The organism is Pseudoalteromonas sp. SG43-8, assembly GCF_014164245.1.
Lineage (GTDB): Bacteria > Pseudomonadota > Gammaproteobacteria > Enterobacterales > Alteromonadaceae > Pseudoalteromonas > Pseudoalteromonas distincta.
The window spans coordinates 237,283-294,953 of record NZ_JACJEX010000003.1; the positions used below are offsets into that span (position 1 = coordinate 237,283).

Annotated in this window: 46 protein-coding genes (1 of these 46 running past the window's edge); 28 read left to right on the forward strand and 18 right to left on the reverse strand. The window is 39.7% G+C overall.

Translation table 11 applies throughout. The features are described from left to right. On the reverse strand, nt 1-2,369 hold a 2,369-nt coding region (locus H5122_RS08650), incomplete at its 3' end, for a prolyl oligopeptidase family serine peptidase (RefSeq protein WP_182681539.1). Nucleotides 2,370-2,535: 166 nt separating this feature from the next. On the opposite strand from H5122_RS08650, the gene H5122_RS08655 reads away from it, so the two are divergent. The 3 genes from H5122_RS08655 to H5122_RS08665 all read left to right on the forward strand — a co-directional run bounded on the left by H5122_RS08655 (nt 2,536) and on the right by H5122_RS08665 (nt 6,100). Further along, a complete protein-coding gene (locus H5122_RS08655; protein ID WP_182681538.1) occupies nt 2,536-3,531 on the forward strand; it encodes a LacI family DNA-binding transcriptional regulator in 996 nt (331 codons plus the stop codon). Further along, entirely contained in the window at nt 3,528-4,757 is a 1,230-nt protein-coding gene (locus H5122_RS08660) for a glycosyltransferase (RefSeq protein ID WP_182681537.1), read from the forward strand. Before H5122_RS08655 ends, H5122_RS08660 begins: the two co-directional genes overlap by 4 nt. 116 nt (nt 4,758-4,873) lie before the next feature. Then, nucleotides 4,874-6,100 carry a threonine/serine exporter ThrE family protein gene (locus tag H5122_RS08665; RefSeq protein WP_002960134.1) on the forward strand — a complete coding sequence of 409 codons (1,227 nt, stop codon included), beginning with the start codon at nt 4,874-4,876 and terminating at the stop codon, nt 6,098-6,100. Between the two features lie 978 nt (nt 6,101-7,078). Here H5122_RS08665 and poxB read toward each other — a convergent pair. Beyond that, nucleotides 7,079-8,803, reverse strand: a complete 1,725-nt coding sequence (gene poxB, locus H5122_RS08670; protein WP_182681536.1) for a ubiquinone-dependent pyruvate dehydrogenase — start codon at nt 8,801-8,803, stop codon at nt 7,079-7,081. 315 nt (nt 8,804-9,118) lie between these two features. On the opposite strand from poxB, the gene H5122_RS08675 reads away from it, so the two are divergent. Next, nucleotides 9,119-10,774 (forward strand): RluA family pseudouridine synthase, encoded by a 1,656-nt coding sequence (locus H5122_RS08675; protein ID WP_182681535.1) that lies wholly within the window; start codon nt 9,119-9,121, stop codon nt 10,772-10,774. Between the two features lie 177 nt (nt 10,775-10,951). Continuing rightward, nucleotides 10,952-12,871, forward strand: coding sequence for a GGDEF domain-containing protein (locus H5122_RS08680; RefSeq protein ID WP_182681534.1), 1,920 nt, complete (start codon nt 10,952-10,954; stop codon nt 12,869-12,871). Between the two features lie 36 nt (nt 12,872-12,907). Here H5122_RS08680 and H5122_RS08685 read toward each other — a convergent pair whose 3' ends face one another. From H5122_RS08685 to H5122_RS08695, 3 genes are read right to left on the reverse strand one after another with little or no spacing between them, the layout of a single operon-like run. Beyond that, nucleotides 12,908-13,126, reverse strand: coding sequence for a DUF6500 family protein (locus H5122_RS08685; protein WP_007377212.1), 219 nt, complete (start codon nt 13,124-13,126; stop codon nt 12,908-12,910). 29 nt (nt 13,127-13,155) lie between these two features. Further along, entirely contained in the window at nt 13,156-13,410 is a 255-nt protein-coding gene (locus H5122_RS08690; RefSeq protein ID WP_182672884.1) for a hypothetical protein, read from the reverse strand. 59 nt (nt 13,411-13,469) lie between these two features. Further along, the gene (locus H5122_RS08695) at nt 13,470-13,724 is read right to left on the reverse strand and encodes a hypothetical protein (RefSeq protein WP_182681533.1); all 255 of its coding nucleotides are present in this window, start codon (nt 13,722-13,724) and stop codon (nt 13,470-13,472) included. A gap of 332 nt (nt 13,725-14,056) precedes the next feature. On the opposite strand from H5122_RS08695, the gene H5122_RS08700 reads away from it, so the two are divergent. Next, nucleotides 14,057-14,482 (forward strand): hemerythrin domain-containing protein, encoded by a 426-nt coding sequence (locus tag H5122_RS08700; RefSeq protein WP_182681532.1) that lies wholly within the window; start codon nt 14,057-14,059, stop codon nt 14,480-14,482. Nucleotides 14,483-14,575: 93 nt separating this feature from the next. Here H5122_RS08700 and H5122_RS08705 read toward each other — a convergent pair whose 3' ends face one another. After that, nucleotides 14,576-14,989 (reverse strand): hypothetical protein, encoded by a 414-nt coding sequence (locus tag H5122_RS08705; protein WP_002960120.1) that lies wholly within the window; start codon nt 14,987-14,989, stop codon nt 14,576-14,578. 418 nt (nt 14,990-15,407) lie between these two features. Here H5122_RS08705 and H5122_RS08710 point away from each other — a divergent pair, with 418 nt between their 5' ends. The 10 genes from H5122_RS08710 (at nt 15,408) to H5122_RS08755 (ending at nt 31,937) form a co-directional block, all read left to right on the forward strand. Continuing rightward, on the forward strand, nt 15,408-17,768 hold the full coding sequence (locus H5122_RS08710; protein WP_182681531.1) for a TonB-dependent siderophore receptor: 2,361 nt from the start codon (nt 15,408-15,410) through the stop codon (nt 17,766-17,768). 10 nt (nt 17,769-17,778) lie between these two features. Continuing rightward, on the forward strand, nt 17,779-19,932 hold the full coding sequence (locus H5122_RS08715; RefSeq protein WP_182673677.1) for an FAD-dependent oxidoreductase: 2,154 nt from the start codon (nt 17,779-17,781) through the stop codon (nt 19,930-19,932). A 2-nt stretch (nt 19,933-19,934) separates the two neighbouring features. After that, entirely contained in the window at nt 19,935-20,753 is an 819-nt protein-coding gene (locus tag H5122_RS08720) for a DUF547 domain-containing protein (protein ID WP_182681530.1), read from the forward strand. After that, nucleotides 20,740-22,074: an ABC transporter substrate-binding protein gene (locus H5122_RS08725; RefSeq protein ID WP_182681529.1), complete on the forward strand. Its 1,335-nt coding sequence runs from the start codon at nt 20,740-20,742 to the stop codon at nt 22,072-22,074. Before H5122_RS08720 ends, H5122_RS08725 begins: the two co-directional genes overlap by 14 nt. After that, nucleotides 22,071-23,825 (forward strand): ABC transporter permease, encoded by a 1,755-nt coding sequence (locus H5122_RS08730; protein WP_182681528.1) that lies wholly within the window; start codon nt 22,071-22,073, stop codon nt 23,823-23,825. Before H5122_RS08725 ends, H5122_RS08730 begins: the two co-directional genes overlap by 4 nt. A gap of 55 nt (nt 23,826-23,880) precedes the next feature. Beyond that, nucleotides 23,881-24,519 (forward strand): ATP-binding cassette domain-containing protein, encoded by a 639-nt coding sequence (locus H5122_RS08735; protein WP_182681527.1) that lies wholly within the window; start codon nt 23,881-23,883, stop codon nt 24,517-24,519. 32 nt (nt 24,520-24,551) lie between these two features. Next, the gene (locus tag H5122_RS08740) at nt 24,552-25,232 is read left to right on the forward strand and encodes a CDP-alcohol phosphatidyltransferase family protein (protein ID WP_182681526.1); all 681 of its coding nucleotides are present in this window, start codon (nt 24,552-24,554) and stop codon (nt 25,230-25,232) included. Beyond that, on the forward strand, nt 25,225-26,016 hold the full coding sequence (locus H5122_RS08745) for a sterol desaturase family protein (RefSeq protein WP_182673682.1): 792 nt from the start codon (nt 25,225-25,227) through the stop codon (nt 26,014-26,016). The genes H5122_RS08740 and H5122_RS08745 overlap by 8 nt, the downstream gene beginning before the upstream one ends. Nucleotides 26,017-26,277: 261 nt before the next feature. Beyond that, nucleotides 26,278-28,938: a glycoside hydrolase family 16 protein gene (locus H5122_RS08750; RefSeq protein ID WP_182681525.1), complete on the forward strand. Its 2,661-nt coding sequence runs from the start codon at nt 26,278-26,280 to the stop codon at nt 28,936-28,938. Nucleotides 28,939-29,003: 65 nt separating this feature from the next. Continuing rightward, nucleotides 29,004-31,937: a TonB-dependent receptor gene (locus H5122_RS08755; RefSeq protein ID WP_182681524.1), complete on the forward strand. Its 2,934-nt coding sequence runs from the start codon at nt 29,004-29,006 to the stop codon at nt 31,935-31,937. Nucleotides 31,938-32,187: 250 nt separating this feature from the next. Here the strand turns inward: H5122_RS08755 and H5122_RS08760 are convergent, their stop codons facing one another. After that, nucleotides 32,188-32,946, reverse strand: coding sequence for an SDR family NAD(P)-dependent oxidoreductase (locus H5122_RS08760; protein ID WP_182681523.1), 759 nt, complete (start codon nt 32,944-32,946; stop codon nt 32,188-32,190). 130 nt (nt 32,947-33,076) lie between these two features. Between H5122_RS08760 and H5122_RS08765 the strand changes: the two genes are divergently transcribed. The 7 genes from H5122_RS08765 (at nt 33,077) to H5122_RS08795 (ending at nt 40,689) form a co-directional block, all read left to right on the forward strand. Further along, nucleotides 33,077-33,979 (forward strand): LysR family transcriptional regulator, encoded by a 903-nt coding sequence (locus tag H5122_RS08765; protein ID WP_008134514.1) that lies wholly within the window; start codon nt 33,077-33,079, stop codon nt 33,977-33,979. Nucleotides 33,980-34,170: 191 nt separating this feature from the next. Then, a complete protein-coding gene (locus tag H5122_RS08770; RefSeq protein WP_101216389.1) occupies nt 34,171-34,359 on the forward strand; it encodes a hypothetical protein in 189 nt (62 codons plus the stop codon). Nucleotides 34,360-34,424: 65 nt separating this feature from the next. Next, a complete protein-coding gene (locus H5122_RS08775; protein ID WP_182681522.1) occupies nt 34,425-34,988 on the forward strand; it encodes a hypothetical protein in 564 nt (187 codons plus the stop codon). A gap of 49 nt (nt 34,989-35,037) precedes the next feature. Next, the gene (locus H5122_RS08780) at nt 35,038-36,267 is read left to right on the forward strand and encodes an efflux RND transporter periplasmic adaptor subunit (RefSeq protein WP_024591919.1); all 1,230 of its coding nucleotides are present in this window, start codon (nt 35,038-35,040) and stop codon (nt 36,265-36,267) included. A gap of 64 nt (nt 36,268-36,331) precedes the next feature. Beyond that, nucleotides 36,332-37,009, forward strand: a complete 678-nt coding sequence (locus H5122_RS08785) for an ABC transporter ATP-binding protein (protein WP_024591920.1) — start codon at nt 36,332-36,334, stop codon at nt 37,007-37,009. Beyond that, a complete protein-coding gene (locus H5122_RS08790) occupies nt 36,996-39,335 on the forward strand; it encodes an ABC transporter permease (protein WP_182681521.1) in 2,340 nt (779 codons plus the stop codon). Before H5122_RS08785 ends, H5122_RS08790 begins: the two co-directional genes overlap by 14 nt. Before the next feature lie 322 nt (nt 39,336-39,657). Continuing rightward, on the forward strand, nt 39,658-40,689 hold the full coding sequence (locus tag H5122_RS08795) for a LacI family DNA-binding transcriptional regulator (protein ID WP_182672865.1): 1,032 nt from the start codon (nt 39,658-39,660) through the stop codon (nt 40,687-40,689). Nucleotides 40,690-40,784: 95 nt separating this feature from the next. Here H5122_RS08795 and gtfA read toward each other — a convergent pair whose 3' ends face one another. Beyond that, nucleotides 40,785-42,257, reverse strand: coding sequence for a sucrose phosphorylase (gtfA, locus tag H5122_RS08800; protein WP_182681520.1), 1,473 nt, complete (start codon nt 42,255-42,257; stop codon nt 40,785-40,787). A gap of 176 nt (nt 42,258-42,433) precedes the next feature. Between gtfA and H5122_RS08805 the strand changes: the two genes are divergently transcribed. The 3 genes from H5122_RS08805 to H5122_RS08815 all read left to right on the forward strand — a co-directional run bounded on the left by H5122_RS08805 (nt 42,434) and on the right by H5122_RS08815 (nt 47,288). Beyond that, entirely contained in the window at nt 42,434-43,660 is a 1,227-nt protein-coding gene (locus H5122_RS08805; RefSeq protein ID WP_182681519.1) for a sugar MFS transporter, read from the forward strand. A 170-nt stretch (nt 43,661-43,830) separates the two neighbouring features. Beyond that, on the forward strand, nt 43,831-46,227 hold the full coding sequence (locus H5122_RS08810; protein ID WP_024596984.1) for a TonB-dependent siderophore receptor: 2,397 nt from the start codon (nt 43,831-43,833) through the stop codon (nt 46,225-46,227). Between the two features lie 113 nt (nt 46,228-46,340). Beyond that, on the forward strand, nt 46,341-47,288 hold the full coding sequence (locus H5122_RS08815) for a carbohydrate kinase (RefSeq protein ID WP_182681518.1): 948 nt from the start codon (nt 46,341-46,343) through the stop codon (nt 47,286-47,288). A gap of 45 nt (nt 47,289-47,333) precedes the next feature. Here H5122_RS08815 and H5122_RS08820 read toward each other — a convergent pair whose 3' ends face one another. From H5122_RS08820 to H5122_RS08830, 3 genes are all read right to left on the reverse strand, one after another. Next, nucleotides 47,334-47,723, reverse strand: coding sequence for a nuclear transport factor 2 family protein (locus tag H5122_RS08820; protein ID WP_182681517.1), 390 nt, complete (start codon nt 47,721-47,723; stop codon nt 47,334-47,336). A gap of 82 nt (nt 47,724-47,805) precedes the next feature. After that, a complete protein-coding gene (locus tag H5122_RS08825) occupies nt 47,806-48,456 on the reverse strand; it encodes a DsbA family protein (RefSeq protein WP_182681516.1) in 651 nt (216 codons plus the stop codon). A gap of 40 nt (nt 48,457-48,496) precedes the next feature. Next, on the reverse strand, nt 48,497-49,375 hold the full coding sequence (locus H5122_RS08830) for an MBL fold metallo-hydrolase (protein ID WP_182671991.1): 879 nt from the start codon (nt 49,373-49,375) through the stop codon (nt 48,497-48,499). A gap of 119 nt (nt 49,376-49,494) precedes the next feature. Between H5122_RS08830 and H5122_RS08835 the strand changes: the two genes are divergently transcribed. Continuing rightward, nucleotides 49,495-50,382 carry a LysR family transcriptional regulator gene (locus H5122_RS08835; RefSeq protein ID WP_182681515.1) on the forward strand — a complete coding sequence of 296 codons (888 nt, stop codon included), beginning with the start codon at nt 49,495-49,497 and terminating at the stop codon, nt 50,380-50,382. Nucleotides 50,383-50,477: 95 nt separating this feature from the next. On the opposite strand, the gene H5122_RS08840 is transcribed toward H5122_RS08835, so the two are convergent. The 3 genes from H5122_RS08840 to H5122_RS08850 form a co-directional block, all read right to left on the reverse strand. Continuing rightward, nucleotides 50,478-50,858: an STAS/SEC14 domain-containing protein gene (locus H5122_RS08840; protein WP_002960091.1), complete on the reverse strand. Its 381-nt coding sequence runs from the start codon at nt 50,856-50,858 to the stop codon at nt 50,478-50,480. A 121-nt stretch (nt 50,859-50,979) separates the two neighbouring features. Then, nucleotides 50,980-51,672: a cupin domain-containing protein gene (locus H5122_RS08845; RefSeq protein WP_182681514.1), complete on the reverse strand. Its 693-nt coding sequence runs from the start codon at nt 51,670-51,672 to the stop codon at nt 50,980-50,982. A gap of 49 nt (nt 51,673-51,721) precedes the next feature. Further along, complete coding sequence (locus H5122_RS08850; protein WP_182681513.1) at nt 51,722-52,342, reverse strand: glutathione S-transferase family protein; 621 nt, start codon at nt 52,340-52,342, stop codon at nt 51,722-51,724. 388 nt (nt 52,343-52,730) lie between these two features. Here H5122_RS08850 and H5122_RS08855 point away from each other — a divergent pair, with 388 nt between their 5' ends. Beyond that, the gene (locus H5122_RS08855) at nt 52,731-53,249 is read left to right on the forward strand and encodes a TetR/AcrR family transcriptional regulator (protein ID WP_182681512.1); all 519 of its coding nucleotides are present in this window, start codon (nt 52,731-52,733) and stop codon (nt 53,247-53,249) included. An 84-nt stretch (nt 53,250-53,333) separates the two neighbouring features. Here the strand turns inward: H5122_RS08855 and H5122_RS08860 are convergent, their stop codons facing one another. The 4 genes from H5122_RS08860 to H5122_RS08875 all read right to left on the reverse strand — a co-directional run. Further along, complete coding sequence (locus H5122_RS08860) at nt 53,334-54,803, reverse strand: carbon starvation protein A (RefSeq protein ID WP_182681511.1); 1,470 nt, start codon at nt 54,801-54,803, stop codon at nt 53,334-53,336. Nucleotides 54,804-55,062: 259 nt separating this feature from the next. After that, the gene (locus H5122_RS08865; RefSeq protein WP_182671987.1) at nt 55,063-55,980 is read right to left on the reverse strand and encodes a carbohydrate kinase; all 918 of its coding nucleotides are present in this window, start codon (nt 55,978-55,980) and stop codon (nt 55,063-55,065) included. Nucleotides 55,981-55,982: 2 nt separating this feature from the next. Further along, on the reverse strand, nt 55,983-57,506 hold the full coding sequence (locus H5122_RS08870; RefSeq protein ID WP_182681510.1) for a mannitol dehydrogenase family protein: 1,524 nt from the start codon (nt 57,504-57,506) through the stop codon (nt 55,983-55,985). A gap of 60 nt (nt 57,507-57,566) precedes the next feature. Then, nucleotides 57,567-57,671 carry the 3' end of a cytosine permease gene (locus H5122_RS08875; protein ID WP_182681509.1) on the reverse strand. It continues 1,617 nt past the right edge of the window, so the window shows 105 of its 1,722 coding nt (coding positions 1,618-1,722); its start codon lies beyond the right edge, outside the window — the gene reads right to left on this strand; it ends in the stop codon at nt 57,567-57,569.

The following is a 57,671-nucleotide window of genomic DNA, read 5'->3' on the forward strand; positions in this document are numbered from 1 at the left end:
CACAACACATGTAATAAGCTTTTACGCGCACGGTAACCATGTGCTTCGTAAGGGAGCATTACTAAGCGAGCATCTTTACCTAAACCTTTTAGAGCTGCGTACATGCGCTCACTTTGCATTGGGAAAGTGCCAGAATTAGGGTCTTCTTGACCGTGGATCATTAGCATTGGCTCGTTAATTTTTTCAGCATGGAAAAACGGCGACATATTAGCGTACACACTTTGTGCTTGCCAAAAATCACGCTCTTCTCCTTGAAAACCAAACGGCGTTAATGTGCGGTTATACGCACCACTGCGGGCAATACCTGTTTTAAATAAATCGCTATGAGCCAATAAGTTAGCAACCATAAATGCACCATACGAGTGCCCTGCTATGGCTATCTTGTTTTTATCGGCAATGCCTTTTTTAACTAATACATCAACAGCTGCTTGCGCACTTGATACTAACTGCTTTCTAAAGTTATCGTTTGGCTCGCTGCCATCAATACCCACTATTGGCATTTTAGGGTCGTCAAACACGGCAATCCCTTTAGCAAGGTAAGGCATTGGGCCCCAATAACCAATGTAGGTAAACGCATAAGGCGATTCGCGTACTTGCGATGCAACGGCTTTATCTTTGTATTCAAGTGGATAAGCCCACATAAGTACCGGTAACGGGCCTTGTGTTTTATCGTACCCTGGTGGTAAATAAAGCGTGCCCGAAAGCTCAACACCGTCGTCGCGTTTATAACGTAATTGCTCTTTAGTTACGCCTTTAAATGCAGGGTACGGATGCTCAAATGTCGTTAGTTGCGTTAACGTGTCGTTATCTAAATCACGTATAAAAAAGTTAGGTTGCTCAGTTTTAGATTCGCGAATAGTAATAAAGCGCTCACCTTCGTCATCAAGCAGTGCGCGAACACGCTCGTAATACGGCGCTTCTGATTGCCATAAACGCTTGCTGCTATTTGTTTTAACATCGTACCTATCTAAAAACGGCACATTACCTTGCTCTGAAGCACCATTACCGCGCAGGTAAATATAACGCCCGCCTACAATTTTAATTACGTTTGCACCTAAATCGTTGCGCTCGTAAATTGCATTACCCGGGTCTTTGTACGCATCGTTGTAACTACGCTCTGAAAATAGCACGCGGTTTTTGTCGGCATCTCGTGGTTGTACAACAAAGGTGCGTACTTGGCGATCGCTAAAGCGCCAGTCTGTCAGCATTGCTACGTTTTCGTTGCCCCACTCCATTCCCGCATAACGGCGTTCTACTTTGGCAAATAATTTAGGCTCGCGTTTAAATGGTGCACGTAAGCTGTAAACATAATCATGATGCTCAACGTCGGTTTTCATGTCACCGCCATCTTGTGCTTCTGCCCAAATAACTTCAGCGCCTTGATCGGCTCGCCATTCAAAATCGCGGCGGCCAGTGCGTACGCTGTCGTAGCCTTGTGGAATATTATCGGCAAGTGGCTGCTTTGCCAGCTCTGCTAATGCATAGCCGCGCATACCCCATATTTGCCACGTGCTTGCAAAGCGGCTGTAAGGCACTTGATACGAAAACGGCTCATTAATACCGGCAACTAAAATATTGGTAGAATCAGGTGATACCGAAAACGATTTAAATAAAGAAGGGCTGCCTATTGCTTGAGTATTGCCATCAAGCGTTATGTAAGCCAATTGCCCTTGGCCGTAAAACTTAAACTGTGATTCATCAAACGGGCTGGTTAATAAATTTTGGTAAGTACGTGCTGGCGCTTTTTCGCCAGTACTTTGTTGAATAACAGGCACTACATTTTGGCTGTTATTTTCAAGCCTTGGTTTACCAAAATTAACAGCAAGATTTGCAATAATGGCGCTGCTATCTGGCAGCCATTTAAATGGCGATGCAGTTAGTACCGAATTTAACGCAGCACTAGTTAACTCTTTTGCTTGTTTGGTTTCAACGCTGTAAAGCCATAAGTTGGCTTGGGTTGGTTGCTCAACAACAAAGGCTAAATATTTACTATTAGATGACCATTTAGGTGAGCGGATAATGCCATTAGGTAAGTTGTTAATGCTAATAACCGACCCGCTTTGAACATGCTTTAGCTCCACGGCACTAAATTTGGCACTCACACGAGAGCGCGAAAAATTAGCGGGGTTTAGCTTAATACCAGCAAGCTTAAGCTCTTCATTTGCAAGTTCATCAAGGGTTACTACACGTTTGCGTTCAAAAAGCGCTAGCCACTGGCCATCGCTCGATAAGTAACTAGTGGGTGCTAACTTAGCGTCAACCAATGCTGCAAGTTCAGGTGATGGGGTTTGATAGCCCTGCTCGGCGTAACTTGTTGGCACCAATGCCACACAACAAATAAAGGCAACTAACAGCCTAAAAGCGCTCATGTTTTTATCCTTTTGTTATTTTTTACTCTTATAGGCGTATATAAACACGTTTTGCTTTGTTCATAAAGTATTAAGGTAAGTTAAACACCTCTAAAAGATGACTTAATAGTGCTGATTAAGCTAAACTACAGCGCTATTTATTCACCACTGCGGTACTTAAAATACAATGCATAACAAAGCCAAATCAGTCACCATTTTTGATGTTGCAGAGCGTGCTGGTGTATCAAAATCAACCGTATCCTTGGTACTTACCCAAAGCGATAAAGTGGGCAATAAAAGTAAACAAAAAATACTCAAAGCGATAGATGAGCTAGGATACGTTTATAATCGTGATGCCGCTGCTATGCGCTCAAAACGCTCTAACTTAGTGGCCATAGTAATAAATGATTTAACTAACCCAGCTATGGCACACCTTGCTACCAGCTTACAACTTTTGTTAAACGACAATGGCTTACAAGCCATGATTGTAAGCAGTAATAATAGTCTTGAGCTACAAGCAAACGCAGTTAAAAGCTTAAAAGAATACAACGCGGCTGCATTTATTATTTGCCCCGTTGCTAATACTTGCCCCAAATGGCTTGATGCGCTCAGCGCGCAGCACAAAGTAATTACCTTAATGAGTGAAGTGCCCTTTAGCGCAGCGCCATGCGTACTTCCCGATTATAAAAAAGCCAGCCACGTAGCCAGTATGCATATACTCGCACAAGGCGTGACAAACATAGCATTTATAGGCAATGAACTTACTTTAAGTGATTCACAAGCACTGCAAAGTGGCTTTAATACCGCATGCGCGCAGCACAGCATTACACCATTAGCACCCATTGACTGCGCAGTAAACACAGCCCTTAGCGCTAAAAATGCATTTATAGAAGCATATAAACACAACCCCACATTAAACGCAGTGGTGTGTGCAAACGATATTATTGCTCAAGGTGTTATTGCCGCTATTAACTCATTAACTCATCACTCTATTAAAGTAGTGAGTTGCCACCACATTCCTAATAGCGCGGTTATAAATAATCACTTAACCACTGTAGCTATTAGTACAACTGATATAGCTAAGCGGTGCCTTTTAATACTCCAAGAGCTACTACAAAATACAGCCCCGCCAGTAAAGACACTGGTAAATGTAAACTTACAAATTAGAGATTCTAGCCAATGAAAAAAGTGCTGGTAATTGGCTACGTATGGCCAGAGCCAAATTCGTCTGCTGCGGGAACGCACATGATGTCGTTATTAAATGCATTTAGAGCGCAAAACTGGGACGTTGAATTTGCAACGCCCGCGCAGCGCACCGACCACATGGTAAACCTTGACGACTTTGGTATAACCAGCCAAAGCATTGCACTAAACTGCGATAGCTTTGACGAATACGTTAAAGCCTATAACCCAGACATAGTCATGTTTGACCGTTTTATGATGGAAGAACAATTTGGCTGGCGCGTCGATAAACATTGCCCAAATGCCATTAAAATATTAGATACCGAAGATTTACAATGTTTGCGTAATGCACGCCACGAAGCGTTTAAAGGTGAGCGCGAGTTTACAACCAGCGATTTACACTCAGACATAGCAAAACGCGAAATTGCCGCTATTTTACGCTGCGACCTAAGCTTAATTATTTCAAGTTATGAAATGAGCCTACTAAACAGCGTATTTAAAATAGAGCCAAGCTTATTACACCATTTACCATTTATGGTCGATTTAAGCTCATTACCTACAAGTACAAAAACGTTTGAGCAGCGCCAGCACTTTATGACCATAGGTAACTTTAGACACGCGCCCAACTGGGATGCTGTACTTTACTTACAAAAAATATGGCCACTTATTCGAAAGCAACTCCCAAAAGCAGAACTACATATTTATGGCTCCTACCCACCACCAAAAGCCACGGCATTAAATAACCCTAAAACAGGGTTTTTAATAAAAGGCTGGGCCGATAATGCGTTTGATGTAATGCAAAGCGCACGCGTATGTTTAGCGCCACTTCGTTTTGGTGCAGGGATTAAAGGTAAATTGCTTGAAGCCATGATTATGCAAACACCCAGCGTTACCACTAATATTGGTGCAGAGGGCATGCATAACAATTTACCATGGCCTGGTAAAATAGCTAACACCGCCGACGATTTTGCCAATGCTGCTGTTGAAATGTACACTAATCAAAGTGACTTTGAACAAGCGCAGCAAGATGGCAACACGCTCCTTAATACGCTTTACGATAAAGCACAATTGAGCACGGTGTTAATTAAAAAAATCGATTCAATAAGTAGCGATTTAGAGGCTCATCGCGAAAAAAACTTTACAGGCCAAATGCTCAAACATCATACAATGCGCAGCACCCAATACATGTCGCAATGGATAGCTGAAAAAAATAAAAAATTAGATTAAAAATGACTAGACACACACCAATTAGTGTTTAAAATCGCGCCCAACAAACGTGGGCAGTTTTAGCTGTATTGTCTATATTTTTAGCTTAGTTATCGCAATATTTGGTCCAAAAAGATTTGAAAACTGCAACCTTTACAGAAAAACGCAAATTTATCGTTAAATTGGGTAAAATGCTTCACAAGTATGGTACGCCTGCTTACCGCCTAGAAGCCCACCTAATGGAAGTGGCTACATATTTAGGACTTAAATCGTCGTTTGTTATGTCGCCAACTTCGGTAACGTTTGTTATTTGGACTGATGGCCACGAAGACGAGTACACCCATGTTGCGCGTGTAGACCCTGGCGATCACGATTTAGGCTCACTTGCCGACACCGACGACCTTGTAAACCAAATGCTTGACGACAAGCTAACTTTACAAGAAGTTGACGCCCAGCTAGATGCTATCTACGACATGCCAAACCCATACAATAAACTTGTTACGGGCGTTGCGTTTGCAACTTCTGGTGGTGCGTTTGCAATGTTAATGGGTACTAGCTGGACTGATGTTATTTGGTCATCGCTTCTTACTTTAGTTGTTTATTTGTTTGTGCTTTGGTCGGGACGCTCAAAACGCGTAGCCCATATGCTTGAGCCATTGGTAGCCATAATATCGGCAATACTTGCATGTGCAGTAAGCGTGTATATAACACCTGAAATAAACATACGCTTGGTGGTACTTTCGGCCATTATTGTATTTATACCCGGTTTAGCACTTGCGCTTGGCTTAGCAGAGCTTGCAGCGCGGCATTTAGTGTCGGGTACAGCAAGAGTCATGGACTCGTTTATGCTGTTATTTAAACTCTATTTTGGCGGTTTTATTGGTATAGGCATTGGCTTTGCACTCTTTGGGCAAGCTGACTTTGTACAACCTGAACCATTACCAAAGTGGACCGCATGGCTGGCTATATTTTTACTTTGTAGCAGCTTAATCGTTATTTTTAGAACCAAACTTAAGCACGCTGTTTGGTCTATTGCATCAGGGTTTATAGCCTATGGCACCAGTATTGGCTCGGCTATGTACCTTGATTACACGTTAGGTACGTTTGTAGGTGCTTTATCGGTGGGTATATTTAGTAACTTGTTTAACCGCGTTGCTAATGCGCCAGCCTCTATTGTGGCCATGCAAGGCTTAATTGTATTAGTACCAGGTAGCAAAACCTATATTGGCTTAAACTCACTCATTGAAGGCCAAGACTTTATATACGCAGAGCATATAGGCCAGCAAACGTTTTTAATATTTATGTCACTTGTTGCAGGGCTAATATTTGCAAACGTGGCTCTTCCGCCTAAAAAGAGTTTGTAAGTGATACTGAGCGCTCGCTTTACTTTAATTGAGTAAAGCGAGTAAAACGTTAAACTAAAAACAACTACCAAGTAGCAATTGAGGCCAATGCTAAGTGTTTTAGCTCATTACATTGCACTTGAGTCAAACTCAAAAACCTCATAGTGATTCCAACGTAAAAACAGTTCAGCGCTTTCTAAATAACCTAAACTCTGGATAATAAATCTATCTCAAGCAGCTATTTTCAGCGCTAACTGCGTTGAATTTACTTGCAATAGGCCAGCTATTGACGCGTAAATTCGCCTTGTTTTCACTAAAAATCTCTGGCTAGAGAAAATAAATTTAAATATCACTATGATTCAATATTTCAGTAAATCTCTTAACCAGAGTACAGGTTAAGTACAGATTTATGTCATCACTTGATGGATAGCAAAAATCATCCCAGTGATCACAAAAAACTATCCAAGGTAGGGTTAATCCTGTTTCTTGATCCCAGCAGATTGTTACTGTTTGCGTATCATTTACTAAGCCCTTTAACCATTGGCGTGTTAACTCACTCCCCCCCTGTGGAGTCGAATATTTTTGCTTCGACCGGAAAGTTAATAGGTGTAGTAGCAATTAATGCTCTTGCTTGCTCTTCGTTCAACGGATTGAGTTTAATTAGTGTATCTTTAGAAAAATCACCATAGGATGAGCTAATCCAGCACCATGCTAAAGAAAAGTCTTCAATTTTAATCAACGCTCTATACCTACTTTTATAAACACGTAATTGACCTTATAGGTTATTACTATTACCTACTCTATACAAACTTCATGTTATTTTACTTTTAGTTCAACAAGTTACAAGAGAGCACTATGGTTTATTAATATTTAAGAAAGTATGTCAGACGTTTTTTACATTACGTGAAAGGTATACATTTTCAATAAGCAAATAATAGAGGACATTATTGCTTTATACTTCCCTATTGAGCAAAAGTACTCAATAGGGAAGTAACTCACTTAGCGTGACCAGTTAGTTTTGGCAAGGTCTATAATTTCGTTACCTTTGCCATTTATTAACGCCTTCACCATGTAAACACTAAAGCCTTTTGCTTGCTCTAATTTGATTTGCGGCGGCATTGAAAGCTCTTGTTTTGCGGTATCGACTTCTAAAACAACAGGTCCTGAGTGGTTCATCATCTCGTTCATTGCCGATGGTAATTTTTCAGGGTCGTCCACATGAATCCCTTTTAAGCCGCAGGCCTGTGCAATGTTAGCAAAACTTGGGTTTTCTAAATCAGTATCGCTTGATAAAAACCCACTGGCTTTCATTTCCATAGCCACAAAACTGAGTGAGCGATTATTATAAACAACAATCTTTATTGGTAAATTAAGGTGCTTAAGCGAGATTAAGTCCCCCATTAACATCGAAAAGCCACCATCACCACACATTGCAATGACTTGGCGATCTCTATCAACAGATTGAACCCCCATTGCCTGCGACATCGCGTTTGCCATAGAGCCATGATTAAACGATCCAATTAAGCGGCGCTTACCATTCATTGATAAATAACGCGCAGCCCACACTGTTGGCGTACCTACATCACAAGTAAAAACAGCATCGTCAGTCGCTTGTTCGTTGAGTAAACGTGTTAGGTATTGCGGATGAATTAAATTTTGCGAGGTTTTGCCACTGGCAAGTTCATCAAGATCTTGTCGAGACTCTTTGTAATTTTTAACGCATTTTTGTAAGTGCGAACTTGTCCGTTCACCTTTAATATAATCAAGCAGTGTGGTCACTGAATTTTTTGTGTCTCCTAATACGCCACAGTCAATTTGCACGTGTCGCCCGAGTGACGCAGCCTGATTATCAATTTGTAATATGGTGGTATTTTCGGGATAAAAAGCACGATAAGGAAAACTAGTACCAATCATAAGTAACGTATCGGCTTCTTGCATTGCATGATAGCCCGACGCAAAACCAATAAATCCGGTCATACCAACATCATAAGGGTTATCGTATTCAATAAACTCTTTACCGCGCATGGCATGCACTATCGGTGCTTGTAATTTTTCGGCTAGCGCAACAATTTCGTCGTGGGCATCCTTACAACCAGCACCACACAATAAGGTTACTTTTTTACTTTTATTAAGATGAGTCGCCATCGCTTCAATATCAGATAAAGCGGGGGTATAAGTTGCTGGCTTTGGCACGCTCCATTTTGGCTTAATAGCTTTAGGCATATCTTTTAATGCAATGTCGCCAGGTAGCACAAGTACACTCACGCCTTTGTTTAGTATTGCTTGTCGCATTGCTGTTTCTAGCAGGTACGGCATTTGCTCAGGGCTCGACACCATTTCACAATACACACTGCATTCTTTAAATAATTCTTGCGGATGGGTTTCTTGAAAATAACTACTACCAATTTCAGATGAAGGAATATGTGCGGCAATTGCTAATACTGGTACATTATTGCGCTGACAATCAAATAAGCCATTAATTAAATGAAGGTTACCTGGCCCGCAAGAACCCGCACACACCGCAAGCTCGCCTGATAAATGGGCTTCGCCACCAGCTGCAAATGCGGCAACTTCTTCATGTCGCGTTCCTAGCCACTCAATTGTTCCCATTTTTCGCAGACTTTCACTAATGCCGTTAAGTGAATCGCCAGTTACTCCCCAAATACGTTTTACGCCAGCTTGTTCAAGGGTTTTAGTGATAAAACTTGCGATATTTTGACTCATAATATAGAACTCCTAAATATTCAGTTATTCTGTAAATTGATTTTTCGTCTCTGATCTATCAGGTAAGTCATCGTTTCGAAATGCGCTCAATTATTGAGAATCGATAAGCTTAAATATTTTGATAATGATAGTTATATTACTACTGAGACTTTACTAACAAACGCCTATGCTTGCTGCGCCCCATACTGATACATAAAACATGAATGTCCGCTTTAAAGTGTTTATGAATATGCTGGTGCGAGATTTTTAGTGGCTTAACTATGAATATGTTATTATGCGCTCAATTATTTTACTGAATGCTTTTCTCTTACTTCTATGCCAAATTCTGCTTCATGCTTTACATTATTTTCTCAAAATATTGATGCCCTCGCGCTTCCTGAAAAGTTTACTTTCCCTTTTTATTACGAGCCGCAACCATTAGCTGTAGCAGCCACTAAACAATTACAGCAACAACTTGAAACGTTAACGCATTTAAAAGCAGAAAATGCAGGTAAAATGTTTGGGGTTTTAGTGGTGCAAAATGCTAAGCAACAATTAGGCTTTTTAAGTGCTTATTCGGGACAAATTGAAGGTGATAAAGGCAATATTAGTTTTGTGCCGCCTGTTTCTAGCATGCAACTTCAAGACGATACCTATTTGGCTCAAAGTAAAATAATTAACGATATTAATGCTCAAATTGAGCAGTTAGAAAATAGCGAACAACTACTTGAAGTTAATAACAAACTTGATGATGCAACACAGAGCTACCAGCAAGCGCTATTAGCTCAACAGGCGGTAATGCAAGCCGGTCGTCAGCAACGAAAAATACAACGTACCGAAGGTGAATTAGAACTTAGCGAAAGTGATTTTGAGCAGTTAAAAAATAAGCTTGCAGGGCAAAGCATCGTAGAAAAAAAGCAACTGCTGGCACTTAAAGCCTATTGGCAAAATATAATCGAGTCACTGCAGCAAACACACATCAATATTTCTGATGAAATTGCTCATTTAAAAAAGCGCCGTAAAACGCTTTCTAAAAGCTTACAAAAAAAGTTATTTGCTCAGTACCAGTTTTTAAATGCAAATGGTGAAACTACAGACTTAAATGCCATATTCGCAGCATTACCTGAGCACACTCCTCCTTCGGGTGCTGGCGATTGTGCAGCGCCTAAGTTATTACAATACGCCTATAAACATGACTTAAAGCCACTTGCTATGGCAGAGTTTTGGTGGGGAGCAGCACCTAAATCAGCAATTAGGCAGCATAAGAATTACTACCCTTCTTGTTACAGTAAATGCCAACCAATACTTGGTCATATGCTAAAGGGTTTAGATGTTGAAGATAACCCACTACTTACCAACCCTGCTCAGGGTAAAGATTTAAGTATTGTTTATAAAGATGACGACTTACTTGTGGTAAATAAGCCCGCTGAGTTTTTATCAGTGCCTGGCGTTAATATTGATGACTCAGTTTATATGCGCATAAAAACGCAGTTTCCAGAGGCATCAGGCCCACTAATTGTACACAGATTAGATATGTCGACTTCTGGGTTATTGATGATTGCGCTTAATAAACGCGTGCACAAAGCACTGCAAAAGCAGTTTATTGAACGCACCATAGATAAACGTTATGTAGCATTAGTTAATGGTAACGTAGCTGAGGATAGCGGAGTAATTGATTTGCCCTTAGTGCTCGACTTTGATGATAAACCGCGCCAAATGGTGTGTTACACACACGGTAAGCCATCACTTACTACCTGGCAGGTTTTAGAGCGTAACAACAATATTACCCGATTACAGTTATACCCTAAAACAGGGCGAACTCATCAATTAAGAGTGCATTGTGCGCACAGCTTAGGTTTAAACATGCCAATTATAGGCGACACACATTACGGGCAAAAGGCCGATAGATTACATTTACATGCAGAATACTTAGCATTTACTCACCCTATTACGCTTAAACGATTAGAGTTTGAAGTAGCCGCTGATTTTTAATAAAACACTTTGCTATAACAGCTATATTATTCAATGTGTTGGTTTTTATTAAATTTAATTGATATTGTTTGTGGTCTTTTTCTTCAATGATGAGTATAAAAAACTGTTCAAACCCAAGTTTATTAAGCACTGTGAATAAGTATTTCAATAATAAAAATAAATCAGCAAAGGATTAACATGGCTAACAATACACAAATAAAGATTTTAGGTAATACTTTATGGGCAAAGTATATTGTTCTCCTTTTATTTTTACTTTTTAGTAAACTTGCCTCTGCTAACGGCGATTCATTAAATGCAACTTCACATGCGCTAGACTTTGACACGACTCAAACTCTCATCAATAACATAAAACTAAATGAATTAGACTATCTTCAAAATGAAGACAAACTCACTCAAGCGTTTAAAATAAGCAAAGATCAAAATTGGGAAAAACTTCATTTAGAAGCGGCCGCTTTGTATGCGGAGTTACTTTTTAGACAAGAAAAATACGCAGCGTTAAACACTCACTTATCCTATTACTTAAAGAACAAAGAGTTACCAAACCAAAAAAGTGTATATTTATTATTTCTCGAATCACAACTCAAGTCTCTAGCGAGGGATGCAAACCCAGCTCCAGCACACATGCTAGCCACAAAATTAGAAGAGAGCTTGCAACAGCATTTATCTAAAGAAAAAATTATTATTTTACGAGCACTTGCTTACTATTACACCGATACAGATGCATTGAAAAAGACCCTAAATGTTGCACTAGAAGGGCTAGAATTAGCATTAAAAGATGACGACTCAGCATCTCAGGGATACTTTTTTAGAAAAATAGCCGATGCATATAATTATCTAAACGAAAAAGACAAAGCCATATATTATGCAAAAAAAGCGGTTGCAGCATATGAGCAAACACAAGATGGGCTTTTTACTGCAAAAGCATATTGGAGTTTAGGCAATATATTGCTCGAGATAAAAAAACCTAAAGATGCCTTAATATACCTAGACAAAGCATTGCTCTATTTTAAAAAAGCTAATATGCAAAAAGGCTTAACCTTTGCCCAATACTCAATTGCTAGCATTGAGTACTTACAAGAAAATTACGATAAAGCTTTAACTTTAACTAAAGAAAACATTGAGCTTGCTCGTTCTGCAGGTGTTCACGACATGCAGCTCGCATCGCTCATTTTGTTAGCTGACATATATATAAAACTAGATTTACTTGATCAAGCAAATGAAGCAAACGATGAGGTATTTTTAAAATTAGATAAGTTCAGCCGCAGTATTTATAAAGCCGATTTTTTAAGTAAACGCTATGAGCTAAAGCGACGCCTCAACTATACTAACGAGGCTTTTGAAGCAATTGAACAAAAGCTCCTTTATACAAAAAAACACTACGAAGCTACCAGTGAAAGTAATATAAAAACACTACAGGTACAGTTTGAAGTAAAAGAAAAAGAAGAAAAAATACAGCAACTAGAGTACGCAAAAGACATTAGTGAACTACAAGCTAAAGAAGAGTACCAACAAAAAATAATTTGGCGACTTAGCGCTGCTATAGCGTTTATTTTAGTGATTGCTTCATTATTTTTATTTTATCGGCAAGCTCGACAACGTCAAAAATATCACGATATTTCATTAACAGATTATCTAACAAATAGCCCTAATCGCAGAGGAATAATGCGCGCCGCAGAAGCAAAGCTTGATGAAGGTAAAATGACGATAGCAATTGTTGACTTAGACTACTTTAAAAAAGTTAACGACCAATTTGGTCACGATGTTGGAGATTTAGTTCTTATTTCCTTTGCAAAGGCTGCAAAAGAAACACTAAGTGGTGATCATCAGTTTGGCCGCTACGGCGGCGAAGAATGGTTGTTTGCACTAAATTCGGTTGACGAACTAGCTATTCGAGATATATTTGACCAGCTCGCCACTAGGTTTACCGAGCATTGTAGTAATATAAAAGACCTTCCTAGTAATACAAAAATCACTTTTAGTGTGGGAGCCTCTGTAAGTAGCCCTTTAAAAAGCACACTAGATGTTCTTATTAAGCATGCAGATAAATTACTTTATAAAGCAAAAGAAAACGGAAGAAATCAAGTCGTTGTTGATTAGATAAATACAGCTAAAAGTACTTGCTCAGTTAATTGACTAAAGTCCATCTAAAACCATCTGTTTAATTTTATGTGCTTTTACAAAGTGATCTAATTTATGAGTGTGTATCCACCAAGTAGCGGCCTCCATAAGTAGCTCTGGGTCGTCGTTTTTATTGGCAAAAAATGCATAAAAAGAAAGCCCTACATTTTCGCCTTTAGCTGCTATTTTTTTATCGCACACAGTAATTATTTTTGCTCTTAGTTCTTCCCTCATACATACCTTATTTAATTATATTTTTACTATTAAAATACGCCATTTAAAAAGCTAACGATTAGCTGTAAAAGGCTTCTATCAACCAAGCCATGATTCTCAAGCTCTTTATTAGGCGTATTTACTTTTGCAGCTTTGCATTCATTATCTAATGTCTCATTTTTAAGTGTATCGGTTTCGTATGCAATATCTGCTTGTTCCATACATTTTGCCGAGCCTGCGTAAGGCTGCGCCGCACAAGCGCTTAGTAATAAAAAAAGTGGAATTGCTATCAATAATTGCTTCATAACTAATCCTATTTTTAAGCAACTTATTTACTTTAAATTACAGTTGCAAGTTAGCCTATTTACTTTTCTACCACCATTACAAAAAATTCAAAAAAGAACGTACCGATGGCATCAAAAAAAGTGTCATTTTTTTCATCCTTTTTAATTTGTGCGCTAATGCATTGATTGTAAAACTGTGAGCTTGTTTGAGCGCCATTTCGATCAACCATTTCAGCCTTTTCAATGCATAAGTTAGGGTCAGAACGCGGGGCTGTACTACATGCACTCAGCAAAGCGCACAGTAATAATGCGGCGACGGGGCTTTTTATGTTCATCCTTAAACTTTCCTATTAAGTTAACGTGCTACCTGCATTTATGTGTGAGAGTAATATATAGGTTGTACCCAAATAACACTGACACTTTATCACTGCTATAAAATAAACAACCAGTAAATATTTGTAAGGTTCTGTAGGAATTTATACTTACTTTTATAATTGAACTACGCAAAAGCCTGAAATTATTGCATTCATATCACTGTAAAATTTACAGTGGTCGCAGCCAAAGAATAAAAAAATTAAATTAAATTTATTAAAATACAATAACTTAATATTTGGCATTTAGTTTGCTAGTTAATGATATAAGCAAATAAATTGTAAAAGGACTAGTTATGAATATTTTTGAAGCACTACGTCACGACCATGATAAACAACGAAAATTAGTAGATGCGCTTATTCAAACACACGGCGACACAGAGCAGCGCCACAAGCTAATGGATGAGCTAAAAACAGAACTAGAACAACACGCAAAATTTGAAGAACGTTACTTTTATAACCCACTTATGTTTGATGACTTAACTCATGAAAAAGCGCGCCACAGCGTAGCTGAACATCACGAAATTGATGAATTAATTGAACAACTTGAAGATACCGAAATGAGCTCGTCTGCATGGTTAGTTGCAGCTAAAAAGCTACACCATTTGGTACATCATCATTTAAGTGAAGAAGAACACGAAGTGTTTCAATTAGCGGGTAAAGCACTTACCGAAGGGCAAAAAGAGAGCCTTGCTGAGCAATACAACGACGCTATGCATTAGTTGTAAACACGCAAACCGACTTCCACACACTCCCTGTGTACTTATTGGTTATAAGCCTTATGGCTTATAACCAATTTTTTTGCATGTACTTGATTACTTCACAGTAAATTTCACGTCTTGGTCGCGTAATAAGTAAAGTGCAAAACACGCAGCCCACATTGGCCATGCAGTAAAGAATAATAAGTTATTAAAGCCATCTATGTACTGGTTGTAAGAAGAAAGCGTAGATAAGCCATGCATTACAAAAATGATACCGTACGTTATACGCTTTTTAATACCTGCTAAAAATGCTAAAACAAGCACTAACTGCACCGCACCAATAATGTAAGCCACTATATCTGTAGAGCCACTAATACCGTAAAAATGTTCAAAAATACGTGCGCTATGCCCAGGATTAACAAACTTATCGAATGTCCACATAACCATTACAATAAACACGCCTAAACGCAAAGATAAAAGTGACCACTGCAAACGGTTTTGCACATCAGAATTCATTGAACCTGTCATAAAATTTCCTTAAATGAATATTAATAAACGTAGAAGTAACCTAGACCGTATAAGTTATTTTTTATTTCAAAAATTTTTAATTAAATTCATTAGTTAAGCCATGCAGTACTAAAAGTGAAGCTTATTTAAGTAATTAAAAAAATGCTGCATAAAAGTTAACTCTTTTAAAATGTTAGCAGGTTGAAAGTAGTCTATAATTAAAAATTCTATTAAAAGCATATATTTACATTCACTCTAGTACAATCGCTGTATTAATATCTTATCAACTAACAAAAAAATACTACTTAATTACCATCTTTATAATGCATCTGTTTTGTCATGTTCTAAAAGACAAAAAGAATCAAAATTTTACTGAAAGTTATTTTTAATCCTTTCGGTCTTTATCGCCAACAACATTTTAACCGTAGAGAGAAAACGTTTGAAACACGCATATTTAGCACTTTCCCTAGCCACCATATTAAATACACCACTTAATGCTTTTGCAGCCGAAGAATCAAAAACAGCAAAAAAAGGCGCAATTGAGCGTATTGAGGTGGCAGGCCAAGTTATTAAATCTCAAGATCTTTCGGTTAAAAATGCCACTGTAGACGGCCCTTTTGGCGACAACTTAGCTCTACGAGATATAGCCCGTTCAGTAACACCAATTTCAAGCGAGTTAATAGAACAACTCAATATTACGACTTTACAAGATGTACTTGCAGTAAGCCCTAATACCTATTCAGCCAGTGGTTTTGGGGCACCAAGCTTACCTACTATTCGTGGGCAACTAGGTGAGCTTTTCCAAGATGGTACACGCCGCCAAGCAGGTAATAATGGCTTTGGTGTGCCGTTATCGTTCAACTCTATAGAACAAATAGATGTAGTAAAAGGCGCGCCACCGGTATTATTTGGCTCAAGCCAACGCAACGGTGGTTTTGTAAACTTACATTCTAAAAAAGCATCAACTGACGACAGTAAAGGCAAAGCAACGGTATCTGCAGGACGATGGGATCAGTACAGTGTTTTAGTTGATTACAGTGCACCTATAGTAAAAGACAAAGTAGGTTTTAGAGTAAGCGCTGAACACATTGATAACGGCAGTTACTACGACTTTTCGGGCACGAAAAGCGACAGCTTATTTGCAGCACTTAGGGTGTTACCTGATGACAAGAGCAGCTGGGATATTAACTTTGAGTTATACCAAGTTGAATTTACCGATAACGCAGGTATTAACCGCCCTACTCAAGCCTTAATTGATGATGGCCTTTATATTACCGGCCAAGGCGTGCAAGCCAATGGCAGTACAGTACCCGCAGCAGGTTCTATTGTTTCACCTACTGGGCAAGTAAAAATAGACCGTAGTACAGTACTTACCGACCCTGACAATCAAAACGAAGCCACTACTTATTTACTACACAGTATTTATAAGCGTGAACTTTCAAACAATGCATCTATAAAAAACATTACGTATTTTCAGCACTTACAACGCGAAGAAATTGCACAAAATAGCTTTGTTGAAATTATAGATGGTGCCGATACCGCGCAAAACCGTACCGAATTGACCTACCAATGGAGCAACGAGCAGCAAACAATTTTTGCTTTTGATGTGCGTTACAACCGCGTGCTAGGCTACAGCCAATTTACAACAGAAGCCGACTTACCTATTGATTTAACTGGCCCAATTTCAAATCGCCGCATTCCTTTAACTGATGCACAACAAGCGCGTTTAATTGAAATTAGTCCAGGTGTATTTGTATCCCCTGGTGGTCAGTACGATATTAATAACGATGGCAGCGGCGACTTTAACTTATCAGACACTACCGATTCGCGCTCATGGCAAACGGGTTTTGCTATTCAACAAGATTCAGATTGGACAGATAAGTTTCATACAAGTGTTGGCTACCGCATAGATTTTTATGACGTAGACGCGCACGACCCAATAGCACCAGAGGGTGAAATTGCAGCGAGCGATAGCATTAACGATAAGCTACATTCGGGGCAAGTAAGCTTTAATTACCGATTAAATGGTGATTACACCACTTATGGTGCAGCAAGTTACAACGAAGCCACATCAAATAGTATGGCCGGCGGTACGTCTCTTGGTGGTGATAACACGATTAGCGTGCAAAACTTTTCAACCGAAAATACCTTAGTTGAATTCGGTTTAAAATACGCACCAACCGACAGTGATTGGTACGCCGATGGTGCAGTGTTTAGCCAACGTCGTAGTTTACGTAATCGTGATGGTAGTAATACCGGCATTCGTACTACCGGCTTTGAAAGCCAAGTATTTTATGATGCTTACCCTTATTGGCTAAGTGCTGGCTACAGCTATATTGATGCTCGCTACGATAACTCTGCAAGTAGCCAAGACTCAGCGCAAGTAGCAGATGCATTTGACAACTCACGTCCAGATATTATTGCAGGTACCAGTGTTGGCGCACCTAGCTTTACCGCGTTTGCATCTTCAAACACACGTGTACAGGGCATCCCTGAGCAATCTTTCAGCTTTAACGGAAATTATTCAATTAATTCGAAATGGCAAACGGGTTTTTCAGGTCTATATACAAAGAGTTACCCATTAGACTTTTTGGCGACAGTAAAAATTCGTGATCAGTACACCCTAAACGTAAATACTAGCTATGCTTTTACGCCTAATACCAAGTTACGATTAGATGTGAACAACGTGACAAATCAACAAAACTGGCGCCCAGTATTTGAAGGCGGTTACTTTGGTGCAACTTTAGCTTTTCCTGAGTTGCCAATTAACGCCAAGTTAACCCTTACGCATAGTTTTTAAGAGAGAGAACATGATTAAAAAAATATTTCTATTATTGATTGCAGCGGCCGCCGTCGGCCTGTTCTTTCATTTTGACTTACACCAACTACTTACGCTTGATGGCTTAAAAGGATCGATGGATCAGTTTAACCAATACAAAGAGCAGTCACCGTTACTCGTTATTGGTGGGTTCTTTTTACTATACGTAGTAGTAACTGCTCTCTCTTTACCAGGCGCCGCTATTTTAACACTTGCCGCAGGTGCATTGTTTGGCTTAGTTGAAGGCTTATTGGTTGCATCTTTTGCCTCAACTATTGGCGCAACACTTGCCTTTTTAGTATCGCGTTACTTACTACGTGACACTATTAAACAACGTTTTCCTGAGCGATTAGCCGCCATTGATGCAGGCGTTGAAAAAGAAGGTGGATTTTACTTATTTACGCTTAGATTAGTGCCGGTGTTTCCGTTCTTTTTAATCAACTTACTAATGGGTGTTACTTCAATAAAGTCTTGGACTTACTACTGGGTAAGCCAAGCAGGTATGCTCGCCGGTACATTTGTATTTGTTAACGCAGGTACACAACTGGCGCAAATAGAGAGCTTATCTGGAATTTTATCATTCAACTTAATCTTATCATTCGCTTTATTGGGTATATTCCCATTCATTGCAAAAGGAATCTTAAACGTGTTTAAAAAGCGTCGCGTATACAAAAACTACACTAAGCCTAAAAAATTCGACCGTAACATGATTGTTATTGGCGCAGGCGCAGGTGGTTTGGTAACAAGTTATATAGCCGCTGCTGTTAAAGCAAAAGTAACCCTTATTGAAGCGGGCGAAATGGGTGGAGACTGTTTAAACTATGGTTGTGTTCCAAGTAAAGCAGTCATTAAAAGCGCTAAAATTGCAGAACAAATTCGCCATGGTGAAAACTACGGCCTAGAAAATGCGACACCGCAGTTTTCGTTCAAAAAAGTAATGGCACGTGTACATAAAGTTATTGCCGATGTAGCACCGCACGACAGCGTTGAGCGTTACACCAACCTAGGCGTAGATGTTGTAAAAGGTTACGGTAAATTAATAGACCCGTGGACTGTAGAAATTAAACTTAACGACGGTGGCACGCAAACACTCACGGCACGCACCATTGTTATTGCAACTGGCGCACGCCCATTTGTACCGCCACTACCTGGTATTGAAGAAACAGGCTATGTAACAAGCGATACATTGTGGAATAAATTTGCAGAGCTAGACGAAGCACCTAAAAAACTTGTAGTACTTGGTGGTGGTCCAATTGGTAGCGAATTAGCACAAAGCTTTGCACGTTTAGGTTCAAGCGTTACGCAAATTGAAATGGCGGAGCGCATCATGATCAAAGAAGATCTTGAAGTGTCTACTTTTGCTCACGAAGCGTTAACCGAAAGTGGTGTTAATATTTTAACATCGCACCAAGCACTTCGCTGTGAAGCTCGCGATGGTAAAAAATATATTGTTGTTAAACATAACGACAAAGAAATAGATATTGAATACGACGAGCTATTATGTGCCGTTGGTAGAAGTGCACGCCTTAAAGGTTATGGCCTTGAAGAGCTTGGCATTGAAACAAACCGCACAGTAGTAACTAACGAATACCTAGAAACACTGTACCCTAATATTTTTGCAGCAGGCGATATTGTAGGTCCATACCAATTTACACATGTGGCAGCTCATCAGGGTTGGTACGCAGCGGTAAATGGCTTATTTGGTCACCTTAAAAAGTTTAAAGTAGATTACCGTGTTATTCCGTGGACTACGTTTATTGACCCAGAAGTAGCACGTGTTGGCTTAAACGAGCAAGACGCAAAAGACAAAGGCATAGATTACGAAATCACTCGTTTTGAATTTGAAGAGCTAGACCGTGCAATTACCGACAGCGCCACTAAAGGCTTTATTAAAGTAATTACACCCAAAGGCAAAGACAAAATATTGGGTGTTACCGTAGTATCTGAACACGCTGGCGATTTAATTGCTGAGTTTGTACTGGCAATGAAACACGGTTTAGGCCTTAACAAAATACTCGGTACTATACACAGCTACCCTACTTGGGCTGAAGGTAACAAATACGCAGCAGGTGAGTGGAAACGCGCTCATGCACCTGAAAAAGTGCTTAACTTGCTTGAAAAATACCACACTTGGCGTCGAGGTTAATTATGTTTAAAACACCTCTAAAAGCATTGCTACTTAGTTCGGCTTTAGTTGTAACATCGTTTGCAACATCATTTTCGACCCAAGCCCAAAACATGCACGATAGCTGGAATGCATTATTAAATAAGTATGTTGTCGCTATTAATCATAATCACAGTACTGAGGTTGATTACGCTGCTATAAAACGTGAGCATACACAGCTAAAAACGTATTTAGATTCGTTAACGGCTGTAACGCAAAGCGAATTTGACGCGTGGGAAAAGCCTAAGCAACTCGCTTTTTTAATCAATGCTTATAATGCGTGGACTGTTGAACTTATATTGACTAAGTACCCTGATATTAAGTCAATTAAAGACTTAGGGAGCTTTTTTAGCTCACCATGGAGTAAAGAGTTTGTGCCATTACTTGGCAAAACTCGCAGCCTTGATGATATAGAGCATGGTTTAATACGTGGCAGCGGTAAATACAACGACCCACGTATTCACTTTGCAGTAAATTGCGCGAGTATTGGTTGCCCAGCGCTTCGAGAAGAAGCGTATACAGCCGACACTTTAGAAGCACAACTACAAGAGCAAACGGTGCGCTTTTTATCAGATATGACACGTAATATGGCTCAAGAAAATACGCTAAGCGTGTCTTCAATATTTAAATGGTACGGCGATGATTTTGAAAACGGTTTTAGAGGTGCAAACACGCTACAGCAGTTTTTCCTGCAATATAGCGATGCACTTAAACTGATACCCGCTCAGCAAAAAGCACTTAAAAATGATGACATGAAAGTTAAATTTTTAGACTACAACTGGGATTTAAATGTTCGCCATTAAGTTTTGGCAAACACTGGCGCGATACAGCTTTTGCTGTGTCGCGTTTTGCGTTTGTGTAATCGCAAATTTAGCTGTTTTTTCGAGCACTGCGTTTGCTAATCCCGTTATCAACTCAAATAGTAAAAGTAATTTAGTAATAAACACACAACAGGGAGCTCGCTGGCAACAAGTTCAAACACTTGGTAGTAATCAAGATGTTTACTTTTATGCATGGGGCGGCGACGCACAAATAAATGCTTATATTCAATGGGCAGCGCAGCAAGTTAAAACTAAGTACAACATTAACCTGGTACATGTAAAATTAAGCAACACCAGCGAAGCAGTAAGCCGTGTACTTGCCGAAAAATCAGCAAACAATAACAACCAAGGCAGCGTAGATTTAATGTGGATCAACGGAGCTAACTTTGCCACCATGAGTGAGCACTCTCTGCTTTTAAAGCAATGGGCAAATAAACTCCCCTACTTTGCATTAACCGATCCGGCTAATAACCCTGCTGTAACCTTTGATTTTGGTCTACCTACCAATGGGATGGAAGCGCCATGGGGGCAAGCGTCACTTACGTTTTATTACGACAGCATTGCAATAAATGGTAAGGCAAACAATAAATTGCCGACGACATTAAACGAATTACTAAACTGGAGCGCACAAAACCCTGGTCGCTTTAGTTACCCAAAGCCGCCTGACTTTTTAGGTATGAGCTTTTTAAAATACGCCTTAGTTGTACTGCATCAGCACAGCAGCGAAAATATTAAAGCGCAGCTAAACCAACCAGCTACAACTAAAAATACAGCGCAAGTGTTAAACCCACTGTGGGACTTTTTAGATAAACTACACCCAACTCTTTGGCGTGGTGGCACTCATTTTATGCAAAGTGGTGCTCAAATGCGCCGCCTTGTGGACGATACAGAGTTGAGTTTAGCCTTTACTTTTTCAGCACCTGAAGTACCCGCAGCTGTAAAACGCTATGATTTACCAAATAGCATTCGCAGTTACGCAATGAGTGATGGCAGTTTAAGTAATACTCATTTTGTGGCAATCCCTTACAATGCAAGCCACCAGCAAAGTGCGCAATTAGTGGCTAATTTTTTACTCAGCCCTGAGGCGCAAGCCCAAAAACAAAAGGCGCATATATGGGGCGATAAAAGCGTACTTATTCAATCAACGTTAACGCCTGATCAGCAAGCCTTATTTAAAACAGCTAAACCACATCCAAGTGCACTGCCTTTAAACAGTATTAAACGCACATTGAGCGAACCTCATCCAAGCTGGGTAAACGCCATTATGCAAGGTTGGCAAACTCGTTATGGAGTAAGCCAATGAGTGTTATTTCAAAAAGTGTACCGATTAATACCAAAGCAACAACGCAGTGCAGCACCGATATGTTTACGCGCATTGTAAAATTTAGCCCGCGATTTTTACTCGCTTTACTTATACTACCCGTACTTGGTGGCTTAATTAGCGTATTGCTGCCTGCCTTTAGTTATGCGCCCGTACTTGAGCAAACAACGTTTAGCTTGCAAGGTTTTAATGCCCTTTGGCAAACACCTGGCCTTACCCAAATGGTTACCTTAAGCGTTGCAACGGGCTTAATAAGTACTTTACTTGCATTTATCATTACCTTAATGATTTTAGCTGCGTTTTTTAATAGCCCGTGGCTTAACCGAATTCAGCGTTTATTGAGCCCTATATTAGTTATACCTCATGCCGCCGCGGCTATTGCAGTAGGGTTTTTAATTGCCCCTTCAGGTATGATTTCACGCTTAGCGTCGCCTTGGTTAAGCGGCTGGGAACTTGCGCCAAACGGCATGTTTCCGCATGATTCATTCGGTATTAGTATTATTTTAGGCTTAACACTAAAAGAGCTTCCCTTTTTATTATTAATGGCACTGGGCGTACTTGCTCAACCTGAGCTTGGCAAAAAATTACGCCAACAACATAAGGTTGCGCTTAACTTGGGTTATTGCCCAATGACCGCCTTTTTTAAAGTAATACTGCCAAGCCTTTATCCGCTGCTGCGTTTGCCCCTTTTAGCCGTGCTTGCCTATGCAAGTGCCAGTGTAGAAATGCCACTCATTTTAGGCCCAAATACACCACCCACATTGGCCGTTGCAATAATGCATTGGTTTAACGATGTTGATTTAAACCTGCGCATTAAAGCCTCAGCGGGCGCTTTATTACAACTGGCTGTTACAGGAGGGTTATTAGCCCTTTGGCTTGGCGCAGAAAAGGCCGTAAAAGTGCTATTTAGCGACTCTCTCACTAATGGAGTGCGCGAATACGGCGGATTTTATTGGCAAAAAATAACGGTCGTACTCACCACATTAGTAATTAGCTTCATATTGTTGTCACTTATTGGTTTAGTTATGTGGTCGGTTGCAGGCTTTTGGCGCTTTCCAGATGCAATGCCTGAGCAATTTACACTACTGCATTTTAAAAGTGCGCTAATGCAAATGAGCAGCCCGCTTTTTAATACCCTAGCAATCGGTTTAGTAACCACACTATTTGCCATTATTCTTACTTTATTGTGTTTAGAATCAGAGCAATTGAGTGACAAACCGATTTCTCGTTTTACCAGTTTAATTATTTACTTACCATTATTAGTACCCAGTATTGCCTTTTTGTTTGGGTTAGTATGGATACAACAATTGGTAAATAACCAAGCAGCATTTTTTAATGTGGTACTTACGCATTTACTGTTTGTGTTGCCTTACGTGTTTTTGTCACTGGCGAGCAGTTATAGGCGCTTAGATCCTCGTTTTGCGAATGTTGCAGCAAACCTAGGCGCAGCGCCATGCAAGGTGTTTTTTAAAGTAAAACTACCTCAGTTGTTTGCCCCTATTTTAATTGCAGCCGCACTGGGCTTAGCAATTAGTTTTGGACAATACCTCCCCACGCTTTTAGCTGGCGGCGGGCGCATAGCCACAATAACAACCGAAGCCGTTACGCTTGCCAATGGCGCAAGCAGACGCACCAGTGCCGTGTACGCTATTATGCAAATGGCGTTGCCACTTATTGGATTTATACTGGCATGGGTTTTACCTAAATATTTTTTTAAAAGTGCACGTGCTTAAAAGTGCACATATTTAAAGCACCCATGTTTAACACTATCAGGGTTAAGGTTTTTTAATGCAGTCATCGTTACAAATTAAAAATTGTCAGCTTTATCGCCAAAATGAGCTGCTACTTAGCTTAAACGAGCAAGTTAATGGCGGTGAAATCCTGACTATTATGGGCCCATCAGGCAGTGGTAAATCAAGCTTATTAAATTGGCTTACGGGTACTTTACCAAGTAGCTTTAAGGCCAATGGAGAGGTGTGGCTTAATGGTCAAAATATCGATAACACCCCTCCACACTTGCGCCATATTGGAGTGCTTTATCAAGACGCTTTATTGTTTTCGCATTTAACTGTTGCTGGTAACATTGCCTTTGCAATGCCAAAAGGCAATAAAAAACAACGCCTTGAAAAAATAGAACACGCACTTGAGCAAGTAGGTCTTAAAGATATGGGCAATCGTCACCCCGATAACTTATCGGGCGGGCAGCAAGCCCGTGTTGCATTATTACGTATGCTGCTGAGCGAACCTAAGGCCATTTTACTCGACGAACCCTTTAGCAAACTCGACACCCAACTGCGTGTTGATACACGCGAACTCGTGTTTAGCCAAATACGCGATCATAAGCTACCTGCAATTATGGTAACTCATGACCATAGCGACGCCGACGCTGCAAGTGGCAAACTCATAACTTTAAATAGCGCACTTTAAATACATAGCTTTAAACGCATAAGGCAATAAACATGCTAGACAAATTTATCTCCCCTGTAATTAAGCCACTTTTAACACCTGTGGTTATACTTATGCATAAACGCGGCATAACCGCCGATCAGCTCACTGTTGTAGGCTTTTTAGTTGGCTTATTAGCTGTGCCATTACTGGCGTTTGGAATGTGGTACGGCGCATTAGTGGCCATTGCTTTAAATCGAATTTTAGATGGACTTGATGGCGCATTAGCACGTTATGCAAACCAAAGTTCAAGCGCGGGTGGCTTTTTAGATATCACACTCGACTTTTTATTTTACGCGGCTATTCCGCTTGGCTTTATTTTGGCAAACCCTGAGCAAAACGCGATAGCGGGCTCCTTATTACTTGCCACTTTTATTGGTACGGGCTCAAGCTTTTTAGCTTTTGCGATTGCCGCAGAAAAATTTAAACTCGAAAAACCGCAATTTAAATACAAAAGCTTTTACTACTTAAACGGTTTAACCGAAGGCACTGAAACAATAGCGCTATTTATTGCATTTTGTATTTGGCCGCAGCACTTTGCGGTTATGGCGAGCATTTTTGCTATTGCATGTGGCATAACTATTTTTACCCGTATACATGGCGGTTATCACACGCTTAAGCAACAAGAAGCCGATGCTAACAAAGCAGCTGAAAACGTGCCTAACAGTGCAAATTCTGAGGTAATAAATGACTAATGAAGTATGGTGGCGACTCGGCTGCTTTTTTAGCATTTTAATTATAATGATGCTGCTTGAATGGCAAAAGCCTGCTCGCCAAGCACCTATTAAAAGCAGTACACGTTGGTTTGCTAATTTTGGATTAGTGTTTGCATCATCAGTTATTGCGCGCTTAGTGGTCCCTATTGGGTTAACCGCTGTTGCACTTTACAATCAAGAGCACGGCATTGGCTTATTTAATCAAATAGCCCTACCAAGCAGTTTAATTATTATATTGAGCATACTTTTACTCGATATATTAATTTATTGGCAGCATAGATTATTTCATCAAGTGCCTATATTATGGCGTTTGCACCGCGTTCACCACGCCGATGCACACGTAGATACAAGTACGGGCTTGCGCTTTCACCCTATCGAAATTGTACTGAGCATACTTATAAAGCTCATTGCAGTAACAGCTCTTGGCGTACCTGCCATTGCGGTACTTATTTTTGAAATAGCACTTAATGGTTTAGCACTATTTAATCATGCAAATATACGCCTACCTAATGCCATTGAAAAACCACTGCGTTTAATATTAATGACGCAAATATTGCATCGAATTCACCATAGCCAAGTGGTTAGTGAAACTAACTCAAACTATGGTTTTAGTGTAATTTGGTGGGATAAATTATTTGGTAGCTACAAAGATAAAGCTAAAAAAACCGACGCAGATATAAATATTGGCTTAAAGGAATATCCAAGCCAAAAGCAAAACGCCTCGCTTTGGGGTTTATTGATCATGCCATTTAAAAATAAGTAAACCGCGTACATTCTCGAATTAGCCCTATATTTAATAGGCTCTTATTAAAGAGCCTATTATCAATTAAGTAACACTAAAACGCCTCTTACCGTAAACTAATTGTAAATAAAATAAACAAATATGTTGACCATTTGCGTACTCCACAATATCATTTGTAAGCGCTTACAAAACACAATCCAAAATGTAAGCGCTTACAGCATGAAAAACAAAGCTCAAAAAACAATTAATCTGACAATAATCTGTTGAAACCGGGGTTCAGTTATGAACATTGAAACAACGCACATTACACGTTTACTTGCCGCTATCTCTTTAGTTACGTTAGCTGGCTGTGGTGATGACTCTGCCACTAAATCAAATTTTGAAAATGTAGATGCCTCTGAGCCAGTATCAGATTGGCAAATGGTTTGGAGCGACGAGTTTGAAGGCTCAGCCATTGATACAAACAAATGGAACTATGAATTAAACTGCGATGGCGGTGGTAACAACGAGAAACAGTGTTACACCGACAGCGAGCAAAATGCATTCATTGCAGACGGTGTGTTAAACATTGTTGCCCTACCCGCTGAAGAGGGTGCAGAAAAACCTTACACTTCAGCGCGCTTAAATACGCGTTACAACGCCGACTTTACATATGGTCGCTTTGAAGTGCGCGCCAAACTTCCATCAGGACAAGGTAGCTGGCCAGCATTTTGGATGCTGCCAACTGATGAAGTTTACGGCACTTGGCCTCGTTCTGGCGAAATAGATGTTTTAGAATCAGTAAACCTTAAAACACCGGATGAAGACGGCGGTATAGAGTCTAGTATCCACGGCACACTTCATTACGGACGTGCGTGGCCAGATAACAGCTACACAGGGCAAGAATACAAATTCCCTGAAGATACTAACCCGGCAGATGATTTCCACACGTATGCTGTTGAATGGCAAGAAGGTGAAATTCGCTGGTACGTAGACGGTTACCTTTATGCAACTCAGCGTCAATCAGAAGTTCGTACTAATGCAAGTGGTGAGGCTGTAGGCCTAAAACATCGTGGTTGGTTTGCAGAATACTTTGAACAAGGTTCTGGCGAACTTACAACGCATTGGGATAGCGCACCATTTGATAAAGACTTTCACTTATTGCTAAACCTAGCAGTAGGCGGTGACTGGCCTGAAAACGTAAATGATTTAGGTGTAGACGCTAGCGCATTTGAAAACGGTCAAACCTTTGCTATTGATTACGTACGTGTTTATCAATGTGCATCAAACCCTGAAACAGGTAAAGGCTGTGAAACTATTCGCCCAGGTTACAATAGCTTAGACGATGCTTTGCTTGAAGGCGATGCACCAATTCCTAGCCCACCTTCGACAGGCATTGCAACACCGCTAACTATTTTTGGTGAGTCATTTAATCCAAATTGGCCTGCATGGGATTGTTGTGGTGGTTCTACTCCCGCTATTGTTGCAGATGAAACCCAAGGTGATGTAGTTGAATTTGTAGTAGGTGCAGAACCCACTGTAATGGGCTTTATTAGCCGTGAAATTTTTATTACTGACGAAGCAGGAAAAGCCAGCCCGTTTGATGCATCTCCAATGCTGGATGAAGGTTACGTTCGCTTTAAAATGAAAGTAACAAATGCACCAGGCACAGCTGATGCAGCTTGGCTTGTAAAACTTGAAAGTAATGAAGGTTCTAGCGCAGTAGAAATGCCGATTACAGACAGTGTTGAAGGCGTAAGTCCCGTTGTTGGCCAATGGCAAACTTATACATTTTTACTAAAAGATTTAGATGCTGCAGATTTAGATATCAGTGCAATTGATGTGATCATGGTGTTTCCAACATGGGGCGCAGGTGAAGGCGCTGTTTATTTAATTGACGATGTTGAGATTACTCAAGATAACTTAGGCGTATCACCTGAACTTACTATTTTTACTGATGAGCAAAATCTAGCATGGCCAATGTGGGATTGTTGTGGTGGCTCAACCCCTGTTGAAGCTATGGATGATGAAGAACATGGTCTAACCGCAGAGTTTAGCATTGGTGCAGAGCCTACTGTGATGGGCTTTAATAGCCGCACATCGTCAGGAGGCGCAGGCGAATCGTTTGACGCTAGTAGCATTTTAGATGAAGGCGTTATTCAATTTGATTTAAAAGTAACCTCTACTCCTAGCGATCCAGCTACACCGTGGTTGTTTAAAGTTGAGTCAAATGGCGGAGACTCTGCAGTAGAGCTTGAATTAACGGCAAGTGTTGAAGGCGTAGCGCCAGTTACAGGCGAGTGGCAAACATATACATTTAAATTGTCTGATCTTGCAGCTGCTGGCTTAGATGTAAGTACTATAGATGTACTGATGATTTTCCCAGCGTGGGGTGCAGGTGAAGGCTCTGTTTACCGTGTAGATAACGTTAAGATTTATAATCCAAATGCAGCGCCAGCTGCAACGGGTGAGCTTACTGTATTTAAAGATGCAGCTGCCGATCAGTGGAGTATTTGGGATTGTTGTGGTGGCTCTACCCCAACAACAGAAACCGATGATGACGCGCATGGCGCAGTAGCGCAATTTAGCATTGGTTCTACTGCTACAGTAATGGGCTTTATAGCTGATGAAGACGTATCGTTTGATGCCTCTGCAATACTTGAAAATGGTGTAGTTCAATTTGATATGAAAGTTGTATCAGCCCCTTCAGATATTGACGCTCAGTGGCTATTTAAAATTGAATCAATTGGTACATCGAGTGCCGTAGAGCTTGCTTTATCTAGCAGTGTTGAAGGCCAAGCACCTGTAACGGGCGAATGGCAAACATACACCTTCCCTCTTCAGCAATTATTTGATGCAGGCTTAGACATTAGCGCATTAAACGTAATTATGGTTTTTCCTAGCTGGGACATGGGCGATGGCGCGCTTTACCGTATAGACAACGTGATTATTGCAAATCCATAAAACACACACCAATAGGCGCTTAGCGCCTATTGCTACACAACAACATTTTATAAAGCAGAGCTATTATGAACACATTCAATTTTAAAAAGAGCCAACTTGCGGCTTCTGTGTCTCTCATCATTGCTGCGAGCACATTAAACACAGCTATTGCGGCAGAAGCAGAAACAAGCGTTTCATCTGATGTAGAAGTTATTGAAGTAAAAGGTATTCGTGGTTCACTTATTCGTTCTATGGATATGAAACGCGACTCTTCTGGTATTGTAGATGCCATTTCATCTGAAGAAATGGGTAAATTCCCAGATACCAACTTAGCAGAATCATTACAACGTATTACCGGCGTATCGGTGAGCCGTGCAAACGGTGAAGGTAGCCAAATTACAGTACGTGGTTTTGGCCCTGAGTTTAACTTAATAACCTTAAATGGCCGCCAAATGCCGGGCACAGGTTATACACGCTCGTACAACCTTGAAAACATCGCCTCTGAGGGCGTAAGTGCCCTTGAAGTGTTTAAAACAGCACGTGCAGACGTGCCAAGCGGTGGCTTAGGTGCAACGGTAAATATTTCTACTGCGCGCCCTTTTCAAAAGCCGGGTCAAAACTTTTCAGCTACCGTTAAAGCAAATCACGACTCGTCAAACGAAGCTGGCGATGACGTAACACCAGAGTTTTCTACTGTTTACAGCAATACTTTTGTAGATGACACTTTTGGCTTTGGTTTTTCGTTTTCGCACCAAGAGCGTGACTTTCAAAAACAAAGTGCAAATATTCAAGGCTGGCAGGCAAACGTAGACTTACCTGAATTAGATAGCAGCAACGTCGTTGATAACCGCACAGACCCTGCAGGTAACTACTATTTCCCTAAAGACATGAACTACTCTATTGAAGATGTAGAACGTGAACGTACAAACGGACAAGTTACCTTTCAATATGCACCGGTAGATGGCTTTGTAGCAACACTTGATTACACTGCAAGTAAAGCAGTTACAGGTTCTCAGAGCATTGGTTGGGGTATTTGGAACGACTTTGGTAGCAATATTAATGGCTACGAACTAGATGAAAATGGTACAGCTGTTTATGCTGATATTAGCGGTAACGATGCGTCCTTCACAGCCAATAAAGGTACTACAGAAGTAAAAGCACGCTCACTTGGTTTAAATCTTGATTGGGAAATTAACGACACATGGCACGTAGAGCTTGATTACCACGACTCTAAAAACGAAACTGATAACGGCGCCGATGACGGGCTAGGCAGTACCGGCCAAGTGATTTTGGGCTCAGATCAGCTTGCTAATAAAATTTACGATTACCGCACAGGCGATATTCCAAGTGCTCAAGTTAATTGGTTAAATGGCACAAGTGAATTAACGCCTGGCGAAATTGATTCAAACTTTAGTCAGTTTACTCACTCACCGGGTGAGTCAAACATTGAACAATTACAGCTACATACAACATGGTATAACGAAAGTTATGACATTGGTTTAGTTAAAGTAAAATTTGGCGCATCACGTACAGAACAAAACACCGGTGGTTACACCGCATGGAGTGGTTTAGTAGGTGGTCCAGGCTTTAACCCATCGTATACAGAAATATTCCCAGATAGCATGTTCACTCGCCACGATACATCGGGCCTTTTAGATCAATTTGAAGGCGGCGGCAGCGACTTACAACCTGGTTACTACTATACCTACGATTTTGACGAAGCTGTTGCGCGCCAAATTGCTTACTTAACAGCAGATGTAACAGGCTCAGATGCATACGCCGCAAATGCATATATGGATGGTATTGACAGCGAAAGCTACGTAGAAGAAATCACTAATAGCTTTTACGTTCAATCAAGCTGGGAATTTGACGTAAGTAACTACTACGTAAAAGTAAATGCAGGCCTACGCTATGAGCAAACAGACGTAACCAGTACTGTACGTCAACGCGTTGAAGATCAAGTTAATTGGATCAGCGCTTCTGAGTGGATCATGCAATACGCTGCTGGCGGCGATGATAACTTCTTAGAGCAACAAGGTGATTACGATGTTTTACTGCCTTCAATCGACGTAAGTGTTGATTTAACTGAAGACGTAGTAGCCCGCGTATCTTGGGGTAAAACAATGTCGCGTGCACCACTAGGTAATTTAGCCGGTGGCCGCAGCTTAACAGGCAGCCCAAAACCAGGTTCTCGCACAGGTAGCCAAGGTAATACAAACTTATTGCCGTTTGAATCAACAAACCTTGATTTATCACTTGAGTATTACTACGCAGAAGGCAGCTACGCATCTGTTGGTTACTTTAAAAAAGACGTTGATAACTTTATTCAAACCACCATTACGCAAACTACTATTGATGGCTTGCACGATATTTTAAACGGCCCTCGTTACTTACAAGCCGTAAGCGATATTGAATCACGTGGTGAGCAAGCAACAACCGACGCTATTTTTGCACAAATGATTGCCAGCGGTTACGGCAATGCAAATGGCGTTATTGAACCAAACAGCGACGATCCGCTAATTACATGGAATATTAGCCAACCACAAAACACCGACAGTAAATCGGTAGATGGTTTTGAAGTAGCTGTTCAGCACTTAATTGGTGAAACCGGTTTTGGTGTTGGTGTTAACGCAACGTTTGTAGATGGCGACGTTGAATTTGATAGCGAAAGCCTTGATCAACAAGCACCGCTTACAGGCTTAAGTGACTCAGCTAACTTCCAAGGCTTTTACGAAAAAGACGGCCTATCAGTTAAAATTACTTACGCATGGCGCGACTCGTATCTAATTGGTGTAGGCCAAGCACAAGGTTCAGCTGATGCGCCTCCGCAATATGCTAAAGCGTATGGCCAGTGGGATATGAGCGTTAACTACGATGTAAACGAAAACGTAACGGTATTTTTTGATGGCATAAACTTAAATAATGCCACTGAAGAAGGTTACGGACGTTACGAAGAGCAGTTCTTATTTGCTAATCAATACGGTCCTCGTTACTCAATTGGTGCACGTTACACGTTCTAAACTAAATTTCCTTTAGTATGTTTAAAAATGCAAAAAACCGCTCACCGAGCGGTTTTTTATTGTCTAAAGTTATAATTTTTTAATAAGTGATACCAGTCTGTTTATATATGGGGTCTATTTAACGTTAAGAAAATTACGCTATAACTAGGCAAAAATTTTTGTACCTAGTTGTTCTAAATAAAAATTTAGACGACGCTATAGTGAAATTTAATTCACTAAATTGCTCAAAGATTCATGTCGATTGGTATGATTACATATACATACCGCCCGATACCTCAAGTCGTTGGCCTGTCATCCAACGGTTTTCGTCCGCTAATAAGTTAGTAATCATAGGCCCTATATCGTCTGTTACACCAACTCTGCCCATTGCCGTTTGTGATGTAATAAACGCATTTACTTCATCGTTATCACGAACGACACCATTACCAAAGTCGGTTTCAATTGCACCAGGGGCTACAACATTTACCGTAATATTTTTAGGTGCAAGTTCTTGAGCTAAATACCTTGTCATTACTTCTATTGCACCTTTGGTCATTGCATAAGTAATATGACCGGGTAATGAAAAACGCGTTAAACCACTTGATAAATTAATAATACGACCACCGTTTTTTATAAAGGGTAACAATGTTTGGGTAATAAAAAATACTCCCCTTAAGTTAATATTTATTAACGTATCAAAAGTTGATTCACTTGTGTCTGCAAAACTGCTAGTAAGCCCCACCCCTGCATTATTAATTAAGTAATCAAACTCACTTTGCTGCCAATGAGTCTGCAGGACATTTTGTAGTTGCTGTGCAAAATCCTCAAAGCCGAGCATATCACTTACATCTAATTGCAATGCAACCGCTTTAGAGCCTAGCTCCTGTACTTGCTTTACAACCTGTTTTGCTTCTTTTTCATGACGACGGTAAGTAAAAATGCAATCGATATTTTGCTTTGCAAGGCAAAGCACCGTGCTTTTACCAAGCCCACGATTACCACCGGTGATCACTGCAATTCGTTTGTTCATTGTTATATCCTGTTGAAAATAAAAGCGGGGAGTTAAATAACTTCCAAGCCAGTATATTTTTTCAAGCAACAAAGATAAACAGGCTGAAAAGAGTTACACTGTTCAAAATAAACGAACAATAAACGGTATTATGAAGGACCTAAACGCAATACGTATTTTTATTAAAGTAGCGCAACTCAGTAGTTTTTCTAAAGCAGCAACAAGCTTAAATCTTCCTAAGTCAAGTGTATCGCAAGCAGTAACCATGCTTGAAAGTACATTAAATACGCGTTTATTACACCGTACTACACGCACTGTAAATATGACTTCAGACGGTGAGCTATTTTATCAACGTGCACTGGGAATTATTAGCGACGCTGACGATTTAAAAAATTTATTTGTAAGTGAGGATAAAGGTTTAACAGGCCGAATACGTGTAGATATGCCACAAGCTGTTAGTCGAGATACCATAATTCCAAACTTAAGTTCGTTTTTAAAAATGCACCCAAATCTTGAAATAGAACTTGGCAGCTCCGATAGACGAGTAGATGTCATTAAAGAAGGATTTGATTGCGTAGTAAGAGTGGGCGAACTTACCGACTCATCGTTAATTGCACGACGTTTGGGCAGCTTTAAAGTTTTAAATTGCGTAAGCCGTTATTATGTAAAAAATCATGGTTTACCTAAAACTCTTAACGATTTAAAAAATCATTACATTGTTCGCTACAGTCAAACACTTGGTATCCCTGATCCGGGTTTCGAATATTTAGATAGCAATAATCAATTGCAATCAATAACGATGAAAAGCCAGCTTACTGTTAACTCCTCAGAGGCATATTTAAGCGCAGTACTGAGTGGTTTCGGGCTTATTCAATCACCTATTCACGGTATAAGTAAATACCTTGAATCTGGCGAACTTATACAAGTTTTGCCTCAATACGCGATGCCCGACCTACCAATCAATATTTTGTACCCAAATAGGCATCACCTACCCAAGCGCGTAAGTGCATTTATGCTTTGGCTTGAAGAACAATTGAGCGTCTTTACAAAGTAATATTAATTGAGATCCCATTAATCGGGCTTAAGCCGCAAAAATTTAAACCTCATCGAATAGAACGAATTTATTTAAAAAACCAAAATAATTTTTCACAAAGAAAAGTAAATATAATGTTTACAAAATGCACACAGCTCGATAACATAAAAAGTACCCAATTCAGGGTTTACATTTTATATGGAGATTAAATTATGACTAACACTATCAAAAAAGTAATTATTGGTGTATTCGTAAGCAGTGTGAGTATTAGTGTATATGCAGCTTGTGGTGATAGTACGTGTGGCTGGAAAGGTAAAGATTTCGCCTGCGTAGTACAAACCCCTGGTGGTGGTACTAGAACATGCACATCAGAAAACCCTTGCGATATAAATTGCAACTAAAACAGCAGTTCAGTCAGTAGCAGTTTGCTGTCGCTATTGGCTCTTTTTATAAGGACATAAAAATTATGAAATACTCATTAAAAATTTTATTAGCCTCTTTACTTTTTGCCCATACAACTAGCTACGCAGATGTACCGCTTACGAAAGAAATGAAAAGCTTCACTGCGCAAGATAATAAATTAGAACAATGGCAACGCGGTACTACCAAGCGCTTTGACACCTTCGAACAGTTTTTTTTAAATGCTGGCGGTTACGCAACTTACCAAACCGGCTACCTTTTTGATATTCGCAACACGCATTGGCTCAGTTATGAAGAAGCAATTAAAGTCGCCCCTGATTTAAAAAGTGTCTTAAACAATGAGCAACTCAACGTTAATATCACCCGTGAAGAGTTTCTCGCTTTTACAAATATACAAGTACCTGCAAACGCCCACTATTTGTATTTATACTTTGATACACCAACTGACCCAAAAGACGGCACTTATCTGTATTCAGAAGGTGGAGCTTTTACCAAATTATTAATCGAAGCCAATAAAAGACGAAAAAGTGCTGCACTTACTCTGAAAAAGCATGCAACTATCCCGTGGTATTTAATTGAGATCCCATTAATAGGATTCAACCCGCAATAGTGTTTAATTTTTTAGCGCCATGCGTGCTTAGTAGCTAAAAGGGCAATAAATGTTAACTATTCCAAAGCAAGATTCTAACTTAATAAAATCGCGAACTGTTTTACTGTTTGCTTTGGGTGTATTGTTATTAGTGGCAACAATTTGGCTTGTGCTGACGGTATTATTTAGTGATAAAGCTTACGAAATCAAATATTCAGCGGTAGAAAAAGGTGCAGTACAGCAGCAAGTTGCCGTGTTTGGTCGGTTAAAACCCCGCGTGTCAAGTAGTTTAGTGGCACAAATTGATGGCCATGTAAGCCAATTAAATGTGCTGCCGGGTAGTCATTTAGCCAGCAATACCGTTGTACTTACGTTATCTAACCCGCAGTTATTACGCCAATACGATATAGCAAAATTAAACTGGCAAAAAGCACAAGCAATGCATGTATCAGCACTAGCTAAATTACAGCGCGAAGCAACGCAACTGGCTAACGACGTTGCTATGGCGCAAAGCGAACTAAAATTTGCAGAGCAAGAAATTGCCACTTTAGATGTATTACATAAACAGCAGCTACTAAGTGAGCTTGATTTTTTAAAAGCTAAAACGCGGCTTGAACAAATTCGCTTAAAATTAGATTTAACAAAACGCAGTGAAAAAGCTTTTTTAACGGCGCGTGAGTATGAGGAAAAAGCATTAGACCTAACCCTTGAATCTGAAAAACAACAGCTCGCCCTCACATACAGCGATGTACAAAATCTTGAAATAAAAACCTCACAAGGTGGTATTTTAACAGAGTTGCTTGATGAAATTGATGTTGGGCAAGCCGTGAGTAAAGGAACGGTACTGGCTAAACTATCAGATAAAAATAGCCTTTATGCCGAATTACTCGCCCCCGCAAGCGCAGCTGATACTATAAAAATAGGCATGCCTGTGAAGGTTGAAATTAAAGGCACTTTATATAACGCAAAAGTTGTGCGGGTGTTTCCAAGTATTGAGGCGAATCAAATAAAACTAGAAGCTGCATTTATACAGCAAGTACCTACATCTGCAATCAGTAACTTATCTATTGCTGCCAACGTATTAGTAGCAGACAAAGCAAACGCATTACGTATCGCCAAACCCATTTATTTAAACCCTCGCCAACTAACACAAAATGTATATATATACGAAGAGGGAGAAATTTTTGCTAAAGAAGTAACAATAGGCTTACAGGGTGAGCAATATATTGAAATTTTAGCTGGGTTAAATGAAGGGGATTTAGTATTAAGCACACTTCCAAATGATTTAACTGAATTATAAAAGCGATGTAAAAATAAAAATAGGTATAACAATAAAAACAACAACCCCAGCTAAGGAGCGCACGGTGGAGCAGTTAATTACGTTAGAGCAAGTATCAAAGTCATTTTCAGCCAATGCCAAGCCTGTATTGGAAGACATTAATTTAACAATTAATGATGGTGAATCAATCGCCATTTTGGGCCCTTCTGGTAGTGGTAAGTCAACTCTATTATCTATTATTGGTTTACTCGATGAACCAACGGCTGGTGACTATTTACTGCGTAGTGAAAACATTACAGCGTTGACCCGTAAACAAAAGAGTTTGGTGCGCAATGCCCACATAGGCTGGATATTTCAAAACTTTAATTTAATAGCCAGTATGACAGTGCTGGAGAATGTAGTGCAGCCTATGCGCTTTAATAAAGCCATAAAATCTAGTGAGTACATTGACCGTGCAAAAGAGGCGCTTAATGATGTGGGGTTACTAGACAAACACGCCACCACGCCAGATAAGCTTTCGGGTGGCCAACAGCAACGTGTTGCCATTGCAAGGGCTCTGGTAAATAAACCTGCGCTGATATTAGCGGATGAACCGACGGGAAACCTTGATCAAGCTACGGGTGATGAAGTAATTGCGTTATTACAGACGCTATGTGATAAAGGCAGCACACTCATAGTCGTTACACACGATGAAAGCGTTGCACAACGCTGCAAGCGCCGGATCAGAATTTTAGATGGGCGGATAGATTATGATGGTAAGTAATCTAGGCTTTGAGCTGTTGACACAATGGCGACGTTGGCGTGGGCAATATTTAAAACTGGCTATATTATTACTTGGATTTGCTTTAACCGCCGCCCTCTTAAGTATCGCGTTGCGCTTAGGCAGCATGCTTTTTTATGAAAACCCAAGCTGGACCAATACAAATAAGCCTTTGTATACCCTAGGCAGGTTGAGCGAAGATAACCGTTTAAGTGCAGTTAGTAAACAAGCGCTTGATCAGCTAAAAACACTACCAATGGTTGAAGATGTGTCATGGCTCGTGTTTAAAGAGTTCAACTTTTCGGTTGATAACGCAAAGTTAAGCAATGTCAGAAGTGCTATTTTTTCACCTAATATGGCCGACAATTTAGCGATTGACGTGCTAAAAAATAACAAAGTGTCTGGTGCGTGGATCACTGAAAAGTTTTGGCGAGAAACACTCAAAAGTGATGCCAATATTAAAGGAAAAATACTTTCCTATAAACGCCTTGAGCGAGGTATACAAATTCTTGGTGTTTTAAATAAAAAATATAATAATGTGGGAGTTAATCATGTCGATGTATGGCTACCAGAAGATATTTTGCGCTATTCCACTCCTTTTACCAATGACTCAATGGTAGACCGATTTTTACAAGCTGCACCTTTATATTATGGCGTGTTCTCTGCAAAAATGTCTTTTGATCCTGAACAAACAAAAAAACAATTGGAGAGTATAGATTTAAGTGTTAAAGGTATGTCTTTTGGTAAATCACCATTGCCGCTAGTTATTTTTTCGGGCATAAATTTTGACCCTAAGTCGTATCAGCATATGCTACTACTATGGCAATTATTATTAGGTTTAATTGTTACGCTATTTTTTATTTTAACATTTAGTTTATTTTCAATTTCCAGCAGTAAAGCAATTGTGTTTGCCGATGAGTATAAAACCTTACAGTTGTTAGGCGCACAATCGGACGACTTTATTCGACCTGCGCTCCTTTTTTCATGTCTGAAAATCGTGGTAATAAGTTTGCTTAGTGTATTAAGTTTATACTTGCTTAGTCAGTTAATAACTAGCAGTACCAGCTACCAATTATTATTTACTGATAAATACTTGTCTGTAGATAGTGTAAGTTTTATCAGTGCAATCGCAATGATAACTGTGAGCGTAATTTTATGTTCACTCATACCCCTTGTAAATTTGCTCAAGGGATCATTGTTTACTCGTATGGCAAATACTCGGGTGTCGTTGTTTCAAAAGGCGTTAGCCGGAGGAATTTTAGTCATTCAATTAAGCGTTGCTCTAACAGCCACCTATGCGCTGAGTAATGTTGCTCTCTCTCAGTGGCAAAAATATAAACACAGCAATATTAACTTATCTGTTGTTCAGGTAAGTGTAGACTCTGGACACTTTGCGATTTCTTGGCGCCAAGCCTTAAATAAGATACAGCAAGTAGACCCGCAAGCAGTAATTTTGTCATCCCCTTTTGAAAAATTACAACAGTATACGCTTGCTGGGCAAGGTGCAAAGGAAGCTATGGATATCAAAACAAGCTATGTGAGTAGCCATTTTTTTGATTTACTTGATGTGGATGTTCAAGGGAAACAATTAGCTAATTGGCAAAATGGTGTGATCATCAACCACGCCCTTGCTAAGCATTTAAGTAGTACGCAAGAGCTGAGTTCACTCATTGGCACGACGATTAGTTACGGTTTAGAAAACCAGCAACTCACAATTATTGGGATCAGTGAGGATATTCCTCATTGGGGTCGCAGGCAAAGCATTATGCCCACTTTATACTTACCCTTGAATATATATGATGAGGAAGTGTTAAAAAATTTTTCAATTCTATCAAGCAACATTGACGCACTTAGTCACAACAGTGACTTTAATCGTTGGTTAAGCGAACAAGCCTCAAATATTAATATCCATAAAGCAGCAACATTAGCAGATATTTTGGCCAAATTTGATCAACAATCAACTGATTTACTTTGGTTTGGATTAATAATTACACTGATCATTCTTGCAGGGATCTTTAGTGGCTTATGGTATCAAGTACTCGCGCAACTTAGGCTAGATAAACAATCTATTTGTGTATTGTTAGCTATAGGGGCTACTGACGGTTTTATCGTTTTTAATCGCTGCAAACAAATACTCTTTGCTTTTATATTGGCTCTCATTACGTGTTTTATTTTTTATAAATTGATTGGATCAACTTTACTTGGCTTTGACTTACTTGCATTATTTATCGCACTTTTAACCACACTAATATTGTGTGTAACTGCAACTTTGTCGCCTTTAGTTAAATTACTTAAAACCCCTATTCAGCAAGCTTTAAGAGACTTGTAGGTGATATTAGGCTGTGTGTGGATATACATAGCCTAATTTAGCAATCACTTATTTAGCCTATATAAGGCCCTAATAAAAGAAGCGTAAACACAAATTATAGATGAAGTTGGCGCCCCAATTAAAAATCGTCAATCAGCCAAGTGTCACAAAAATTAATAATGTTATTTAAATCATATAGCACTGTATTAGCATAGCTTTAAAGCAGTTAGGCTTTTTAGTTTAAGTGTAATCACCAACAATTAAGACTATTTTGCAAATTTGCCCTTTGCTAACGCCCTGAATATGTTAGTTTATTAACATGAGTATTGAGTAAAGAATTGGTATGAGTAAGCAAACCCGCTGGACCCTAAAAAGTATTGCTAAAGAGTTAGGTGTTTCTAACGCGACAGTATCTAATGCGTTTAATCGCCCTGATCAGCTATCGGCTAAACGCCGAGACGATATTCTAGCAGCGTGTAAAACTTTGGGCTATTACGGGCCTAATAAGGCCGCGCAATCATTGCGTAACGGCACATTTAATATTGTGGCTTTAGTGTTGCCCGATAGTGTGGAATACATGGTGTCAGACCCTGTGGCTAGTAGCTTTATGCGCGGTGTTACCTCGGTGCTTGAAAAAAATGGTATTAATATTTTATTGTTTTCAGGTAATAGCGATAACCTTAATAACGTGGTCGACTTTGTAGATGGCTTTATTTGTTATGGCCGCCCTCGTAATAACGCGTTAGTTGAGCAGTTAAAAACAGTGTCTAAACATGTAGTGACTATTGATTTTGATATTGCTCGCAATGCCTCTGTAAATATTAATAACGAGCAAGCAAGTTACGAAATTGCTAAACACGTACTACATAATCAAAGCGATAAAGTGGCTATATTAGGGCTTAGGTTACTTGATGAAAACGTATTATGCCGCGTGTATGAGCATCACGAATTTGAAACCGGACAATCTATTTCGCATCAACGTTTACGTGGTTATCAACGCGCTTTAAGCGAGGCAAATATTACGGTGGCTGACGATCGCATTTGGAACATTCCTGAAAGTAGCGAGCGTTTTGCAATTATTGCTGCCAAAGAGGTTTTAAGTGCCTCCCCTCGTCCTAACGTTATTATTTGTATGAGTGATTTAATTGCCCTTGCCACAATGCGAGAAGCAATAAAACAAGGCATAAAAATAGGTGAAGAACTGCGTATTGTGGGCTTTGATGGTATTGATGAAGCAGCCCGGTTTGTACCTCGCCTCACCACTATTCATCAAAACAGCCAAGAAAAAGGCGTTATAGCCGCTGAATTATTTATTTCTAAAGAAGAAAAAACTAAGGAAGTCAGTTACGAATTAGAGATTGGTGCGAGTAGTTAGCTTACAAACCTTGTAATAGTTTTATGTGTTAAAAAGCCAAGCTTAAGTAGCTTGGCTTTTGCTTTTCATGACGTTTGTAAATTACTCTTTTAACATTAAGCTAAAAATGAATTTAAGTTAATCGTTGTTTCTTCATCACCGTTTACTTGCGTAATAAGTGCATGGCGTAATTTAAAATCAACAGTAAGTGAAATAGTTTGCTCATCTAGTTGCCACGATAAACAACACATACTGCCTTCACCTTGGGCGCTAAATTCACCTGCAAATGCAGGGTGTGAATTGCGAATTTTAATTAATTCAATTAAACCTTTTACTACAGGCTTATTTAAGGCCTTGTCGATTATATTTGCATCTAAATATGGGCGGTTAATATCACGGCCTACATTTGTATTTGTCAGTAATTCCATGTCGTTTTCGCAAGCAAATAAGCCGCCGTAATATACTTGTGGTACACCTGGAGCAAAAAATTGAATTGCGCGCGACAGTAAGTAATCAAAGTCTTTAGCGCCTAATGCGTTGTAGTACGTACAGTTAACTTGATATAAGTCGACATTACTCGCCGCAGCGCCCGTAGCTTGGCGGCTTTGGTTGTTGCTGTTAGCGTGCATAGTTTCTACTAGGTTATCAATCTGCTGTGCATTTAATAGCCCTGGTTTGTCGCCCATTGGACCTGCGTCAATAATGCCAATACCGTCATGTGTATCAAGTACGGTTAAGCAATTACGTGGCGAAATTTGTAACCATTTGAGTAGTGCATCTACATCGTTGTTAAATAAGCTGTGTAAAATAAGCGGTGGTAACGCAAAGTCGTAAACCATATTTACGCGTTTTGCCACTTCTACCTGAGTTTGATAATGGCTATGAATTTCTGCAATGGTTTCCATGCCTAAATCGTTTGCTTGCTTAGATAAGTTATCTAGGTAGCCAAACGTTTCATCAAGCATAAAGCAGTTAGTGCCAGCTTGCTTAATGGCGTAACCCGCCGCATCTAAACGAATAATATTTACATTGTTAGCCGAAAATTTAGTAAGTACGTTATTTAAATACGCAACACCGGCATCTACTTTTACGTTTATATCAATTTGGTTATCGGTAAAAGTGGTCCAAAAGTCGTACGTTTGGCCGTCGCCGCACTGCATTGGCGTAAAGCAACTACCTGGGCGTGGGCGGTAAATTGCTTTTTGCTCAGCTTCGCTCATACCATTTGGAAATACATCATCTTTGGTTAAAAACAAATCCCAAAATTCTGATTGCTTACCTTTAGCTAATACATCTTGAAACTGAAAAGACTGCGCCGATACATGGTTAACAATTAGGTCAGCCATTAAGTCGAGATCTTTACCTAATACTTGTATGTCTTCCCAAGTGCCTATTCTAGAATCAACTTCACTATGATCAATAGGGTCAAAGCCAGCATCGCTGCCATCAATAGGATTGTAAAATGGCAATAAGTGCACACCACCAAATACGCCTTTTAAAGGGCCGTTTAAAAGTGTGGTTAGCGCGCCTATATTTTGGCCAGTGATTCGATCAGCATATGTGATCAATTGAACTTTATTCTTCATCATTGTGTGATTACCATGTTGAAACTTAATCGATTAAGATATATCTTTAACTAGCGAGTAAGAATTTACAAGTAATTTTTAATAATTTTACATACAAATTTCGTGTCTCACGTAATACTACAGTAAGCAACTGACTGACTTACGAAGTATTAATAGAGAATTTAACGAGGAATAAACACATGATAAAATCACACACACACGTAAGCAGCGACCCACTGCAACAAATACGCTGGCTTACATACATGATGTTTTTTATGTTTGCCATGACCTCTGACGCAGTCGGCATGATAATTCCCGAACTTATAAAAGATTTCGGTTTGAGCATGACTCAAGCTAGTGCATTTCATTACGCTCCTATGGCACTCATTGCCTTTAGTGGATTATTTTTAGGCTTTTTAGCTGACAGCCTTGGCCGTAAAAAAACCATTATGCTAGGTCTATTAATATTTTCTGCGAGTTGTTTTTTATTTGCATTTAGCACCAGCTTTACCTTCTTTTTAGTATTGCTTTGCTGCATAGGCTTGGCCATTGGTTTATTTAAAACCGGCGCGCTGGCATTGCTTGGCGATATTTCACATAGTAACGACGACCATACTAAAACTATGAACAAGGTTGAGGGCTTTTTTGGCATTGGCGCTATTGTAGGTCCTGCCCTAGTTGGTATTTTATTAGTGCAAAACGTTAGTTGGACATACCTGTATATTACTGCGGGCGTAATGTGTTTAATCCTTGCTTTATTAGCATGGCGCGCAGACTACCCTGACGTAGTTAAAACAACAGAAAAGCCAGCCTCTTTGGCCACCACCATGAAAATGGTAAAAAACCCTTATGCACTTGGCTTTTCTTTAGCTATTGCACTTTATGTAGCGACTGAAGTGGCTATTTATGTATGGATGCCAACGCTATTAAAGGACTACACAGGCTCTTGGCCACTCCTTGCCACTTATGCACTTACTATATTTTTTATACTACGTGCTGCAGGTCGTTTTATTGCCGTATGGTTACTAAATCGTTATAGCTGGCAAGGTGTTATGGCTTATTTAAGCTTAGGTATTGCGCTTTGTTATGTGGGTACACTTATTGGTGGCGTTGACTGGGCTGTAGGGTTACTACCTCTTTCAGGTTTATTTATGTCTATGGTTTACCCAACTTTAAACTCTAAAGGTATATCGTGTTTTCCTGCTGAGCGCCATGGAGCCGTAGCCGGCGTTATATTATTTTTTACCGCATTATCGGCTGCTTTAGCTCCTTTATTTATGGGTATGATCAGCGATTACTTTGGCCATGTGCGCTATGGCTTTTACTTAGCAACAGGGTTTGCCGTGATTTTATTTGTAGCTATGTTGTTCAATTATTTACGCGACCCATCAATGAGTGCTTTACAAGAAAATAACCCAACAGCTTAAAAACTTGTATCTCAATACAATAAAAAATACTTTTAAAATCAATATATGAATAATAAAAGAGCAAATTAAACACAAAATAATTTGCTTATTGTAAAATATTTGTTATTTTTACTTAATCGATTAAGTGAAAATAACAAATCCTACTGGGTTCAACACAACGAGGCGTTCACATGACTACACACAATACACCTTTATATTTAATCAGCGCTTTAGCACTTGCCGTAAGTCAAGGCGTTAACGCACAAGAAACAGACCAAGCAACACCTGAAGCATCACAAAACAAAGGTCTTGAAACAATAGTTGTTACCGGCGTACCACGCCGAACAACAATCATGGCTTCAAGCGTTTCAGTTAGCAGCGTATCACTTGAACAAGTTCAAGTGTCTACTCCTCGCTCAACAGCCGAGGCTTTTAGAATCATCCCTGGTATTCGTGCAGAATCTACAGGTGGCGAAGGCAATGCAAATATTGCTGTTCGTGGCCTGCCAGTTGCTTCGGGCGGTGCAAAATTTTTACAATTACAAGAAGATGGTTTACCTGTACTGCAATACGGTGATATCGCTTTTGGTAATTCAGATATTTTTATGCGATTAGATAACACTGTGCAAACTATCGAATCGATTCGTGGTGGCTCAGCATCTACTGCAGCAAGTAATGCACCTGGTGGCATTATTAACTTTATCTCTAAAAATGGCGAAAACGAATCTGGCAGTGTATCTACAACACTTGGCTTAGATTACGACAGCGTTCGTACAGACTTTGAATACGGCACTTACTTAACCGATAGCGTGCGTTTTCATGTTGGTGGCTTTGTTCGACAAGGCGAAGGCCCGCGCGAAACAGGTTACACGTCTAATAAAGGTGGCCAAATAAAAGCTAATCTTACTAAAGATTTCGACAACGGTTACGTTCGCCTTTATTACAAACACTTAGACGATAAGAGTGTTGGCTACCTTCCTATGCCAATGTACTCAAATGGTGACTCTATTGCTGGCTTTGATGCGCAATCAGACACACCTCACTCAGCATTATTTACTAAAACAGTGCGTTTAAATGGTGAAAACCAAATCAGCAGCGGCGATATTCGCGATGGTATGAATCCAAAAGTTGACTCTGTTGGGTTTGAAGCTGTATTTGATTTAGATAACGATTGGCGTATCGAAAACCGTTTTCGTAAATCATCAATAAGCGGCAACTTTAACTCGCTTATTCCTGCTGAGGTTGGCAGCGCATCATCTATTGCACAGAGCATTGGTGGTGTAGGCGCAACACTCAGTAACGCAAACACGGGCGCTGCATTTAACGACGACCTCGCTATGCGAATTCATACCTTTGACGTAACAATGAACGACTTCGATTCATTAGTTAACGACTTTAAACTAACTAAATCGTTTGATGATGACACCAGCATTACCTTTGGTTATTACGCGTCAACACAAAACATTGCTATGTCGTGGTTATGGAATTCATACCTTATGGAGCTTAAAGGCGACAATGCAGCATTATTAAATGTTACTGCAGCTGACGGTACTGAATTTTCAGAAAATGGTTTATATGCATATGGCACACCTTACTGGGGAAACTGTTGCCAACGTGATTACGACACAGAGTACGACACCCGTGCACCATACGTTGCATTCTCTACTAAATTGGGTGACGTAAGCATTGATGCAAGTGCCCGTTACGACAGTGGCGAAGCTCGCGGTAACTACGCAGGTGCCGTAACATCAACTGTAGATATGAACCGCGATGGTGAAATATCAATCCCTGAGCAAAACGTTGCAGGAATTGATACAGCAAACGCCAGCCCAGTAAATTACGACTGGAACTATTCTTCTTATTCAATTGGTGCTAATTATCAAATTGATCCAAGCCTTGCTACGTTTGCACGTATTAGTAAAGGTGGGCGTGCAAATGCTGACCGTCTTTTATTTGGTAAAGTACGCGCCGACGGCTCTGTTGCAAAAGAAGACGCTGTTGATGAAGTAAACCAGTTTGAGTTTGGTGTTAAAAAGCGCTTTGATTCATTATCAGTGTTTGCTACTGCGTTTTTTGCCGAAACTGAAGAGCAAAATTTTGAAGCAACATCACAAACATTTTTTGACCGTGAATACGAAGCAAAAGGGATTGAAATAGAATCTACTTACTTTATTGATGCATGGGATTTTCGCGGTAATTTAACCTGGACCGATGCAGAAATAGCAAAAGATGCGCTTAACCCAGATGTTGTAGGTAATACGCCACGTCGTCAAGCCGATTTAATTTACTCATTAATGGCACGTTACAACTATGAAAAAGGCGCTGCAGGGGTAAGTTTCATTGGTACTACCGATGCATACGCTCAAGATAATAACGATCTACAATTTGACGGCTACACACAGGTAAATGGCTTTGTAAGCTATGACTTATCTGAAAACCTTAATATTGCGCTTAATGTGAATAACCTCTTCGATACAGTAGGTATTACAGAAGCAGAAGAAGGTTCAGTACCTGAAAATAACATTATTCGTGCCCGTACTATTAACGGCCGCACAACGTCGGTAACTTTAAAATACGCTTTTAACTAAATGTGTGTATTGCGCTGCGGTGAGTATTCACTGTAGCGCCTTTTAAAGTATGAATAAATAACACCCTTCACGTTTTTTAGCCTAGCCTTGCTAGGCTTTTTAGGATATTCCAAATGACTAAACTCCTGTGCTTAGGCGAGCTATTAATTGATATGCTGCCACAAGATGCTAATAACTCAGCCTATTTACCTATACCAGGTGGCGCGCCTGCCAATGTAGCTGTTGGCTACGCAAAACTCGGCGCAGAGGCTGCATTTTGTGGTGGTAAAGGGGACGATCATTTTGCCAATCAATTAAGTAATGCATTAGCGCAATACAATGTAAATACAGACTATTTATTTACCATTGCAGGCTCACAAACCGCCATGGTTATAGTAAGCCTTGATGAAACCGGCGAGCGTAGTTTTGGCTTTTATCGCCATAATACAGCCGATGTACTATTAACCCAGGCGCATTTAGCGCATATAAATTGGCAAGAAATAAGCACACTACACTTTTGTTCAAACACATTAACCGAATCAGCAATTGCCAACACAACGGTTAAAGCGCTAGAACTTGCAAAAGCGAATAATAAGCTCGTCAGTTTTGATGTAAATTTACGCTACAGCTTGTGGGAAAACACAAACGATATAGCAAGCAATGTAAAAGCCTGTTACACCTATTGTGACATAGTAAAACTCTCGCGTGATGAACTTAATTTTTTAGCCCAGCATAGCGACACAACGAGCGATGATTACATTCAAATGCTATTAAATACCGGAGTTAAACTGGTGTTTTTAACCGATGGACCAGAGCCTGCCACGGTTTACCACAGCGCATTTACACTTAACGAATCGGCACCAAAAATAAACGCCGTAGATACAACAAGCGCAGGTGATGCATTTATAGCGGGGGTTTTATACTACTTAAATAACTTAGGAAGTGATTTACCACTAGCAGATAAACTAAATGATAAAGCGAGCGTAAAAGGCGCTCTGAACTTTGCTCTTAAATGTGGCTCTAAAGCGTGTTTAGCTAAAGGGGCATTTCCGGCATTACCTGTGCTGGCTGATGTACTTTAATAGACCTAATGTTTTTTAAGTTCAAATATATGCAGTAACGCGTTGTTACTGCATAGCATCAAATACCATTTTACTATCCACTATTTGTTCAAAGTGCGTTATTTTTTTATTTTTAAGCTGCCAAATATGCGCGACCCTAGCTTGCATTTTTTTACCCGTTTTAATATAAGTACCAGAGTAAGTGCCATACACTACAACAGTATCATCTTGGGATAAGTAGTTTTGTGGCGTAAACGTGTAGTTATACCACTCGCTTGCAAGCTTTTGAAAAACATGTTCAGTAATGTCATTCATACCATGGTATGTACCAGCATAAGCAAAACCGTCAGCCTCTTTCCAAGTAATAGTATCACTTGCATGAGCAACTAAATTTTGCCCATTCTCTTGTGATGTTTTGCCTTCATACGTACTTTTAATTATGTCTATGTTGCTCATTTTTGCACACCCTTGCACTATAAAAAGGAAGCTCAATAAAGCTGTAATATAAACAGCTTTATTATTTAGAAATTTCATCACACTATACTAGCCCAACTGATCGCTGTAAGTAGGTAACCCACTGCTCAGTTTTTCCATAATAATGGGCTATATCGGCTTTTTGCCACTTACCTGTGTCAAATTCAAATGCTGCACTAGGAAAACCTTGCCCATGAATATTGTGCAATAAGCCACGGCTTTGTGCTATATGTTGATCTGTTGCATCGCCTTCTAGCGCATTAAAGTGGGTTTCAAATAAGGCCTTGTTTAAACCCAGCTCCAATGCAATATCAGTCAGTACATGCAGCTGCATAATGTTTTTACCCTGGGCATAATAAGCATGTTGAATACTATTAAGCATTTCCCCACCTGATATACCAAGCTTTTGCGCTGCCAATATAGCGGTAATAGCCGGAGCCGAGTTGAGTATAATATCGTTGGTTTTTAAAAGCCCATCAGTATAGTTACTACCAAATACCTGACCGGTTTTCTTCGCTATGACACTATCGTTTTTAAGTGCAAATTCACGCCATGCAGGAGTCACAGGTTTGACATTATCACCTGTTAGCATACCTCCACTGTGTACTTTTACAATTAAACCATCAATATTTTCAGCAGCGGTGATCAAGGGCACGCTGCCGTAAGTCCAACCACATAAAGGGTCAACAATTATATGTAACGTTACGTTTTTCATTAATATTTCCTATCTAAATAATTGCTTAACGCAAGGGCACTTAGTGCCATTGCATCTCACCCATAACCACTTTTGAGCCCAACTCTAAGATGCTTCTTGCACCTAAATCAGGGTAAGCTTGAGTCATGATCTCTACAAATTCAGTTGAGTTTTTTGCATTTTTTGCAGCGCTATCCGCTTTATTTAAGTATCCTTTCATGAATGACACACCAGAAAGGTCTTGTTTACTGCCCTGTAAAAAATGACCTGGAATAACAGTCTGTGGTTTTAAATTCTCGATGTTATCTAATGTTGACTGCCAAGTTTGACGCTCTGCAGCAGTGCTCGAATCGGCCAACCACACATGCATTTGATCAAATACTACAACCCCACCCAGCACTGTTTTTATAGAAGGGATCCAAAGGTAAGTATGCTTTGGATCATGCTGTAAATTTTTAATAATAATTTCTTTCCCATCTATAGTTAGGCTATTTGATAGCATTACTTCTGGCAAAATAAGTTCTTTAGGTGCATTGCTCTTTAAAATAGGCCCCCAATAATTTAACTTTCCTTGCATTGAGCGTTTAATATTCTCTACTGTTGATTTAGTCGCTAATAACTTTGCTTTTGGAAAAGCAGCTTTAATTACATCTAAACCAAAGTAAAAATCAGGGTCGCTGTGACTAATATAAACAGCTGTTAATGTTTTACCGCTCGCTTTTATTTTTTCAACCAATGCTTGTGCATCATTACGCTGAAATTGGGCATCCACTAATAACACTTCGTTATCACCACTTATAATGCTTGATGAAACAGCAAAAATACTTTTGTCTTGTGGGTTATATACATCAACATCTAATTCACTTTGCGCTAATACCGGTTGCATTAATGTGCTTGCTAATAAAGCTGTTGCTGCTAATACGTGTTTAACTTTTTTCATTCTCAGTAGCCTGTTTGTTATTTCGTTAAGATGAGGCTATTGTATGTTGCAATTTAAGAATGAAAAACTAGGCAGAATGCAACTATCTGTTGCATAAATCGAACATATAGGCAAAGTGAATGGATAGAATTATTGCAGCTGATGTATTTATAAAAATTGTAGAGCAGAAAAGTCTAGCCGGTGCTGCCCGTGCTTTAGATATGTCTAGATCTATGGTTACACGGTATTTGAATCAAATGGAAAAGTGGGCAAATACCCAACTACTCCATCGGTCAACAAGAAAAATAACACTCACGTCAGAGGGTGAAAAAGTACTTAATCATAGCCGAGAGCTCATTGCCATCGCCCAAAACATCAGTGCGCCAATAGAAAGTAATAACAAATTAAACGGGCAAATTAGGTTGTCGTGCTCGCCTTTTTTAGCACATGATGTACTACCAGATATGTTGCAACAATTCTTACACGCTCATCCCGAAGTCAGTATTGATGTACAAATTAGTAATCACGTTACAAATTTGGTAGAAGAGCGAATAGATTTAGCAATTAGAATTACCAATGACTTAGATCCTAATATAATTGCTCGCCCACTTGGGAAATGCCATTCAGTATTATGTGCAAGCCCAGAATATTTAGAAAAAAACTCTAAGCCTATAACTACGGATGACTTGAGTCGCCATAACTGTTTAAACTATTCAAGGTTTGAAAAAAGTATGTGGCATTTTTCACACCCTGAAAAACCCGTATCTGTAGCGATTGCTGGTAACTTCAGTGCTAATGATTCGAGCTTACTGTTAAAAGCTGCTCTTAATAATCAAGGAATAACTCTACAACCTAAGTTTGCTGCGCAGAAATATATAAATAATGGAAAGTTAATACATTTACTACCACACCTTAAACCACAAACTTTGAGCATATACGGTATTTACCGCTCCAGGAAACATCAGTCGCTTGCACTTCGTTCATTTATTGACAGCTTAGTAACGTATTTTGATAAAATTGATACTTAACAATAAGCGAAAACTATTAAACGTTCGCTATAAGTCCTTTATTTAAGAGTTGAAATAGCGCTTAGTAAGCGCTATTTTTTGAAAGAAGAGATTTATTATTCGTCTAACCAATCTATGGCTGCGGTAGCATTTTCAAAGTATTGAACCTCACCCGATATAAACCAGTTACCTATTTTTGCCATGCGAGCTTGCCACTCTTTATTACCGTAAATAGCTACTTTTTTAAATTCTTTAGAGTGTTTAACACCTAATTTTAAGTCATCCCAGGCTGCGCGTAGTTCCCAACCTTCAAGTTCACTACCGTCTATTAATGCATTCACAACTGGGTGCTTAACTTCGCCAAGAGCTGAGTTTATCATTGGGGTAATTATTTTGTAGTCGTCGTGAGTAAGCGTACCAACGGCTTTAAGTTTTAAAAAAAACTCTCTTCCCGCACGTTCAAGACCAATAGATAAACCATGTGTTGTGTGTACCATTACTGCTCTCCTTAAATAGGCTGAGTGGTAAAAGTACACCTTCTAAAATTAATTAGTCCTGAACTAAATCAATAAATAGTCTTGAACTAAATTAATAAATAATCTCAAATAAACGACTCAATCACACATTTTGTACGCGAGATATCTGATTTTCTACATCAGTTAAATGGCCCGTTTTAAGCCATACTTTTGCACCATTACTTCCCGCTTTAACGTTAACGGAGCTATTAATAGGCACTCTTAACCAACTGTTTTTTATAAGGGTATCGGCTTGCTCATCAAATGAGCCTTCAAGTACTAGCAGCTCTGCTCCACCTTTTGCGTTTATAATCATGCAAGCGTTAGGCTTAAAGTGCAACAAGCTTACCTCTTCAAAGTCGTCTTTGTATAAAGGGGTTACGGCAACATTTTTAAAACTAGGATGCACCGTACTTTGCATCAAGTTTGTTTGCAAACGCACGTGCGTTCGATCATCTGGTTGAAACTGCCATAACTTTACAAATATAACGCAGCCATTTTCAGATCCCGGTTTGTGCTTTGATTGCGGTGGATTACGGATATAAGAACCTGCCGCAAAGTCACCATGCTCATCTTGAAATACCCCTTCAAGCACAACAAACTCTTCACCGCCTGTATGTACATGCGGCGAAAATTCACTGCCAGGTGCATAACGAACAATGGTCGTTGCGCGAGCAACTTCGTCGCCCACTCTATCGAGCGCTCGCCTATCAACGCCCGCCATTGGCGATGCAACCCACGGGAGCGATTCGCTATGTACCACAACTCGTTTACTAAAATCGGCAGCAATTTTCATATTTGGCTCCTAAGCGTAACTTCACTTAAATTTTAAACTAATAACCTAATTAAGCCGCAACACTTGGGCGTTTTGCTACTTTTTCTTGCCATGCAACTAAATGGGTAAGCTCATTTGGGATTACTATTTGTGCAAATCCAGCAAATACCAGCCCAGCATACAATGTAATATCAGCAATACTAAACTGCTCGCCGCCAACAAACGCCGATTGCGCTAGTACATCATTAAAATAGCTAAACCCTTGGCGCGCTTTTTCGCCTTGTTTTTCACCCCAAGCCACATTTTGATATGTTTCAAGCTCAGGACCTAAGCCATCAGTTGCATGATGAAAGTAAGTTGCCACAGCGTCAAGCACCATAGATTCTGCACGCTTTTGCATCATGTTAATTACTGCACGCTCTTTTGCGGTTTCACCCATTAAAGATGGGCCTTCAAATGCGGTATCAATATACTCAGTAATAGCGGTACTTTCTGATATAAACGTGCCGTCATCTAGCTCTAATACGGGCACACCTGCTAAGGGGTTTTTAGCTAAAAAGGCTTTTGTTCTGTGTTCACCATTTAATAAATCAACAGGTACAAACTCAACATTTGAAGTGGCATTTTTTTCAGCTAAAGCGATACGAACACGAAGTGGATTTGGAAAGTTTTCTACATCATAAATTTTCATAGCAATCTCTACCTTTATTGTTTAGAAGTGAATTAACGGCAAGCCTACCTATCGATAGGTAATTTATAATGTTAAACCAAATTTAAGTCAACGTTTAAATTATTCTAATTTATAGGATTTAACTTAATTCGTAATAAAATTAGGGGGTTACTTAAAAGTAAAAACGCTTGTAAATAACTATCTACTGGTCGATAATTTTACTATGCCAATTGCATTAAATAAGTGATTCATTATTGCGCTAGGAAAATAGCGCAATAACAAGGCGAAAATTATGATATGCAGTTATTCTGTATGAATAATTTTTAACGCAGTTAGTGAGTTATTTAATGCGATACAATGATCATGTTTTTAATAAAACTGGTATTACTGCAGATAGGAAATATTAAAAATGAGTAAAAAAGAAGCTTTATTAAAAGCCGCCGAAAACAAGGTGCGCCTTGGCGGGTACAGTAATTTTAGTTTTAGAGAGCTAGCCTGCGAAGTCGGCATTAAAAGCGCCAGTGTGCACTATCACTTTGCGACTAAGGCCGATTTAGGTGCAGAGCTTGCTCATCAATATACTGATTCTTTTTTAGCAGCGTTAGGCGAGCCAAGCGAGCTTAAAGCAAGCGGTAAAAATCCTATTGATGTGTACACTCAGCTTTTTAGACGTGCATTAGTAACCGATAAAAAAATGTGTTTATGCGGGTTGCTAGGAGCCGAAAGCGATAGCCTTCCAGATAAAGTACGCCTTGAAGTAAAGCGCTTTTTTAATCAAAACCTAAGATGGCTTAGCGCTGCACACTTAACTAATGGTGAGCCTAACCCCGCTCAAGCAGCTATTCAAACAGTGAGCCTGCTTCAGGGCGCTATGATGATAAGCAAAACGCTCGACGATAATAGTTACTTTGAACTTGCAACGCAGTAATACCTAAATTTAGTACACAAAAAAAGCGAGCTATTGATTATCAATAGCTCGCTTTTTTAATGCTTGAAATAACTTATGTGATTATTAAACCGCTGTTGGTTTAACTTTATGCTTAGAGTGCACAATTGCTAAAACAATTAAGCCAATCACTGTTACTACAGCGCCAATAGGTTTACCTAAATCGCTTGATAAGTTAAGACCAATTGCTGCAGTGCCAATATAAGAAACCGTTACCGCTGTTGCTATAACAGCAGGAACACTGGCAATCCAATGGAATGTACCGCGGTCAAACAAGTACTTAGTGGCAAGCCATAATACGCTTGTAGAAAGCAGCATGTTTGAAAATGCAAAGTAGCGCCAAATTAATGAGAAATCGAGCTTCGTCATAAAGTACGCTATAGCAAGTATAGGCACCGCCACTAGTAAGCGATTACGTAAGCTTTGTGGAATATTAAACGCATCAACAACAGTTAAACGTAATGAGCGGAACGCTGTATCACCAGAAGTAATTGGGAATACGGCTACTGCAATAATTGCCATTATACCGCCAAATACGCCTAAGTAACTGTTAGCTACATGGTTAACAACTAAACCTGGACCACCTTGATCAAGCAACGCTTTTAAGCCCGCGTAACCATCTGGGAACGCTGCAATACCAGCAAGTGCCCATACACAACCTACGATACCTTCACACATCATAGCGCCATAATAAACTGGACGTACGTATTTTTCGTTAGTTAAACAACGCGCAATAATAGGCGCTTGAGTAGAGTGAAAACCACTAATAGCACCACAGGTAATTGTTATAAATAACAGTGGCCATGTTGGTAATCCATCTGGGTTTGGCTCTAAAAAGTCATGTGCGTGGTCAGCTTCAAAGTAAGCTAAAAAGTCACTTGGTACCGGTAAGTGCGGTGCATTAATAAGTAATGAAATAGCAATTGCCACTGTCATTACAATCATTAGCGCACCAAAAACTGGGTAAAACTTAGTGATAATTTTATCAATTGGTAGCAAGGTCGCTAAAAAGTAATACGCTAAAATGGCAAGTACCCAAAAGGTGTTGTTTGCCAGTATTGTACCTTCAAAAAAATCAAGGTTACTTAGCAAACCTGCAGGGCTCATAATAAATACTACACCTACAAAAAACAGTAGCATGGCAGTAAATACAAGCATAAAGCCTTTAAATACGACGTTATAATAATGGCCTGCGATTTCTGGTAGGCTTTTACCGTCTTCTTTTATACTCATTACACCTGAGAAGAAGTCGTGTACAGCGCCACCTAAAACATTACCAAGTACAATCCATACTAGTGCAACGGGTCCGTATAAAGCACCTAAAATCGGGCCAAATATTGGGCCTACGCCAGCAATGTTTAAAAACTGAATTAAAAATGCTCTTACAGGGTGAATAGCTACGTAATCAACACCTTCGCTAAAGCGTTTTTGTGGTGTGTCAGCTGTTGAATCCAAACCGGCTTGTTTTTCAACAAATGGGCTGTAAAACTTATAGCCCAGTATTAAAATAGTGAGGCAGATAAAAAAGATGATCATAAAGCACGTTTCTCTTTTTGTATTTTAGTTATAGAGCGCATTGTGTGTCGCCCCGCCTTTTCAATCCGTGAATAATCGACGAACGATAACAAAGCTTTAACCCTCAAACAATAAGACGTTTAGCTAATACAATAATCGATATAAGCCACTATTTATGCAACCTGCGCACTTAACACTCACTTATCGCCTATGTCTTATTTTAGGCACAAAAAAAGCGGTTAAACTTTTACGTATAACCGCTTTCACACACAATGTTTTTTTAAAGTGGGTTCATAAACTCACTAATTTGTTGATGCGTTAAAGTAGGTGTTGCACCAGAACTTTCGGCGACCATTGCTCCAACGGCACATGCAAAGTCAACGGCATATTGCGCGTCGTCGTTGCTACAAAGCTGATAAATTAACGAACCTAAAAACGAATCGCCTGCGCCAACAGTGTCAATTACACTAATTAAATAACCTGAATTATAAAAATTCTCGCCCTTGATTGTTAATAAAGCACCGTGGCTACCTTTGGTTACACATAAGTAATCGGTATTTGTTTGCTGTGCTATAAACGCTAAATTTTGTTCAAGCGAATGAAACTTACAACCCATCGCTTTTGCAATTTCGTATAGCTCTTCATCGTTTAACTTAATAAAGTCTGCTTTATTCATTAAATCTACAAGTGTTTCTAGCTTGTAATGCGGTGCACGTAGATTTACGTCAAATACTTTAAAGTTTGCTACATCAACGAGTTGATTTAATGTTGCTAAAGACGCTTCGCTTCGCCCAATTAGGCTGCCAAATACAAATACATCGCTACTTTTAACTTTACTAAGTAACTCATCGGTAAGCGCTATATTATCCCACGCAGTATCTGCCACTATTTCATAACTTGCAGAGCCACCACTGGCGAGCGTTACCTCAACCGTGCTAGTTTTTTTGTCACTATTAATAGCAATGTATTCGCAGCTTACGCCTTTGCTAGTAATTTCGCCTAGTAACTCAGCGCCTAACTCGTCGTTACCAACAGCGCTGATCATGTCGGCTTTAATGCCTAGTGAGTTAATACGCACACACATATTAAGTGGCGCGCCACCTAAGCGTTTACCTGAATCAAAACAATCCCACAGCACTTCGCCAAAGCAGCTAACACTTACGTTTTCGCCTGATTTATGATTAATTAAAATGCTCATAATTAGTTACTCTTTTGATCAAGTACAGCCTGCATAATGGCTTTAATTTTACTATTAGGTGCATACAGCGCAGCAACCGACTTTTTATACTCAGCAGTAAACGTTTCGTTATGCTCAAGTTTACCAAACAAGCTCGTTAACTTTAAAAATGCAATCGGGCTAGTTTGAGTCTCTTGCGCGTAAGAATTAAGCTCTTTGTGCATCGCATCTTGAATTTCAAGTTGCTCGCCGTTTTCACTTAAACCTTTATCGCTGTATAAACACCAAGTAGCAATAACAAGCGTTGCCAGTGATACATCTCGACCTTGTACTAGGTTTTCGTTAATTGTGGCAATTAAAAACTTAGGCAATTTAGCTGAGCTTTCACTACAGATACGCGCTAGGCTGTCTTTAATATTAGGATTAGCAAAACGCTCTATTAACGTATCTTTGTAGCTTTCAAGGTCAATGCCTTCAAGTGGTTCAAGATTTGGCGTTACTTCTTTATCCATAAAAGCACGTAGGTATGTGGCAAATAATTCATCTGATACCGTTTCATCAATAGTGCCATAGCCATGGATTGAACCTAATAAACCAAGTACAGAATGACCTGCATTAAGTAAACGTATTTTCATGGTCTCATAAGGCGTTACATCAGTAACAAACTGAGCACCAACAACATCCCAATTTGGGCGAGAGTCACTAAATGTGTCCTCTATTACCCATTGTGTAAACGACTCACAGGTAATTGGCCACTCGTCGCTAACATCATATGCATCAACCACGTAATCAATATCACTCTTTTTAGATACCGGTGTAATACGGTCAACCATCGCATTTGGAAACGATACGTTTTGCTCAATCCACTCACTTAGGTCTTTGTCTTGCTCTGTAGCAAAGGCTAAAAGCATTTTGCGTGTTACGTTACCGTTGTGCTGAATGTTATCGCACGACTGTACTGTAAACGCGCCTAGGCCCTGCTCTTTACGAAGTTTTAACGCAGCAGTAATGTAACCAAACGCTGTAATTGGGTCGTTCGGATTATTAATGTCGTTAATAATATCTGGATTACTGTAATCAAACTCGCCCGTTGCAGGGTTAAAGTTGTAACCGCCTTCGGTAATAGTAAGCGACACAATTTTAGTATCGCTGTGCGCTAGCTTATTAATTACCGCTTGTTTGTCCTCTGGAGCAAACAAAAAGTCGATCATTGAGCCAATTACTTTGTTATCTATTGTACCGTCTGGGTGTCTAACAGTAAGCGTGTAAAGGTAATCTTGCTGCTTTAAAATATCACGCAGACCACGGTTACCCTCTAAAAGGCCAACACCACATATACCCCATTGCTCAGAGCCCGGAGTTTTTAAAAGCTCGTTAACATACACTGCTTGGTGAGCACGATGAAAACCGCCCACACCAATATGTACAATACCGGCTTTAACTGCGCTACGGTCGTAGGTTGGTGTATCAACATGGCTTGGTAATTGAGCCAAGCTCTGTTGGTTTAGCCCTGTAACTAGAGCGTCAGTGTGTTGGTATTGTGTCATGGTGTGACCTTACTAAACAAAGATAAAATATAAATTACGATACTGTATTACGATAAGTAATTACGATGCTGTATTGAGTACTTTATGGCGTTTTAACGACCAGTACGCAGTAACAAAATAAATAACAGTACAAATAAAACAGGCTATTTCGAATTGCGATTTATT

Bases quoted from the DNA above. Each gene is read 5' to 3' on its own strand.
- H5122_RS08655 (WP_182681538.1), top strand. From the start codon at position 2,536: ATGCATAACAAAGCCAAATCAGTCACCATTTTTGATGTTGCAGAGCGT.
- H5122_RS08660 (WP_182681537.1), top strand. From the start codon at position 3,528: ATGAAAAAAGTGCTGGTAATTGGCTACGTATGGCCAGAGCCAAATTCG.
- poxB (WP_182681536.1), bottom strand. From the start codon at position 8,803: ATGAGTCAAAATATCGCAAGTTTTATCACTAAAACCCTTGAACAAGCT.
- H5122_RS08675 (WP_182681535.1), top strand. From the start codon at position 9,119: ATGCCAAATTCTGCTTCATGCTTTACATTATTTTCTCAAAATATTGAT.
- H5122_RS08680 (WP_182681534.1), top strand. From the start codon at position 10,952: ATGGCTAACAATACACAAATAAAGATTTTAGGTAATACTTTATGGGCA.
- H5122_RS08685 (WP_007377212.1), bottom strand. From the start codon at position 13,126: ATGAGGGAAGAACTAAGAGCAAAAATAATTACTGTGTGCGATAAAAAA.
- H5122_RS08690 (WP_182672884.1), bottom strand. From the start codon at position 13,410: ATGAAGCAATTATTGATAGCAATTCCACTTTTTTTATTACTAAGCGCT.
- H5122_RS08695 (WP_182681533.1), bottom strand. From the start codon at position 13,724: ATGAACATAAAAAGCCCCGTCGCCGCATTATTACTGTGCGCTTTGCTG.
- H5122_RS08700 (WP_182681532.1), top strand. From the start codon at position 14,057: ATGAATATTTTTGAAGCACTACGTCACGACCATGATAAACAACGAAAA.
- H5122_RS08705 (WP_002960120.1), bottom strand. From the start codon at position 14,989: ATGACAGGTTCAATGAATTCTGATGTGCAAAACCGTTTGCAGTGGTCA.
- H5122_RS08715 (WP_182673677.1), top strand. From the start codon at position 17,779: ATGATTAAAAAAATATTTCTATTATTGATTGCAGCGGCCGCCGTCGGC.
- H5122_RS08720 (WP_182681530.1), top strand. From the start codon at position 19,935: ATGTTTAAAACACCTCTAAAAGCATTGCTACTTAGTTCGGCTTTAGTT.
- H5122_RS08725 (WP_182681529.1), top strand. From the start codon at position 20,740: ATGTTCGCCATTAAGTTTTGGCAAACACTGGCGCGATACAGCTTTTGC.
- H5122_RS08730 (WP_182681528.1), top strand. From the start codon at position 22,071: ATGAGTGTTATTTCAAAAAGTGTACCGATTAATACCAAAGCAACAACG.
- H5122_RS08735 (WP_182681527.1), top strand. From the start codon at position 23,881: ATGCAGTCATCGTTACAAATTAAAAATTGTCAGCTTTATCGCCAAAAT.
- H5122_RS08740 (WP_182681526.1), top strand. From the start codon at position 24,552: ATGCTAGACAAATTTATCTCCCCTGTAATTAAGCCACTTTTAACACCT.
- H5122_RS08745 (WP_182673682.1), top strand. From the start codon at position 25,225: ATGACTAATGAAGTATGGTGGCGACTCGGCTGCTTTTTTAGCATTTTA.
- H5122_RS08750 (WP_182681525.1), top strand. From the start codon at position 26,278: ATGAACATTGAAACAACGCACATTACACGTTTACTTGCCGCTATCTCT.
- H5122_RS08755 (WP_182681524.1), top strand. From the start codon at position 29,004: ATGAACACATTCAATTTTAAAAAGAGCCAACTTGCGGCTTCTGTGTCT.
- H5122_RS08760 (WP_182681523.1), bottom strand. From the start codon at position 32,946: ATGAACAAACGAATTGCAGTGATCACCGGTGGTAATCGTGGGCTTGGT.
- H5122_RS08765 (WP_008134514.1), top strand. From the start codon at position 33,077: ATGAAGGACCTAAACGCAATACGTATTTTTATTAAAGTAGCGCAACTC.
- H5122_RS08770 (WP_101216389.1), top strand. From the start codon at position 34,171: ATGACTAACACTATCAAAAAAGTAATTATTGGTGTATTCGTAAGCAGT.
- H5122_RS08775 (WP_182681522.1), top strand. From the start codon at position 34,425: ATGAAATACTCATTAAAAATTTTATTAGCCTCTTTACTTTTTGCCCAT.
- H5122_RS08780 (WP_024591919.1), top strand. From the start codon at position 35,038: ATGTTAACTATTCCAAAGCAAGATTCTAACTTAATAAAATCGCGAACT.
- H5122_RS08790 (WP_182681521.1), top strand. From the start codon at position 36,996: ATGATGGTAAGTAATCTAGGCTTTGAGCTGTTGACACAATGGCGACGT.
- H5122_RS08795 (WP_182672865.1), top strand. From the start codon at position 39,658: ATGAGTAAGCAAACCCGCTGGACCCTAAAAAGTATTGCTAAAGAGTTA.
- gtfA (WP_182681520.1), bottom strand. From the start codon at position 42,257: ATGATGAAGAATAAAGTTCAATTGATCACATATGCTGATCGAATCACT.
- H5122_RS08805 (WP_182681519.1), top strand. From the start codon at position 42,434: ATGATAAAATCACACACACACGTAAGCAGCGACCCACTGCAACAAATA.
- H5122_RS08810 (WP_024596984.1), top strand. From the start codon at position 43,831: ATGACTACACACAATACACCTTTATATTTAATCAGCGCTTTAGCACTT.
- H5122_RS08815 (WP_182681518.1), top strand. From the start codon at position 46,341: ATGACTAAACTCCTGTGCTTAGGCGAGCTATTAATTGATATGCTGCCA.
- H5122_RS08820 (WP_182681517.1), bottom strand. From the start codon at position 47,723: ATGAGCAACATAGACATAATTAAAAGTACGTATGAAGGCAAAACATCA.
- H5122_RS08825 (WP_182681516.1), bottom strand. From the start codon at position 48,456: ATGAAAAACGTAACGTTACATATAATTGTTGACCCTTTATGTGGTTGG.
- H5122_RS08830 (WP_182671991.1), bottom strand. From the start codon at position 49,375: ATGAAAAAAGTTAAACACGTATTAGCAGCAACAGCTTTATTAGCAAGC.
- H5122_RS08835 (WP_182681515.1), top strand. From the start codon at position 49,495: ATGGATAGAATTATTGCAGCTGATGTATTTATAAAAATTGTAGAGCAG.
- H5122_RS08840 (WP_002960091.1), bottom strand. From the start codon at position 50,858: ATGGTACACACAACACATGGTTTATCTATTGGTCTTGAACGTGCGGGA.
- H5122_RS08845 (WP_182681514.1), bottom strand. From the start codon at position 51,672: ATGAAAATTGCTGCCGATTTTAGTAAACGAGTTGTGGTACATAGCGAA.
- H5122_RS08850 (WP_182681513.1), bottom strand. From the start codon at position 52,342: ATGAAAATTTATGATGTAGAAAACTTTCCAAATCCACTTCGTGTTCGT.
- H5122_RS08855 (WP_182681512.1), top strand. From the start codon at position 52,731: ATGAGTAAAAAAGAAGCTTTATTAAAAGCCGCCGAAAACAAGGTGCGC.
- H5122_RS08860 (WP_182681511.1), bottom strand. From the start codon at position 54,803: ATGATCATCTTTTTTATCTGCCTCACTATTTTAATACTGGGCTATAAG.
- H5122_RS08865 (WP_182671987.1), bottom strand. From the start codon at position 55,980: ATGAGCATTTTAATTAATCATAAATCAGGCGAAAACGTAAGTGTTAGC.
- H5122_RS08870 (WP_182681510.1), bottom strand. From the start codon at position 57,506: ATGACACAATACCAACACACTGACGCTCTAGTTACAGGGCTAAACCAA.